At 66.3% G+C, this 54,998-nt stretch carries 61 protein-coding genes and 1 tRNA gene (1 of these 62 running past the window's edge); 44 read left to right on the top strand and 18 right to left on the bottom strand.

Annotated elements, in window-relative coordinates:
• The 3 genes from scpB to BST28156_RS12460 all read right to left on the bottom strand — a co-directional run.
• Nucleotides 1–62, bottom strand: partial view of a methylmalonyl-CoA decarboxylase gene (gene scpB / locus BST28156_RS12470; protein WP_174902311.1) — the 5' end (the start) only. 748 nt of this gene lie to the left of the window's left edge; the window shows 62 of its 810 coding nt (coding positions 1–62); the start codon lies at nt 60–62; the stop codon falls past the left edge of the window.
• Nucleotides 59–1,300, bottom strand: a complete 1,242-nt coding sequence (locus tag BST28156_RS12465; RefSeq protein ID WP_174902310.1) for a CaiB/BaiF CoA transferase family protein — start codon at nt 1,298–1,300, stop codon at nt 59–61. Before BST28156_RS12465 ends, scpB begins: the two co-directional genes overlap by 4 nt.
• Before the next feature lie 70 nt (nt 1,301–1,370).
• Nucleotides 1,371–2,693, bottom strand: coding sequence for an MFS transporter (locus BST28156_RS12460; protein WP_174902309.1), 1,323 nt, complete (start codon nt 2,691–2,693; stop codon nt 1,371–1,373).
• 171 nt (nt 2,694–2,864) lie between these two features.
• Here BST28156_RS12460 and BST28156_RS12455 point away from each other — a divergent pair, with 171 nt between their 5' ends.
• Nucleotides 2,865–3,794, top strand: a complete 930-nt coding sequence (locus BST28156_RS12455; RefSeq protein ID WP_174902308.1) for a LysR substrate-binding domain-containing protein — start codon at nt 2,865–2,867, stop codon at nt 3,792–3,794.
• Nucleotides 3,795–3,897: 103 nt separating this feature from the next.
• The gene (locus tag BST28156_RS12450; protein WP_217451811.1) at nt 3,898–4,239 is read left to right on the top strand and encodes a DMT family transporter; all 342 of its coding nucleotides are present in this window, start codon (nt 3,898–3,900) and stop codon (nt 4,237–4,239) included.
• A 201-nt stretch (nt 4,240–4,440) separates the two neighbouring features.
• On the opposite strand, the gene BST28156_RS12445 is transcribed toward BST28156_RS12450, so the two are convergent.
• Nucleotides 4,441–5,601: an enolase C-terminal domain-like protein gene (locus BST28156_RS12445; RefSeq protein ID WP_174902307.1), complete on the bottom strand. Its 1,161-nt coding sequence runs from the start codon at nt 5,599–5,601 to the stop codon at nt 4,441–4,443.
• A gap of 314 nt (nt 5,602–5,915) precedes the next feature.
• On the opposite strand from BST28156_RS12445, the gene BST28156_RS12440 reads away from it, so the two are divergent.
• Complete coding sequence (locus BST28156_RS12440) at nt 5,916–6,851, top strand: AraC family transcriptional regulator (RefSeq protein WP_009687559.1); 936 nt, start codon at nt 5,916–5,918, stop codon at nt 6,849–6,851.
• Here the strand turns inward: BST28156_RS12440 and BST28156_RS12435 are convergent.
• The 5 genes from BST28156_RS12435 to BST28156_RS12415 all read right to left on the bottom strand — a co-directional run bounded on the left by BST28156_RS12435 (nt 6,814) and on the right by BST28156_RS12415 (nt 13,484).
• Nucleotides 6,814–8,301 (bottom strand): hypothetical protein, encoded by a 1,488-nt coding sequence (locus BST28156_RS12435; protein ID WP_244131422.1) that lies wholly within the window; start codon nt 8,299–8,301, stop codon nt 6,814–6,816. The genes BST28156_RS12440 and BST28156_RS12435 overlap by 38 nt on opposite strands.
• Nucleotides 8,302–8,321: 20 nt before the next feature.
• The gene (locus BST28156_RS12430; RefSeq protein WP_254596372.1) at nt 8,322–9,743 is read right to left on the bottom strand and encodes a DUF6765 family protein; all 1,422 of its coding nucleotides are present in this window, start codon (nt 9,741–9,743) and stop codon (nt 8,322–8,324) included.
• Complete coding sequence (locus tag BST28156_RS12425; RefSeq protein ID WP_059518052.1) at nt 9,740–11,371, bottom strand: LVIVD repeat-containing protein; 1,632 nt, start codon at nt 11,369–11,371, stop codon at nt 9,740–9,742. Before BST28156_RS12425 ends, BST28156_RS12430 begins: the two co-directional genes overlap by 4 nt.
• 69 nt (nt 11,372–11,440) lie before the next feature.
• Nucleotides 11,441–13,072: an LVIVD repeat-containing protein gene (locus BST28156_RS12420; protein ID WP_174902306.1), complete on the bottom strand. Its 1,632-nt coding sequence runs from the start codon at nt 13,070–13,072 to the stop codon at nt 11,441–11,443.
• A 46-nt stretch (nt 13,073–13,118) separates the two neighbouring features.
• Nucleotides 13,119–13,484 (bottom strand): hypothetical protein, encoded by a 366-nt coding sequence (locus BST28156_RS12415; protein WP_254596371.1) that lies wholly within the window; start codon nt 13,482–13,484, stop codon nt 13,119–13,121.
• Nucleotides 13,485–14,063: 579 nt separating this feature from the next.
• Here BST28156_RS12415 and BST28156_RS12410 point away from each other — a divergent pair.
• Nucleotides 14,064–14,267, top strand: a complete 204-nt coding sequence (locus tag BST28156_RS12410) for a cold-shock protein (RefSeq protein ID WP_009687567.1) — start codon at nt 14,064–14,066, stop codon at nt 14,265–14,267.
• Nucleotides 14,268–14,652: 385 nt separating this feature from the next.
• Nucleotides 14,653–14,919, top strand: coding sequence for a translation initiation factor IF-1 (gene infA, locus BST28156_RS12405; RefSeq protein ID WP_009687568.1), 267 nt, complete (start codon nt 14,653–14,655; stop codon nt 14,917–14,919).
• A 176-nt stretch (nt 14,920–15,095) separates the two neighbouring features.
• On the opposite strand, the gene BST28156_RS12400 is transcribed toward infA, so the two are convergent.
• Nucleotides 15,096–15,440, bottom strand: a complete 345-nt coding sequence (locus BST28156_RS12400) for a cupin domain-containing protein (RefSeq protein WP_009687569.1) — start codon at nt 15,438–15,440, stop codon at nt 15,096–15,098.
• A gap of 455 nt (nt 15,441–15,895) precedes the next feature.
• Here BST28156_RS12400 and BST28156_RS12395 point away from each other — a divergent pair, with 455 nt between their 5' ends.
• The 6 genes from BST28156_RS12395 (at nt 15,896) to BST28156_RS12370 (ending at nt 17,666) form a co-directional block, all read left to right on the top strand.
• Entirely contained in the window at nt 15,896–16,180 is a 285-nt protein-coding gene (locus BST28156_RS12395) for a hypothetical protein (RefSeq protein ID WP_174902342.1), read from the top strand.
• Between the two features lie 47 nt (nt 16,181–16,227).
• Complete coding sequence (locus tag BST28156_RS12390; protein ID WP_060242438.1) at nt 16,228–16,437, top strand: lysophospholipid acyltransferase family protein; 210 nt, start codon at nt 16,228–16,230, stop codon at nt 16,435–16,437.
• A gap of 33 nt (nt 16,438–16,470) precedes the next feature.
• Complete coding sequence (gene rpsU, locus BST28156_RS12385) at nt 16,471–16,683, top strand: 30S ribosomal protein S21 (protein ID WP_060242435.1); 213 nt, start codon at nt 16,471–16,473, stop codon at nt 16,681–16,683.
• Nucleotides 16,684–16,701: 18 nt separating this feature from the next.
• Entirely contained in the window at nt 16,702–16,899 is a 198-nt protein-coding gene (locus BST28156_RS12380) for a hypothetical protein (protein WP_060242433.1), read from the top strand.
• Nucleotides 16,900–16,933: 34 nt separating this feature from the next.
• On the top strand, nt 16,934–17,251 hold the full coding sequence (locus BST28156_RS12375; RefSeq protein ID WP_040128754.1) for a hypothetical protein: 318 nt from the start codon (nt 16,934–16,936) through the stop codon (nt 17,249–17,251).
• 130 nt (nt 17,252–17,381) lie between these two features.
• On the top strand, nt 17,382–17,666 hold the full coding sequence (locus BST28156_RS12370) for a hypothetical protein (RefSeq protein ID WP_174902304.1): 285 nt from the start codon (nt 17,382–17,384) through the stop codon (nt 17,664–17,666).
• Between the two features lie 52 nt (nt 17,667–17,718).
• Here BST28156_RS12370 and BST28156_RS34730 read toward each other — a convergent pair whose 3' ends face one another.
• A complete protein-coding gene (locus BST28156_RS34730; RefSeq protein WP_244131424.1) occupies nt 17,719–18,096 on the bottom strand; it encodes a hypothetical protein in 378 nt (125 codons plus the stop codon).
• Between the two features lie 422 nt (nt 18,097–18,518).
• Between BST28156_RS34730 and BST28156_RS12360 the strand changes: the two genes are divergently transcribed.
• From BST28156_RS12360 to trmB, 6 genes are all read left to right on the top strand, one after another.
• Nucleotides 18,519–18,758: an acyl carrier protein gene (locus BST28156_RS12360; protein WP_174902303.1), complete on the top strand. Its 240-nt coding sequence runs from the start codon at nt 18,519–18,521 to the stop codon at nt 18,756–18,758.
• 71 nt (nt 18,759–18,829) lie between these two features.
• The gene (locus BST28156_RS12355; protein WP_174902302.1) at nt 18,830–20,797 is read left to right on the top strand and encodes an HAD-IIIC family phosphatase; all 1,968 of its coding nucleotides are present in this window, start codon (nt 18,830–18,832) and stop codon (nt 20,795–20,797) included.
• A gap of 8 nt (nt 20,798–20,805) precedes the next feature.
• On the top strand, nt 20,806–21,969 hold the full coding sequence (locus tag BST28156_RS12350) for an SGNH/GDSL hydrolase family protein (protein WP_174902301.1): 1,164 nt from the start codon (nt 20,806–20,808) through the stop codon (nt 21,967–21,969).
• The gene (locus BST28156_RS12345) at nt 21,969–23,405 is read left to right on the top strand and encodes an MBOAT family O-acyltransferase (RefSeq protein ID WP_174902300.1); all 1,437 of its coding nucleotides are present in this window, start codon (nt 21,969–21,971) and stop codon (nt 23,403–23,405) included. The genes BST28156_RS12350 and BST28156_RS12345 overlap by 1 nt, the downstream gene beginning before the upstream one ends.
• Before the next feature lie 109 nt (nt 23,406–23,514).
• Nucleotides 23,515–23,589, top strand: a tRNA-Gly gene (locus BST28156_RS12340).
• A gap of 400 nt (nt 23,590–23,989) precedes the next feature.
• Complete coding sequence (gene trmB / locus BST28156_RS12335; protein WP_009689796.1) at nt 23,990–24,757, top strand: tRNA (guanosine(46)-N7)-methyltransferase TrmB; 768 nt, start codon at nt 23,990–23,992, stop codon at nt 24,755–24,757.
• 120 nt (nt 24,758–24,877) lie between these two features.
• Here the strand turns inward: trmB and BST28156_RS12330 are convergent, their stop codons facing one another.
• The 3 genes from BST28156_RS12330 to BST28156_RS12320 all read right to left on the bottom strand — a co-directional run bounded on the left by BST28156_RS12330 (nt 24,878) and on the right by BST28156_RS12320 (nt 26,816).
• Complete coding sequence (locus BST28156_RS12330) at nt 24,878–25,708, bottom strand: undecaprenyl-diphosphate phosphatase (RefSeq protein WP_009689797.1); 831 nt, start codon at nt 25,706–25,708, stop codon at nt 24,878–24,880.
• A 78-nt stretch (nt 25,709–25,786) separates the two neighbouring features.
• Nucleotides 25,787–26,368, bottom strand: coding sequence for a DUF1439 domain-containing protein (locus BST28156_RS12325; RefSeq protein ID WP_009689798.1), 582 nt, complete (start codon nt 26,366–26,368; stop codon nt 25,787–25,789).
• 124 nt (nt 26,369–26,492) lie between these two features.
• Nucleotides 26,493–26,816: a YkgJ family cysteine cluster protein gene (locus tag BST28156_RS12320; protein WP_059517050.1), complete on the bottom strand. Its 324-nt coding sequence runs from the start codon at nt 26,814–26,816 to the stop codon at nt 26,493–26,495.
• Nucleotides 26,817–26,992: 176 nt separating this feature from the next.
• Here BST28156_RS12320 and hemN point away from each other — a divergent pair, with 176 nt between their 5' ends.
• The 21 genes from hemN to BST28156_RS12210 all read left to right on the top strand — a co-directional run bounded on the left by hemN (nt 26,993) and on the right by BST28156_RS12210 (nt 43,910).
• Nucleotides 26,993–28,384, top strand: a complete 1,392-nt coding sequence (gene hemN, locus BST28156_RS12315) for an oxygen-independent coproporphyrinogen III oxidase (RefSeq protein ID WP_174902299.1) — start codon at nt 26,993–26,995, stop codon at nt 28,382–28,384.
• Nucleotides 28,385–28,438: 54 nt separating this feature from the next.
• Nucleotides 28,439–28,696, top strand: a complete 258-nt coding sequence (locus tag BST28156_RS12310; protein ID WP_174902298.1) for a hypothetical protein — start codon at nt 28,439–28,441, stop codon at nt 28,694–28,696.
• A 104-nt stretch (nt 28,697–28,800) separates the two neighbouring features.
• On the top strand, nt 28,801–29,454 hold the full coding sequence (locus tag BST28156_RS12305) for a protein-L-isoaspartate O-methyltransferase family protein (RefSeq protein WP_040126804.1): 654 nt from the start codon (nt 28,801–28,803) through the stop codon (nt 29,452–29,454).
• Between the two features lie 14 nt (nt 29,455–29,468).
• The gene (locus tag BST28156_RS12300; protein WP_009689803.1) at nt 29,469–29,792 is read left to right on the top strand and encodes a rhodanese-like domain-containing protein; all 324 of its coding nucleotides are present in this window, start codon (nt 29,469–29,471) and stop codon (nt 29,790–29,792) included.
• 419 nt (nt 29,793–30,211) lie between these two features.
• The gene (gene urtA, locus BST28156_RS12295) at nt 30,212–31,519 is read left to right on the top strand and encodes an urea ABC transporter substrate-binding protein (RefSeq protein WP_040126802.1); all 1,308 of its coding nucleotides are present in this window, start codon (nt 30,212–30,214) and stop codon (nt 31,517–31,519) included.
• A gap of 114 nt (nt 31,520–31,633) precedes the next feature.
• Entirely contained in the window at nt 31,634–33,253 is a 1,620-nt protein-coding gene (urtB, locus tag BST28156_RS12290) for an urea ABC transporter permease subunit UrtB (RefSeq protein WP_174902297.1), read from the top strand.
• A 72-nt stretch (nt 33,254–33,325) separates the two neighbouring features.
• Nucleotides 33,326–34,510: an urea ABC transporter permease subunit UrtC gene (gene urtC / locus BST28156_RS12285; protein ID WP_174902296.1), complete on the top strand. Its 1,185-nt coding sequence runs from the start codon at nt 33,326–33,328 to the stop codon at nt 34,508–34,510.
• Nucleotides 34,507–35,364 (top strand): urea ABC transporter ATP-binding protein UrtD, encoded by an 858-nt coding sequence (gene urtD, locus BST28156_RS12280; RefSeq protein ID WP_060242409.1) that lies wholly within the window; start codon nt 34,507–34,509, stop codon nt 35,362–35,364. The genes urtC and urtD overlap by 4 nt, the downstream gene beginning before the upstream one ends.
• Nucleotides 35,365–35,368: 4 nt before the next feature.
• Nucleotides 35,369–36,061 carry an urea ABC transporter ATP-binding subunit UrtE gene (gene urtE, locus BST28156_RS12275; RefSeq protein ID WP_174902295.1) on the top strand — a complete coding sequence of 231 codons (693 nt, stop codon included), beginning with the start codon at nt 35,369–35,371 and terminating at the stop codon, nt 36,059–36,061.
• 79 nt (nt 36,062–36,140) lie between these two features.
• Entirely contained in the window at nt 36,141–37,016 is an 876-nt protein-coding gene (locus BST28156_RS12270; protein ID WP_060242405.1) for an urease accessory protein UreD, read from the top strand.
• Nucleotides 37,017–37,241: 225 nt separating this feature from the next.
• The gene (gene ureA / locus BST28156_RS12265; protein ID WP_009689813.1) at nt 37,242–37,544 is read left to right on the top strand and encodes an urease subunit gamma; all 303 of its coding nucleotides are present in this window, start codon (nt 37,242–37,244) and stop codon (nt 37,542–37,544) included.
• A gap of 10 nt (nt 37,545–37,554) precedes the next feature.
• Nucleotides 37,555–37,860 (top strand): urease subunit beta, encoded by a 306-nt coding sequence (locus BST28156_RS12260; protein ID WP_009689814.1) that lies wholly within the window; start codon nt 37,555–37,557, stop codon nt 37,858–37,860.
• 35 nt (nt 37,861–37,895) lie between these two features.
• Complete coding sequence (ureC, locus tag BST28156_RS12255) at nt 37,896–39,602, top strand: urease subunit alpha (protein WP_009689815.1); 1,707 nt, start codon at nt 37,896–37,898, stop codon at nt 39,600–39,602.
• Between the two features lie 19 nt (nt 39,603–39,621).
• Nucleotides 39,622–40,233 carry an urease accessory protein UreE gene (gene ureE / locus BST28156_RS12250; RefSeq protein WP_174902294.1) on the top strand — a complete coding sequence of 204 codons (612 nt, stop codon included), beginning with the start codon at nt 39,622–39,624 and terminating at the stop codon, nt 40,231–40,233.
• Entirely contained in the window at nt 40,220–40,900 is a 681-nt protein-coding gene (locus BST28156_RS12245; protein ID WP_174902293.1) for an urease accessory protein UreF, read from the top strand. Before ureE ends, BST28156_RS12245 begins: the two co-directional genes overlap by 14 nt.
• Nucleotides 40,901–40,916: 16 nt before the next feature.
• Nucleotides 40,917–41,564 carry an urease accessory protein UreG gene (gene ureG / locus BST28156_RS12240; protein WP_174902292.1) on the top strand — a complete coding sequence of 216 codons (648 nt, stop codon included), beginning with the start codon at nt 40,917–40,919 and terminating at the stop codon, nt 41,562–41,564.
• 142 nt (nt 41,565–41,706) lie between these two features.
• Nucleotides 41,707–42,192, top strand: coding sequence for an Hcp family type VI secretion system effector (locus BST28156_RS12235; protein ID WP_009689819.1), 486 nt, complete (start codon nt 41,707–41,709; stop codon nt 42,190–42,192).
• A gap of 13 nt (nt 42,193–42,205) precedes the next feature.
• Nucleotides 42,206–42,724, top strand: coding sequence for a DUF2778 domain-containing protein (locus BST28156_RS12230; protein ID WP_174902291.1), 519 nt, complete (start codon nt 42,206–42,208; stop codon nt 42,722–42,724).
• Complete coding sequence (locus tag BST28156_RS12225) at nt 42,705–43,004, top strand: hypothetical protein (RefSeq protein WP_174902290.1); 300 nt, start codon at nt 42,705–42,707, stop codon at nt 43,002–43,004. The genes BST28156_RS12230 and BST28156_RS12225 overlap by 20 nt, the downstream gene beginning before the upstream one ends.
• A gap of 70 nt (nt 43,005–43,074) precedes the next feature.
• Nucleotides 43,075–43,644, top strand: coding sequence for a hypothetical protein (locus BST28156_RS35070; RefSeq protein WP_367651227.1), 570 nt, complete (start codon nt 43,075–43,077; stop codon nt 43,642–43,644).
• Nucleotides 43,590–43,910, top strand: coding sequence for a hypothetical protein (locus tag BST28156_RS12210; RefSeq protein ID WP_367651226.1), 321 nt, complete (start codon nt 43,590–43,592; stop codon nt 43,908–43,910). The genes BST28156_RS35070 and BST28156_RS12210 overlap by 55 nt, the downstream gene beginning before the upstream one ends.
• A 91-nt stretch (nt 43,911–44,001) precedes the next feature.
• Here the strand turns inward: BST28156_RS12210 and waaA are convergent, their stop codons facing one another.
• The 4 genes from waaA to BST28156_RS12190 form a co-directional block, all read right to left on the bottom strand.
• Nucleotides 44,002–45,351 (bottom strand): lipid IV(A) 3-deoxy-D-manno-octulosonic acid transferase, encoded by a 1,350-nt coding sequence (gene waaA, locus BST28156_RS12205; protein ID WP_174902289.1) that lies wholly within the window; start codon nt 45,349–45,351, stop codon nt 44,002–44,004.
• 37 nt (nt 45,352–45,388) lie between these two features.
• The gene (gene kdoO, locus BST28156_RS12200; protein ID WP_009691394.1) at nt 45,389–46,273 is read right to left on the bottom strand and encodes a Kdo hydroxylase KdoO; all 885 of its coding nucleotides are present in this window, start codon (nt 46,271–46,273) and stop codon (nt 45,389–45,391) included.
• Between the two features lie 25 nt (nt 46,274–46,298).
• Nucleotides 46,299–47,294 (bottom strand): lipopolysaccharide heptosyltransferase I, encoded by a 996-nt coding sequence (gene waaC, locus BST28156_RS12195; protein WP_174902288.1) that lies wholly within the window; start codon nt 47,292–47,294, stop codon nt 46,299–46,301.
• A gap of 174 nt (nt 47,295–47,468) precedes the next feature.
• Entirely contained in the window at nt 47,469–48,863 is a 1,395-nt protein-coding gene (locus tag BST28156_RS12190; RefSeq protein WP_174902287.1) for a phosphomannomutase/phosphoglucomutase, read from the bottom strand.
• A gap of 242 nt (nt 48,864–49,105) precedes the next feature.
• Between BST28156_RS12190 and BST28156_RS12185 the strand changes: the two genes are divergently transcribed.
• From BST28156_RS12185 to BST28156_RS12160, 6 genes are all read left to right on the top strand, one after another.
• On the top strand, nt 49,106–50,362 hold the full coding sequence (locus BST28156_RS12185; RefSeq protein ID WP_174902286.1) for a lipopolysaccharide biosynthesis protein: 1,257 nt from the start codon (nt 49,106–49,108) through the stop codon (nt 50,360–50,362).
• Entirely contained in the window at nt 50,359–51,183 is an 825-nt protein-coding gene (locus BST28156_RS12180) for a glycosyltransferase (protein ID WP_174902285.1), read from the top strand. The genes BST28156_RS12185 and BST28156_RS12180 overlap by 4 nt, the downstream gene beginning before the upstream one ends.
• 43 nt (nt 51,184–51,226) lie before the next feature.
• On the top strand, nt 51,227–52,363 hold the full coding sequence (locus BST28156_RS12175) for a glycosyltransferase family 4 protein (RefSeq protein WP_060242390.1): 1,137 nt from the start codon (nt 51,227–51,229) through the stop codon (nt 52,361–52,363).
• A 15-nt stretch (nt 52,364–52,378) separates the two neighbouring features.
• The gene (gene galE, locus BST28156_RS12170) at nt 52,379–53,401 is read left to right on the top strand and encodes a UDP-glucose 4-epimerase GalE (protein WP_174902284.1); all 1,023 of its coding nucleotides are present in this window, start codon (nt 52,379–52,381) and stop codon (nt 53,399–53,401) included.
• Between the two features lie 27 nt (nt 53,402–53,428).
• Nucleotides 53,429–54,532, top strand: coding sequence for an MraY family glycosyltransferase (locus tag BST28156_RS12165; RefSeq protein ID WP_174902283.1), 1,104 nt, complete (start codon nt 53,429–53,431; stop codon nt 54,530–54,532).
• Nucleotides 54,533–54,639: 107 nt separating this feature from the next.
• The coding region (locus tag BST28156_RS12160) for an NTP transferase domain-containing protein (RefSeq protein ID WP_174902282.1) at nt 54,640–54,998 on the top strand (359 nt) is incomplete at its 3' end.

Here is a 54,998-nt window from a genome sequence, read left to right as displayed (position 1 = left end):
CGCTCGCCGACACCGTCGACCGTCACGCCCGACGGCCCTGCGGATTTCGTCGCGTCGCTCATTGCAGCGCCTCCGCCGTCGTTTCGGCCTGCTCCGCCGCATCGGCCTGGAAGATCGCGCGCGCGGCGAGCAGCGCATCGATCGCGTCGTCGTCGAAACCGGCTTCGCGCAGCACGCCGACCGTATGCTCGCCGAGCAGCGGCGGCGCGCGGTGCGTGCGCGGCGCCGGCGCGGCGTCGTCCATCGCGCCGAGCGGCGTGACGATCTGGCGCAGCGTGCCGAGCGTCGGGTGCGCAACCGGTTCGACGAGCCCGCAGTGCGCGAGCTGCGGATCGGCGAAGACTTCGTCGAGCGTATTGATCGGCCCCGCCGGCAGCCCGGCTTCGACGAAGCGCTGCGTCCACTCGTGCTTGCCGCGCGTGCGCAGCCGGCTTTCGAGCAGCGTCTTCAACGCATCGCGATTCGCGACGCGCGCGTCGTTGGTCGCGAAGCGCGGATCGTTCGGCAACTCGCGCAAATCGAGCAGTTCGCACAGCCGCAGCCACATGTCGGTCGTGATCGGCGCGAGATTGAGCGGGCCGTCGGCCGTCTCGAACACGCCGTACGGCGCGATCACCGCGTGCGCGTTGCCGGTGCGGCGCGGCACGTCGCCGAGGCTCAGGTAGCGCTGCCCGTGCACGCTCAGCAGCGAGACCAGGCTTTCCAGCAGCGACGAGCCGACATGCTGGCCGCGCCCGGTGCGCTCGCGCTCGAGCAGCGCGGCGACGACGCCCGTCGCGACCCACATCCCCGAACTGAGATCGCCGATCGCGGTGCCGGTGCGGGTCGGCTCGCCGTCGGGGAAGCCGGTGATGCTCATCAACCCCGCATAGCCCTGCGCGATCTGGTCGAAGCCCGGCCAGTCGCGCAGCGGGCCGCGCGGGCCGAACGCGGTGATGCTGCCCATCACGAGCCGCGGATCGCGCGCGCTCAGCGCGTCGTAGCCGAGCCCCATCGCATCCATCGTGCCGGCCTTGAAGTTCTCGATCACGACGTCGGCCTGCGCGATCAGCCGGCGCACGACATCGAGGCCGGCCGGTTGCCGGAAATCCACGCAGATCCCGCGCTTGTTGCGGTTGCAGGACAGGTAGTACGTGCTCACGCCGCGATCGAACGGTCCCCACGCGCGGCTCATGTCGCCGTGCGGGCCCGACTCGACCTTGATCACGTCGGCGCCGAGGTCGGCGAGCACCATCGAGCAGAACGGCCCCGACAGCGCGCGACTCAGATCGACGACCCTGATTCCTTTTAATGCCTGCATTCCGGACTCCTGATATTGAAGACGAGGGACTGGGCGCGGCCGGCCGATCCGGCCCGCGCCGATGCGCGGTTCATTCCGGCAAGGTCTGGTGACGCGTTTCGACCGCGAACGGCAGGATCAGGATGCCGAGCACGAACACGGCCGCGGTCCATGCGACCGGCACGCCCAGCGAACCGTAACCGTGAATCGCGGCGCCGAGCACGAAGTTCACGCCCGCGCCGATGAACCGGCCGACCGATGCATTGAATGCGAATGCGGTGGCCCGCACGCGCGTCGGATACTGCTCGGGCAGCCACAGCGAGAAGATCGCGAAGTTGCCGCCGAAGAAACCGAGGAACGCGAGCGACGCCATGAACGCGCCGAGCCCGTTCGGCTGGTAGAACGCCCAGCCGAACGCGAACACGATCGCACCGGCCATCCCCGCGAAATACACGCCGAGCGCGGTGCGTCGGCCAAGCCGTTCCGCGAGCCACGGCGCGGCGAGGCAGCCGACGATCGTCGTGCACGACAGGATCGCCGCGCCGATCGACGCGAGCCGCATCGCGCCGACATGATCGATGCCCGCGCGCGTCGCGAGCGTGCTGACCGCGCTCGCCTCGTAGACCGAGCCGGCCCACAGCCCGACGATCGCGACGCCGACCAGGCTCGCGCTCGTCAGCGTGCGCCGCAGGAACGCCGGCGCGAAGATCTCGCGCAGCGGATGCGCGCGCCGCGCCTCGGCCAGGTCGCCGTCGCGCGCGTCGTGCCGGCGCCACTGCCCCGGCTCCTTCACGCGCATCACGGTGAACACCGCGAGCAGCGCGGGCGCGAGCCCGCACAGGAACATCGCGCGCCAGCCGTAGGTCGCGCCGATCGTGTAGTTCAGGCAGGCCGCGATGAAGAAGCCGAAGTAGTAGCCCGTCTGTAGATAGCCCGCGCCCATCTTGCGGCGATCCTCCGGCCAGCTCTCGGCGACGTAGGTGCCCGCCAGCGCCCATTCGCCGCCGACGCCGATCCCGGCGATCAGCCGGCACGCGGCCAGCGCCCACACGTCGTGCACGAACGCGGCCGCGCCCGTGAACACCGAATAGATCAGGATGCTCGCGGCCAGCGTGCGCACGCGGCCGAAGCGGTCGGCGAGCGGCCCCCAGACGAACGACAGCCCCCAGCCGATCAGGAACAGCGCGAACAGGATCGAGCCGTACATGCCGAGATTCGCGGGCGTCGCCGCGATGCCGGACGCGGGCAGCAGTTCGGTGAGTGCGGGAATCAGCACGAGCGCGTAGATCACCGAATCCACGCCGTCGAGCACCCAGCCCGCGTATACGGCCCAGAAGCCCTTGATCTGCTCGCGCGTGAGCGGCGTGCGCCGCGGCTTCGCGCCGGCCGCCGGCGCGTCGATCGCCTTGAACATGCTTCGTCTCCTTGCCGGCGGGGCCGGCGCTTGTGCCGCGTCCGGTCCGGGATGGCCGGCGTGCTGGCTCTTTTGTGAGACGAGTATAGGAACGCCTTCGATCGCCGAAAAATATGATATTCATCTTGCTCGATCGGATCGACTTATGGCATGACACGGGAGACGACGGCAATGGACCTGAAGCAACTGCGCTACTTCGTGAAAGTCGTCGAATGCGGCAACGTCACGCATGCGAGCGAGGCGCTGCACATCGCGCAGCCCGCGGTGAGCCAGCAGATCCGCAACCTCGAGCAGGATCTCGGGATGCAGCTGCTCGAACGCAGCGTGCGCGGCGTTGCGCCGACAGCCGCGGGCCGCACGCTGTACCGGCATGCGCTGGAACTGCTGCGCCAGGCCGACGGCACGCGCGAATTGCTGCGCCGCGACGCCGACACGCCGCAGGGCCGCGTGACGGTCGGCATGCCGTCGAGCACCGCGCGCGTGCTGGCGATCCCGCTCGCGCGCGCGGTGCGCGACCGCTATCCGGGCATCATGCTGGAGCTGATCGAGGCGCCGAGCGCCGATCTCGACACGCTGCTCGAACGCGCGCGGCTCGATCTCGCGATCGTCGTCGACGCGGTCGACACGCGCGGCATCGCGACCCACCGGCTGCTGACGGAAACGCTCTACCTGATCACCTGGCCGGATTTCCCGGTGCCGGACGATCCCGTGCCGCTCGACGCGATCGCGAAGATGCCGCTCGTGCTGCCGAGCGCGCCGAACACGATCCGCAACCGTGTCGACTGGGCGATGCGCGAAGCCGGGCTGTCGTACGAGATCCGCTTCGAGGCGAGTTCGACGGGGCTGCTGTTCGCGGCCGTAATGGCGCAGCTGGGCGTGACGATCCTGCCGTGGACGGCCGCGCATACCGAGATCGACGAACGCAAGCTGAAACTGTCGACGGTCGCGCATCGGCTGTTCGTGCGCGACCTGTCGCTGTGCTGGCACGACACGGCGCTCGTCAGCAACGCGGTGCAGAAGGTGAAGGCCGAGATCGTCGGCTTGTTCGACACGCTCGGCCAGCGGCCGGAATGGGCGGACGGCAACGCGGCGCGCCGGTGAGCTTGCCTTCCCGCGCGGCGGCGACTAAGCTCGTCGCATCCTGGGTACCGCTGACACCCTCTCCTCGCCGCTCGGTATAAGCGTCGGGGGAAGGAGTCCGTTCGTGTCCCCGATCCAGTCTGCCTGGCTGCTGCTGGGCATCAGCGTCCTCGCCGAAGTGCTCGGCTCCATCGGCCTCAAATACTCCGCCGGTTTTACCCGCCCGCTGCCGTCCGTCGCGACGGTCGTCTGTTATGCGTGCGCGGTCTGGCTGATGGCGCTCGCCACCCGGCGGCTCGAAATGGGGCTCGCCTATGCGAGCTGGGCGGCCGCGAGCACGGCCGCCACGGCCTTGATCGGCATCGTCTGCTTCGACGAATCCGCATCGTCGCTGAAACTCGCTGGCATCGCGCTCACCGTCTGCGCGCTCATCGCGCTCAATCTCGGCGATGCGGCGGCGCGATGAGCGCGATGAACGGGGTAACGGCGTCCGCCGTTCCGGGCACGCCGTTCGCGGCCGGCGCGATGCTCGCCTGCGGTGTGCGCATGCCGCGCGTGGTTTGCGCGCACGTTCGCGTGGCGCGCGCTCGACCTGTTCGTCGCGGCGATGATGCCCGGCTTCGCGATCCGTTGCGCGCTCGACACGCGTCGAAGCCTGCCGCACCGGTCAGCGGCCGGCTATCGCGCGAAACAGTTCGTGCGCGGCCGCGTGACGCTCGAAACCGATGCCCGGCGCCTGCGGCACGGCCGCGTAGCCGGCGTCGACCGTGTCGCCGTCGGCCAGCCCGCGAAACGGATGAAACGCGAACGGATTGATCTCCGCGCCGCCGAGCCCGAGCGCGGCCACGACGTGCAGCGAGAACAGATGACCGCCGTGCGGCCAGAACGCGTCGCGCCGCCAGCCGCGCGACACGAAATGATCGACGATCTGCAGATAGCCCGGCAGTCCGTAGCAGTGCACCGGATCGAACACGAGGAAATCGCGGTCCGCGCGCAGGCCGCCGTAGCGATCGAGCAGCTTCGCCTCCGCGACCGAGAACAGCGCCTCGCCGGCCGCGATCGGCGGTGCGTAGTGCGCGGCCACGTCGGCGTGCAGCGCCAGGTCGAGCGGATCGCAGATATCCTCGAACCACCACAGATCGAACGGCGCGAGCATCGTCGCGGCCGCTGGTGCGGTCGTCGCGTCGTAGCCGTTCATCGCATCGACCGCGAGGTGCGAACTGTCGGCCAGTTGCGCGGCGGCAGCGTCGATGCGGCGCCGGTCGAGATCGGGATCGACGCCGCCGATCTTGATCTTCGCGTGCGTATAGCCGAGGTCCACGATGCGGCGCATCTCGTCGGCGAGGCGCGCCGCATCGTCGTGCGGATAGCGATAGCCGCCGCCCGCGTACACGCGCACGCGTGGCGCGGCGCTACGCGCGAGCCGCTCGGCCAGGAAGCGCTGCAGCGGCTGGCCGGCGATCTTCGCGGCGGCATCCCAGATCGCCATGTCGAGCGCGCCGACCGCGACGCACCGCTCGCCGTGCCCGCCGGGCTTCTCGCCGGCCATCATCGCGCGCCAGGCGCGGAACGGGTCGAGATTCGTGCCGGCGTCGTCGGCGAGCGCATCGGCGGCGGCCAGCAGGCGCGGCGCGAAGCGTTCGCGGATCAGGCCGCCCTGTCCGTAGCGGCCGACGGACGCATAGCCGTATCCGACGACCGGACCGCCGTCGCGCACGACGTCGGTGACGATCGCGACGAGGCTCGTCGTCAGGCCGCCGGACGGCAGCGCCGGATCGGCATGGCGGGAAACCGGGATCGTATGTTCGCGAATGTCGGTGATGCGCATGGTCGGCGTTCGGTCAAGCGCCCGGCGCCGGCAGCCGATTCATGCGATGCGGCCGGAACAGCGGGCGAACCGCTGCATCATAGGCGCTTGCGCGGCGTCTTGCCGCGCGCGCCGCCCGATCGTCGCAAGCGACACCGTCGCGGCGAAGCGCTTATCGTCTGCGGAAAAGCGCCGCGGCGGGCGCCGACTGCCACCGCCCGACGCAGGTAAGTATCGAGTAAGAATCCCGCCCTAAAGTTTTTCGACTCGCACGTCACGACGGCGGAAGTCGCTCCCCGTTCGGGACGTATCAGGACAAAAGGAAGGAGACAGGCATGGCGAATCAGCCGACGATGCGCGACGTGTGTGCGATCGGCCGCGACGGGCGACGGGTCGACTGGCCGCTGCCCGCGAAATGGAAAAAGCAGTCGGTCACGCCCCGGTTTGCGAGCGTGGCAAGCGATCGCTACACCGCGTGCGCATCGGAGATCGTCGACCTCGAGACGACCGGGCCGATCTTCGGCATGCACCTGCGGCCGCCCGCGGCACTCGAGATGCGCATCGACGACAAGGGCTGGACGCCGCACGCCGTGCGCGCGCCGCTGGCCTATGTGCCGCCCGGCTTCGCGTTTTCCAGCCGGTGGTCGAGCGATATCGAGTGGATTACCGTCCACTTCGACGCGGCGTGGCTCGCGCGCGCCGGCCTGCAGGCCGGCGGGCACACGATCCCGTCCCTGCCCCATCTCGACCTGAACGACGATCTGCTGATGCAGATCGTGCGCAGCATCCACGAAGACGCGGTTGCGGGCGCGCCGCTCGGGCCGACCTACGTGGAAACGCTGGGCGCGGCCGCGCTGGGCCGCATGGCGTATCTGGAATCGACGCGGCAGGCGCGCGAATACACGCACGCGCGCGCCATGCAGGCGGCCGTCGAATACATCCGCGACAACTTCCGCGAGCCGCTGACGCTCGTCGCGCTGGCCGAAGCCGTCGGCTATCCCGGCGACCTGTACGCGTTCATCAGAAGCTTCAAGAAGGCCCACGGGCTGACGCCGCATCAATACATCATCGAGACCCGCCTGCAGGCCGCCCGCGACCTGATCGAGCGCGGCCGCAGCGACGTGACCGAGGCCGCGCTCGCATGCGGCTTTTCGACCACGAGCCATTTTTCGGCGACGTTCCGCAAGCGCTGGGGATTTTCGCCGTCCGGGCTCAAGCCGCGTGCCGCGAGCGTCATGCGAGCGGCAGCGACAGGATCCACAGACCGCTGATGGTCAGCACGATCGTCAGCGCGAGCAGCGGTAGCTGATTGCCGACGACGGTGCCGGCCAGCACGCGATTGCGCACCGCGATCGCATGCGTGATGTATACGCTGAGGATATGGCCGGCGAGAATCAGCAGCACCTGCGCGTGCCACACGTAGCCGACGTTGACGAGCAGCGACGTCGGCGAGTATTGGGCCGGCGGCAGCGCCAGCAGGTTCCACCCGATGCCGAGCGGATCGGACAGCAGCACGAAGATCTGCCGCCCCTGATCGATGAACAGCGTGAAGTAGTGACCGACGTTGTAGAACAGCGCGATCGGCAACAGCAGCAGGCAGAACTGCCGCGCGAAGGTCCGGCCGTCCAGCGCCGAACGCGCGCCTCTCGCACCGAGCGCGCAGAATCCCCTGAACAGCGCGTAGTAGGCCAGCGCCACCGCGGCGAACGTGGCCCACTGCCCGGCCAGCACGAGTTCGCCCGAGATCGCGTAGTCGTTTTTCAGCGCGGGAAACAGGCCGACGATCAGCGGGTAAATGCCGCGCCAGAAGAACGTGTTCCAGGTCGCCGTATCGCGCAGGCCGTCGTACGCGGTCGACGACAGCATGAACGACAGGAACATCACGATGCTTGCATCGAATGGCGGCGCCGACGCGATGTCGGCGACCGGGTTCCTCGGCACGATGGCGACGCCCCGCGTCGGCAGGCGGCGCCATGCGAGCGGCGACAGCCTTGCACACAGCCGGCACAGAACGCCGAACGCATCGAAGTGATCGAGCCATGCCTGTCGGCCGAAACACAGCGCGCCGGCCAGCGCATAGACCGCGTAGCCGGCCAGGAACAGGCCCGCATCGCGCGGCCGCGCGGCGCCGAACAATTCCAGCGCGATCAACGCGACGTACGCGAGCAACGCAGGGTATGACGCCGCGCGGCGCGGATAGCGATAGCGGCCGCGTTCGATCGTCGGGCAGCAGCGCGCCGCGATGCGCAGGAGTAGCGCGAACGGATTCGTGAACGCATATACGTCGCCGAACACCGCGCTGACATAGACCGAGCCCAGATAGAACCAGAGCCAGAAGCCCGACATCGCGAGGTTCTGGAACGGGTTCTGCGTGCCGGCGATGCCGGAAACGATCAGCAGAACGACAAAAAGCGCGCTGACGGTTTGCGTCGCAGCGAGCACCGCAGGCGGTACGCGCCATTCGCGGCGCGCTCGATGCAGCGATACGCGTGCTTCCGCCATGCGCTCGCCCGATGCGAACATCACGATCACGAACGACACGACAAGCGTGCCGCTGGCCGCGTACGCGTACAACCACAGCGGGACGGGCAGGTAGTATGGAATATTCCACGCGTGCGCGTCGGCGTGCGTCGATGCCGATGCGAGCGTCAACGCTGCGGCCCAGGCCAACCGCGCACGGATTGCTGCGCGGTGCGAACCGCGTTCGATGTCTTCGCGCATCACGACCTTCGTCTTCCCGCTCAGTAATCGGACGATGAAATCAACCCCGTTATCTTCCAGTCGGCTCCGCTGCGCTGCTCCGATACGATCCCGATCGTGTCGTACGGCGCATCGAGCAGCCTGATCAGCGCGACCGCGCGCTTGTTCCCGTCGGCCGAGTCCGGCAACGCGAACACCACGAACGGCAGGATCGGCGACGGCTTGTCGCCTTCGACGATCAGCGGCAGCACCGCCTCGTTCAGCGACTTGAACACCGCGAACGAGGCACGGTTGCGGAAAGCGGCAGATGCGCCGCCGGTCGCATGCGACGCGTTCGCGAGCGCGACGTACGTCCCGTGATCCCTCAGCCGCCATCCGCTCAGTTGATCGACCAGCGCACTGTCCGGCTTGCGCGTTCGGTTGTCGATTGCAAGCGCGGGCAGCCAGCGCCTGTCGACCGGCGACGTCGTGACCCAGTCGTCGAAGAAGCGCGTATAGAAATCGACGAGCGCCGGGGCCGCGCCCGCCTGCGCGGCCGGCGACACCGGCGTCGGGATATCGCGCCTGCCGTGCCACCGGACGGCCTTCCATCCGGCGCCGTCAGGCAGGCTGATGCCGTCGAGGAACGCGGTGTCGGCGATGCCGTGCGCGACGAACCAGTCCGACTTCGCCCGTTTGGTTCGCGCATCGATAAAGCCGGCGAGCATCGGCCGGACCTGCTCCCACGGCAGTGCATGCCGCGACACGCCGTCGATCGCCGGGTATCGCGACAGCTGCACGTAGGTCGACTTCGCCATCGCTTCGACGTCGGCGGGCCAGCGCCACGTCATGTCGGCGACATGGCCGGACGGACCGCCGCGCGCAGCCGGCGCGGCCATTGCAAGATTCGCGTCGCATTCGATGCCGTAGCGACGCCAGTCCGGCACGGAAGGCACGCCCTGGTGCGCCCACGCATCCTGCAACGCATGGAGCGCACGGCCGAACTCGCCGAGCATGAACGCCGCGTGGCGACCGCCGGCGCGCCGCAGCGTCGCGTCTATCGACGCTTGCACTGCCGGTCCGTCAGGCACCACGGCGCGGGTTTGCGCGGCCGCCGGCAGGTGCGCGCCGGCCGGATAGTGAGCGGCTTGCGCGTCGACGGCGTCGGGAGCGAAGCGCGACAGACACGCAAACTGCAAAGGCGTCGTCATGTATTCGATCGAGCCGGCATCGATGCGCTGATCGGCCAGCGCAATCGCGCTGGCCTCGCCGTCCGCGAACCCCGCCTGCTTCGCCAGCCAGTACGTCAGGCCGAAGTGCACGTCGGATTCGAAGCCGGCGCAACGCAGCGGAATCGCGAGTGCGGCCGCCAGAAACAGCGTCGCCGCGCGTGGCTTTCGTCGTAAGCCGTTGCGCACGACGATCGGGGCGAAGGTTTCGGTCCCAAGCCACGGCACGCGGCGGGCATCGTGCGCGTGCTTCAATTGCCGATCTCCGTGGCCTTCGTGCTCTCGGGGAACGGCCAGCTGCCGTTTTCGAACGACAGCACCAGCAGCCCGTTGTCCTGGCATGCGGTGGTCAGCAAGTGCCGGTCGAAGTCGAAATCGAGTCGCGACGCGCACCAGTCGGGGCCGCCCGCACGATATTGACCGAAGATCAAATGCGCCGAGCCGGCGCCCGGCGACTTCGCGGACGGCGGGTTGTAGTACGCGATTTCCTTCGGCTTCGACGGGTCGCGAATGTCGAATACGCGCACGCCGGAGTTGAAGTAGCTGCACGCGAGCGCCGTGGCGTTCTGCCGGTTGTCGACGCTGCAGTAGTGGCTACCGTAGGTGAACGTGGCGAGGCCCTGTATGTCCGGGATGACCTTGCTGCAGTTCTGCACGGCATGCGTTTCGAGTCGAAGCTCGGACACGAGCCGCGGCGACGCTTCGTTCGACATGTCGTAGATATGCCCGAGCGGAAACGGCGTCATGCCCGCATTGCAGGCAGCCTTCACGGCTGTCGCCGACGGGTCCTGAAGCCCGCCGGAGCCGCCCTCGTCGACTTCGATCAGATAGGGCTTACCGCCCACCAGGAACGAAATCGTATGTTGCGCGACACTGCCGTCCCGCACCGGCACGGTCGCGATTCGGCGCATTTGTGCATTGGGGCGCCGATTCTGCACGTCGCTGGTATCGACGACGAAGAACCCGTTGTCGCCGTTCGAGTTCACGTTGTCCAGCGGCGGCGGCCCCATGCCGGCTGCCGCGCCCCCGTTCCCGATCGCGACGAAGTACGCACGCGTCCCATCCTGGCTCACCGACAAACCGTGCGGATCGCTGCCGAAACCCAGTTCGGCCATGCTGATTGCCGAGATCAGCTTCGGCCGCGTCGGTATCGTCAGGTCGATCGCGTAGTAGGCCTTCGCAGCGGGCGACCCGATGTAGTACGTCAAGCCGTCCGGCGAGAAACCGCCTTCGTGACCGAGCGGCGTCGTGCCCGGAACCACGCCGCCGTCGGTGCCCGTGCCGACCGGCACACTGGCCAGCAGCTGCGGTCGCGTGCAGTCGGTCGCAATATCGTACAGATCGAGTTCGGGGCCACCGGCGCCGCCGAGCCCGTTGTCTCCGGCCAGGATCCCGCGCGCGACGTTCACGCGCAGCGATTCCCACGGATCGATCATCGCCGTCGACGTCAGCGAACTCACGCGCACCGGATGCGCGGGATCGGAGAGGTTGATCACCGGCACACCGGGATTGATGCGCGGCGGCGCAGCCGGATTGTTGAATATCGGCGTCGCGCCCATCGTCGCATGATAGAAACAGGTCTGCCCCTGCTTGTCGGTATAGGTCGCGGCCGACCACGACGCCCCCTCGCCCTGCAACTGGCTCACGCGCTTCAGGTTGCAGTTGAAGCCGCCGAAGCCGGACTGGCGCAGCGCGGCCGGCACCTGTCCCTGCAGCGCCGTCTCGGGCGTGTCGCCCGGGCTGCAACTGGGCACACGCGGCACGACGTAGTCCGCGACGGATACGGCGGGCGTCGCGCTGACCGTATTGTCGTCTCCGCCGCAGCCTGCGAGTGTCAGCGCGCCAAGCGATATCGCTATCGCGAATCGAGTCGGGAATGGCATCTTCGTCTCCTTCTGTACTGCAGAAATATCAATGCGAGGTGTTTCGAATGAGGTCGCGCGTGGCCGGCGTCAATTGCCGATCTCCGTGGCCTTCGTGCTTTCTGGGAACGGCCAGCTGCCGTTTTCGAACGACAGCACGAGCAGCCCGTTGTCCTGGCATGCGGTGGTCAGCAAGTGTCGGTCGAAGTCGAAATCGAGTCGCGATGCGCACCAGTCGGGACCGCCCGCGCGATACTGGCCGAGCATCAGATGCCCCGACCCGGCGCCGGGCGATTTCGCAGCAGGCGGGTTGTAGTACGCGATTTCCTTCGGCTTGGACGGGTCGCGAATGTCGAATACGCGCACGCCGGAATTGAAGTAGCTGCATGCGAGCGCCGTCGCGTTTTCCCGATTGTCGACGCTGCAGTAGTGACTGCCGTAGGTGAAGGTGGTGAGACCCATGATGTCGGGAATGACCTTGCTGCAGTTCCGGGTGGCATGCGTTTCGAGTCGAAGTTCCGACACGAGACGAGGGGCGGCTTCGTTCGACATGTCGTAGATATGCCCGAGCGGAAACGGCGTCATGCCCGCATTGCACGCGGCCTTGACGCTCGTTGCGCCGGGGTCCTGAAACCCGCCGGCGCCCCCTTCGTCGACTTCGATCAGATAGGGCTTGCCGCCCGACAGAAACGAAATCGTGTGCTGTGCCGCACTGCCGTTTCGCACCGGTACGGTTGCGATTCGGTGCATTTGCGCATTGGGACGCCGATTCTGCACCTCGCTGGTATCGACGACGAAGAACCCGTTGTCGCCTGCCATGCTCATGTTATCGAGCGGCGGATTGCCTTGGCTGTATGCCGTGCCGCCGTTCCCGGCGGACACGAAGTACGCGCGCGTTCCATCCCGGCTCACCGACAAGCCATGGGGAAGCGCGCCGAAGCCGAGATCGGCCATGCTGATTGCCGAGATCAGCTTCGGCCGCGTCGGCACCGTCAGATCGACTGCGTAGTAGGTTCTCGATACGGACGCGCCGATGTAGTACGTGTAGCCGTCCGGCGAGAAACCGCCTTCGTGTCCCAGCGGCTTGGTGGCCGCAACAACGCCGCCGTCGGCACCCGTACCGATCGGCACGCTGGCCAGCAGTTGCGGCCGCGTGCAGTCCGACGAAATGTCATACAGATCGATCTCGGGACCGCCGCCGCCGCCGAGCCCGTTGTCTCCGGCCAGGATCCCGCGCGCGACGTTCACGCGCAGCGACTCCCATGGATCGATCATCGCCGTCGACGTCAGCGATCTCACGCGCACCGGACGTGCCGGATCGGTGATGTCGATCACCGGCACGCCCGGGTTCGTGCGCGGCGGCGCATCCGGATTGTTGAATATCGGCGTCGCGCCCATCGTCGAATGGTAGAAGCAGGTCTGCCCCTGCTTGTCCGTATAGGTCGCGGCCGACCACGACGCCCCCTCGCCCTGCAGCTGGCTCACGCGCTTCAGGTTGCAGTTGAAGCCGCCGAAGCCGGACTGGCGCAGCGCAGCCGGTACCTGTCCTTGCAGTGCCGTCTCGGGTGTGTCGCCCGGGCTGCAACCCGGCACGCGCGGCACGACGTAGTCCGAGACGGATACGGCGGGTGTCGCGCTGATCGTGTTGTCGTCTCCGCCGCAGCCGGCAAGCACGAGCGTGCTGATCGATGTCGCGATCGCGACCCGGGCCTTCAATCGCATCTTTGTCCCCTCCTGTTTTCGTGTACCGTTCGAATCGTTCCAGTGCTTAGTTATCCGGATATATTTCGATGACAGCGACTTCGATCTGCTCGCCGGCCTGACTATGAAAATGAAGCGAAAACCGTCCGGTGATGCCGACAGGAAGCAGATCCAGCGACTGATTGGCGCCGGATGCACAGGCAGCGAGCGCGCCTGGTATTTCGTGCACCATCAACACGCCGGCCTCTCGAGCATGAACATCGATATGCACCGGCGCGCCTTCGCGGATCGCGATCACGGATCGCTCCCACGGCGCCTTGTTGCGGTCGACGGTGACGGAAAAAACCCGTTGCGCGGACGGTTTTTCCGACGCCCGCGACAGATGGCGCGCGACGCCGTATGCAAGCACGAGCGCCACTACGGTAGCGATCAACGCGACGGATCGATACCGACGTCGCAAACTGCTCTCCCCCATCCCGTCGCTCCGTTTCGTCGGCGCTCGCACCATGCGGTGCCATCCTGCCGGCAGGCCCGCTCGGTGTGCGGCCTGCTTCGGTTCGACGAATATTAGTGAGGGCAGCGATGCGGCGATATCTGCTTATTGCGAGTTGTCGAAAAATTGCGTCCGGACTAACCCGGGTGACGGGATCGGGATGGGGATCGGATTTCCGCGGTGTACGTCGACGCCTCCGACACATCAGCCGGCATCGTTGCCGGCACAACCATATCGACACTCGGGACGCCGGTGTCCGATCGCTCCGCACCGCATTTCCACGCGACCTCGTGGCGCGATTTCCCTGTCTTGCCCTGCATTGATCCATTGGGTCCGGAGCGAAACAGCTTGACCTCGGTCACGATAGCGCGTATGGTCTCTCGTTGAAGTCCTCAAGAAGCGCGATTGCTGTTCATCATTGACCGCGAAACGCGGTATTCGTTGTCCTCTCCCTCCTTGATTGATTCTTTCCCGCGTCCGTCCGGGACGCATTCGCTCATCCATTCCCAGGAGATTTCCATGGATACCGGTACCGTCAAGTGGTTCAACGACACCAAGGGTTTTGGCTTCATCACGCCCGACAAGGGCGGCGACGATCTGTTCGCCCATTTCTCGGAGATTCGCGGCGACGGCTTCAAGACGCTCGCCGAGGGTCAGAAGGTCAGCTACGAAACGAAGCGCGGCCCGAAGGGCCTGCAGGCGTCGAACATCACCCCGCTGTAACCCGCCATCCGGCACCGGCGCGCAACTCGCGCGCCGGCGTCCAGCCGCATTACCTCGTCATCCGCGGCGCTGTCGCGGATGACGAGCGTCCGTCACGCAGCACCCCGTACCACGGGCGCCTACCCGCCGCTGCGCAGCCATTGCTGCGCGACGCGCGACGTTGAACCGGGCGCCCCGTCAAACGCTCGCCCTGACGCACCGCAAGCGACGGAACGTCCGCTTGCCCCGCTATGGCGAGTCGCGTCGGCCACGCACCTTGTCGCGCGTCGGCCATCCTCGCCGGTAACCGCGATGTCGGCCTGTTGCGCCGAAGCCCGCCGTAGTCCGGCTGCAATGACGATCTGATCTGCGCAAGCAGTCAATCGCCCTGATTGGAGAAATTGGTTTGGCAAAAGAAGAACTATTGGAACTGGACGGCGTTGTCGACGAAGTGCTTCCGGACAGCCGATTTCGCGTGACGCTGGAAAACGGCGTGGTCGTCGCCGCCTATGCATCGGGACGCATGCGCCGCCACCATATCCGGATCCTTGCCGGCGATCGGGTCAGGCTGGAATTGTCGGTCTATGACCTGACGAAGGGCCGCATCAACTACCGGCACAAGGACGAACGCGCATCGGCCGCTTCGCCCGCGCGCCGCACCTTCCGACGCTAGGCGCCTCTCTGCGTACGGACGAGTCACCGACATGCGTCGCTCGTCCGGCGCGTCGAACCCGCTGTCACGCGGCGCCGCTATCCGGCAGCACATCGGAATGGCGCGTTGCACTGCCGGCGCGGCTCAACTCATCGGAACAACCTGCGCTTTTGCGGGGGACGCAGCCAGCGGCTCGCTCAGGCGAAGACGAAGTACTTGCGCACCGTTTCCACCACTTCCCAGGTTCCCTTCATGCCGGGTTCGATCACGAACACGTCGCCGGCCTTCAGGTGCACCGATGCCTCGCCTTCCGGCGTGATGATGCAGTAGCCGTCGAGGAAGTGGCAGTACTCCCATTTCTCGTAGTTCACCTCGAACTTGCCCGGCGTGCAGATCCAGGTGCCCATGATCTTGCTGCCGTCGCTGGAGACGTAGGCGTTGAGGTTCACGGTGTGCGGGTCGCCGCCGATGCGCTTCCACTTGGTCGCATCGAGGACCGGGGTCGGGCAGGTTTCGCGCAAGACGGTGATGAAATCGGACATGTTGGCTCCAGACGATCGAATAAACGGTCTGACACGTTAGTTCGAAAGCGTTGCCGGGGCTTGTATGCGTCCGACACCGACTCGTCAATTTTCGACACCGCCCCTCAAACCATCCGCCTGTCATTCCGCGCCATCCCTGCGAAACGGCGCGTCGGGATTGCTCGCGGCCCTGCAAGGAACCGTCGTCTCTACGCGTTTCACTGCGATGCCGACATATCGCACGATCTCCCGAATTGCCATTGGCGTCCGACGAGCGATTGGCGTATGATCGACTCGTCCGAGCACGCATTGATCTTCCGACTGCTCGCCCTCCATCGACCCGCTTGCTGCGTCGCGCTCTTCCCTCCCGCGCGCGCCGTTGTTCCCCTCACCCCCCCGTCGCGCCGCGCAACGGCGATACAGGCTGAATGTGCTCGTCCACGTGATTCGTGGCAGCCGGGCACCAGGAGCTCATCATGAGCATGCATATCTACCGTGGATACGAAATCTATCCACTGATTTACCCCCACGTGCCTGCGCTGAACGGCTGCACGCATAACTACGACGGCGGCTTCGACGCGGCCGTCAAGATCTGTCTGCGCGGTACCGCAGATACGCTCACGCAAAGCAAGACTTTCCGGCTGCGCGACGACGCGCCCTTCGATACCGCCGGCGACGCGCGCCGCGCTTCGCTGCGCTATGCCGAGAACATCATCGACGACAATCGCGAAACGCAAGGGTTCTTCGCGAATGCACGCTGACGCGGCTCGCCATCGCGGCGCGACGTATCGAAAATTTGGAGGACAAAATGATTGTCGACGAAATTCTCGATCTGGTCAGACGATGCAAGGTCACCCGGAACGACACCACGCTGCCGGCCGGCATGGCCGATTCAGCATTCGATCATCAGCAGGAGTTGCAGATGTTCGCGGCGGTGCGCGCGCTGTCGATCGGAGCCGGATATTCGGAATTCGAATCCGACGAGATCGCGAGCGCCGTCATGACACGACTCGGCTAACTTTCCACCCCAAGGTTTTCAAACAGGAACCCCATGACAACTGTCACGCTCAAGGTCAACGAACCGATCGATGTCGCACTCCGTCGCTTCCGGCGAAGCATCGAAAAAACCGGACTGATCCGCGAGTTGCGCAGCCGCACCAGCTACGAAAAGCCCACGACCGAACGCAAGCGAAAGAAGGCCAGTGCCGTCGCCCGGCAACGCCTGCGAACCAAGCGCCTGATGCCGCCCCGCAAGATGTACTAGGAGAATGCCGTGTACCCCATGCAGACCGAAGAAGCGCCATTTTTCCCGCTGACGAAATGCGAAGTCGATTTCGACCGGCAGAAAAACAGGGTGACGCTCCTGCCGAGCTTCTATGCCTTCGGCTGCGAGTACACCGGCCGCGGTCTGCTGCTCGAACGGGACGACGCGTTCAGGTTGATCGCCGCAATCGAAAAAGCGCTCAGCGTCGGGAATTGATCCGCGCTGACCCTGCATGACCGGGAGCAACATCATGATCGACGCCACCCCGAACAGCACCTTTCGCCACCTTCCGCTCACAACCGAACAGGACGCGGAAATCCGTCACTACATCAAGCGGAAAACGCAAAAGGGCGAGCCATGGGACACCCCGGAGCTCGCGACAATGCTTCGGGACATGCTCGATCCGCCTCCCGCCGACGATGACGAGCCGGAGGCCGACGTCGAAGAAGCGAAGCTGGCCTGCGAGTATGCATTGGCTTCGGTCGACGAAGCGATGGAATCCGTTTCAGCAAGCGAGGAGCGGCACGCGGCGAGGGAAGCCGAGGAGATGAAGCGTCCGAGGCGGTAACGCGCTGCGATGTCCGAGGTTCACGCCGAAGCACGCCACCGCCTTTTTGCCATCCGAGCCACCCTTCAGCCCGTTTCGTTGCGTACGCAACCGCATCTTCGCGCGCATCGAAACCGAAATCGCACCGTTCATGAAAATCGATCACCGCTCGATACCCTATTACCTGGTCCTTCGCGGCAGCGGGTCGCCGTACGTGTTGAATGCGGACCGCCGCGTCATTCGCCGCGAAGCGAGTCCGCTGTTATGCGCGTTTGCGCGAAATCACGGACAGTTTTCGAGTATCGACGGCGCCGTATGGAACACCTTCTCCGACACGGAAGGGTTTTCGGCGGTCGAGCGTCGGGAGACGCGGTTCTATGCACTGGTCAAAGGAACGGAATCCGAGCACCAGTTGCGATTGCTGACCACGCTATGACGTCAATGTGCGAGTGAGCCTTGTACCGTTCGACGAACGGGCAAACCGAGGTTCAGTGCGTCCATCGCTGACCACGCCGCTCGATCGCGGCCGCGACGACGTTGAGCACATGACGCGCAACACCCTCGTCCGTCATTCCGGCATCGAGGTATTGCCGAACCTTCATGGTCTTCGATTGACGGGAACCGTCGTCGTTGTCCACGACGAAGATACTGGCCGTTCCGGTATCGGCCATCAAGACAACCTGGATAGTCCTGCGATAAAGAATCGCCTGCATGCTGAAGGTGGTCATGGCCATGCCCGGTTCAGTTGATCGAGCTTCAAGTATGCTCGCTAACTGCCGGTCGAATTCGCTTATAAACGCGTCGTTTCCGGCCGTTTCGCGGGCAATTCGGATACGGCGAGCAGCTTTGACCTGTATGCGTTCCATCACCGAGCCGGCCGGCCCGGCTCGCCTGACACCTCACCTGCCGGACCGATCGCGTCGTCGACGCAAGCCGCTCCCGCCTCACCTCAAGACTGTAGTCAAGCGCACAGTGACCGGCATCGCCGGTTGATATCGTTAAAACCTGTCGGGGGCGCATGAACGCCGAGATCCGGTATGGACCTTTTGCGGCCAATCGTGGCGTCGTGCAAACGGTCGGCCATTCGATCGTTCATGTATCGCGCGATGTTTAGTCACGCCACCGGCACGATCGCATCGCACTGCGGGGCGCGACACAAAATGAAATACGGACGACGGTGTCAACTGCCATGACGCCGCGCCGTGAGGATCAGCCGTCAACAGGATCGTTCGGGTTTCTGATCGAATGATCTGTTCTGTCGAGCACTCATCCGGAGACCATTACAGAAATGATCCATTCCGAGATCTACGCAAAATTGACGACAGTATTCCAGGACGTCTTCGAGGACGACGACCTCGTTCCGACCGCCGAAACAACCGCGGCCGACGTCGACGGCTGGGACAGTCTCGCGCATGTCCGCCTGATACTGACGGTGCAGAAGGCATTCGGCATCAAGTTCTCTGCGTCGGATATCGCCGGCATGAAGAACGTCGGAGATCTGGTGCATTTGATCGAAGCGCACGGCTAGAACGACAGCGGCGCGCCCGCCCGCTTGCCGGTCCGGGTGCGCTCCTTCCTTTCGCACGAGAACTGAATCATATGGCTACCGATCTGTATGCCGGCCTGGGCTGGCTGCCTGCGCCTCCCGCCGATTTCTCCGCACAATGCCGCTCGATTGCAAATGCCGGGCCGGACACCGCTGCCGTCGGTGCAGGCATGCAGATACGCCGGCTCGCCACGCATGCGCTCGATGAAAACCAGCTGACCCGGCTCGGCAGGTCGATTGCCGCTGCACGACACAGCGGACGCTCGCTCGCACCGCTGACGCCATTGCGGCTCGGCGTGATCGGCAATGGCACGCTCGATCACCTCGCGCTTCCGCTGATCGCGTCGGCCGCGCGCCACGGCGTCGCACTCGACTGCGTGCTGGGACACTACGACCAGGTGCTGCAGGAAGCGCTCACACCGGACTCCGCAATCAACGCGGCAAAGCTCGATGCCGTGCTGATCGCGGTCGACTACCGCGGGCTGCCGCTGGCCGCGACGCCGGGCGACGATGCCAAGGCTCAGGCGAGCGTCGACGCGGCGTTGCAGTATCTGGACACTATCGCGCGCAGCATCTGCCAGTACGGCGGCGCGCTGCCCATCGTGCAAACGCTGGCGCCACCGCCCGAGACGCTGTTCGGCAGCAGGGATGCGGCGATTCCCGGTACGCTGCGCAACCTCGTCGAGCGGATCAACCACGAACTCGTGCGGCGCGCCGCGTCGAACGAAGATTTGCTGTTCGACGTCAATGCGCTCGCGCAGACCGTCGGCCTCGCGAACTGGCACTCCCCGTCGCAGTGGAATCTTGCAAAGTATCCGTTCGCGGACGACTTCCTGCCGCTGTACGCCGAACACCTGGGCCGGCTGCTCGGCGCGGCGCGCGGCAAGAGCCGCCGCGCGCTGGTACTCGATCTCGACAACACGCTGTGGGGCGGCGTCATCGGCGACGATTTGCTCGACGGCATCCGGATAGCGCAAGGCGACGCGGTCGGCGAAGCGCACCTGTGCGTGCAGAAACAGGCACTGGAATTGCGCGAACGCGGCGTGGTGCTCGCCGTGTCGTCGAAGAACGACGACAGTACCGCGCGGCTGCCGTTCCAGAAGCATCCTGAAATGCTGCTGCGAGAAAACCACTTCGCCGTCTTTCAGGCGAACTGGAACGACAAGGCGACGAACATCCAGGCAATCGCAAAGGAACTGTCGCTCGGCCTCGAGTCGCTGGTATTCCTCGACGACAATCCGGTCGAGCGCAATCTGGTGCGCGAGATGCTGCCCGAAGTCGCCGTCCCCGAGCTTCCGGACGACCCCGCGCTGTACGCACGCACGCTGAACGCGGCCGGCTATTTCGAGTCGCTCGCCTTCCTTGCCGAAGACCGGCAGCGTGCCGCTTTCTATCAGGACAATGCACGCCGCGTCGCGCTGCAGAGTCAGGCCGGCGATCTCGACGCGTACCTGAAATCGCTCGACATGCAGATCACGTTCGCGCCATTCGACGACGTGGGTCGCAGCCGGATCGTGCAGCTGATCAACAAGTCGAATCAATTCAACCTGACCACGCGCCGCTATACCGAGGCCGACGTCGCGCAACTCGAACTGGACAGCGAGAATTTCACGCTACAGGTGCGCCTGACCGACACGTTCGGCGACAACGGGATGATCTCCGTGGTGATCTGCCGCCCCCATCGCGACGTGTCCGGCGACAACGAACCAACGGGCGACGACGTCTGGACGATCGACACCTGGTTGATGAGTTGCCGCGTGCTGGGTCGCAAAGTCGAGGAAATGGTGTTGAGCGAGGTGCTCACGCAGGCCGCCCGGCGCGGCGTGACGCGTGTGATCGGCCGCTACATACCGACCGATCGCAATGCGCTCGTCAAGGATCATTACGCGAAGCTCGGCTTCACGCAGATCGACGCGCAGGCTGACGGCGTCACGGTCTGGGCAATGACAACCGACGTCCATCGTCCGGTTGCGCATTTCACCGTGCACCGGATCGGTTTCGATGCGGTTCTGCCCGCCTGAGAACCGCCATGACTCAATCGACCGATCGGCAAACGCGCAAGCTGGCGCGGCGCGACTATCTGCTGCTGCCGGCCGTTTGCCTGCTGACCGTGCTGGCGATGTTCGTCGTGTCCGAAGCGGGCACGCGGCTCGCATGGTCCGCCGGGCATACCGGCCAGGAGTGCCATGCGCCGGACCCGAGGCTCGGCATCGTCAACGTGCCGAACTGCACGATGCGCGTGAAAAGCCCGGAAACACCGTGGATTACTTACCACTACAACGAGTGCGGTTTCCGCAGCCCTGACGCGTGCGGCCCGAAGCCGGCCGGCACCCGCCGCGTGGCGATCCTGGGAACCTCGTTTGCCGAAGGCACGAGCGTGCCGTACGACAAGTCCTTCAGCGCACTGAGTGCGGCTCGCCTCACCCGCTTGTGTCGTCGACCGGTCGAATTCCAGAACCTGGGGGTCTACGAACTGCCGTTGCGCAAGGTCATGGCGCGCATCGGACCGGCGTTGCGGCTGCAACCGGACGCGGCCATTCTCGCGATCGCGCCGTTCGACCTGGAAAAACTGAATCGGCCTGACGACGCTGACGACAGCGCGGGGATCAAGCGGGTCGCGACGGCGGCCAACGGCCCCGCTCCGCGGGCCGACATGCTGACGCGCATCAAGGACGTGGTCAAGAACAGTCGCGCGGTCACGGTGGCCGAACACTTCATGTTCCAGAACCCCGATATTCAGGTGCCGATGTATCTGCAGTACGGAGACAAGGCAAACTTCCTGCGCCCGCCTTTCTCGCCCGCATGGATGCAACGGCTTGCCGCCGCGGACACGCTGATCGGCAACGCGGCTGCGCGCTTCCATGCTGCCGGCGTTCCGCTGCTGCTGCTCGCGATTCCGCAACGCACGCAGGCCGAATTGATGGCCAGCAAAACCCTTCCGCCCGGGGTCGATCCGATGGCGCTTCAGCATGCGTTGAAGGCGATCGCCGAGAAGCACGGCGTGGGTTTTATCGACCTGTCTGCCGAGTTCACGCGGAATCCTCACCCGGGGAACCTCTACTACCCGGTCGATAATCACCTGAACGAAGACGGATCGCAGGCGGTTGCCAGCAGCATCGTCACGAGCCTGTCGGCCGGCGGCTTCGCCGCGTTCGACGGATGCGCTCGCGCGTCGTCGCAAGGAGACGCTTGATGATCGTGCCGTCCTTCCCGTTCTTCGCATTCGCTGCCGTCGCGGCCGTCATCTTCAACCTGTCTCGCGCGCTCGTATGGCAAAACGTCGTGCTGGCCGTGGTCAATATCGCATTCCTGTTGACGTTTTCGCACGACCCCGCCGCGCTCGCTCCGTTCGCCGCGTTTCTGCTCGTCGGCTATATCGGCGCACGCGTGATGCAGTCGCAGCCGCGGCTGCCGCTGTTCGTGCCATTGCTCGTGCTGGTCATTGCGATGTTCTTCTGGCTGAAGCGCTACACGTTCGTGCCGTCGGCCCTGCTGCTGCATTACCCGTATGTGACGATCGGCGTGTCCTACGTGTTCTTCCGCGTGCTGCACCTGATCATCGATGCGCGCAGCCCCGGCCTGCCGACACGCCTGTCGCCACTGGTCTACCTGAACTACGTGCTGAACTTTACGTCGCTGGTATCCGGTCCTATCCAGCGCTACCAGGATTATTACGTGACGCAAACCGAACAACGGCTGCGGCCCGACATCGTCGACTTCGGCATCGCGCTGGAGCGTATCGTGACCGGCTTCTTCAAGGTGGCGATCGTGTCGATGATCCTGTCGCATTTCAAGCAACAGGCACTGGATGCGCTGGCACTGGCATCGCCGTCTCACGGACGCCTGCTGGATGGCATCGTCGCCGCCGCGATCTACCCGATTTACCTGTACTTCAATTTCTCCGGCTATGTCGATGTGGTAATCGGCGTCGCGCGCTTTTTCGGCATTACGCTGCCGGAAAATTTCGACCGACCGTTCACGTCGACCAACTTCATCAATTTCTGGAGCCGCTGGCATATCACGCTGTCCACCTGGCTGAAGACCTATGTCTACAATCCGCTGTTGATGGCGCTGATGAAACGCTTTCCGTCGCGCAGGATCGAGCCGTATCTCGGCGTGTTCGCGTTCTTCGTCACCTTCTTTCTGGTCGGCGCGTGGCACGGGCAGACGTCGATGTTTCTTTTCTTCGGCCTGCTGCAGGGCGGCGGCGTCAGCGTGAACAAGCTTTATCAGATCGTCATGACGAAGCGGCTCGGCAAGAAACGCTTCATCGCGCTGGGCAACCATCCGCTCTATGCCGCGTGCATGCGCGGCCTGACCTTCACGTTTTTTGCGTTCAGCTTGTTCTGGTTCTGGTCCACGTGGACGCAGATGGGTTCGATTATCACTGCGCTCGGCTGGGGCACGGTCGCGCTGGTGTGGCCGATCGTCTTCGCCGCTGCGACGATCGTGCTCGCACTGCTGCAATGGGCGCGGGCGGGAGTGCTGATGCTGGGCTCGGCCGAACGTCCGTGGTTCCTGTCGCGCTATACGCGTACCGCGTGGGGCACCGCAATGGCCGTCGTCACGGTGCTGACGCTGGTGATTTCGAGTTCGCCGGCGCCGGATATCGTCTACAAGACTTTTTAAAAGCACGGGCGGGGATGGCGATTTTCACGTCGGGATGGTCATTTTCACGTCAGGAGCCAGGCCGCCCGCTTGCCATCCCCACCGAAACCCCTGTAGAATTGCGCGTTCTGCGGGCGTCGTATAATGGCCATTACCTCAGCTTCCCAAGCTGATGACGTGGGTTCGATTCCCATCGCCCGCTCCACTACGGCTCGGCCCTTTCCGTATAAGGGTTTCGAAGTTCTCCCACAGTCTCCGTACCAATCCCCTCCTCGACGAAACCTGGCACACGGCGACGCTGTTTCTTGATGCCGGCCACCTCGCGATGAAGTCCTCGCTCGCATCGGTCTCGACGAAGCAAACCAGCAGCAGTGCCCTCGCCGCCTTGCCAGTCCGGCCAAACCAGTCCATAATCCGCTACTTTCCGGTTTGCAGAACGGGAAATCCTTAAGGATCAACGGCTTGACGACGGCCTGACGCCGTCCCGTCGCCGCGTTCCGCAACCGCGCGCCAGCCGCCTCGTCGAAGGCGGCTTTTTTGTACCGCGCTGGCGCGTCCCGCGCGCCCGATGCCCTCGCCCGCAACCGAGCCATTCTCAGTCACCGATGATGCACGACGATCCGAACGAAGCCGGCCTGCCGCCGCATGACGAAGCCCTGCCCGACGAAACCGCCGACGGCGCCGACGAAGTCAACCCGCTGCACCGCCGCCGCATCCGCAGCTTCGTCACGCGCGCCGGCCGCGTGTCGACCGGCCAGCGTCGCGCGCTCGACGAGTTCGGCCCGCGCTTCGTCGTCCCGTACGCCGCCGCCATTCCCGACTGGGATGCCGTATTCGGCCGCCAGGCGCCGCGCATCCTCGAAATCGGTTTCGGGATGGGCGCATCGACCGCCGAAATCGCCGCGCACCGCCCCGGCGACGACTTCCTCGGCGTCGAGGTGCACGAACCCGGCGTCGGCGCGCTGCTGAAGCTGATCGGCGAACAGGACCTGCAGAACATCCGCATCATCCAGCACGACGCGGTCGAAGTGATCGAGCACATGCTCGCGCCGGACAGCCTCGACGGCGTGCACATCTTCTTCCCCGACCCGTGGCACAAGGCGCGTCACCACAAGCGCCGGCTGATCCAGCCGCCGCTCGTCGCGCTGCTCGCGTCGCGCCTGAAGCCCGGCGCGTACCTGCACTGCGCGACCGACTGGCAGAACTACGCGGAACAGATGCTGGAAGTGCTCGGCGCCGATCCGTCGCTGGAGAACACGGCCGCCGACTACGCGCCGCGCCCCGACTATCGCCCGGTGACGAAGTTCGAACGGCGCGGGCTGCGGCTCGGCCACGGCGTGTGGGACCTCGTGTTCCGCAAGCGCGCGGGCTGACCGCTCGCCCGATGCGCGCCGGCACGGAACTCGCGCCGGCAGCGTGCGAAACAAAACGGCCAGACAGGCAACGCCCGTCTGGCCGTTTTTACATGATGCGTCCGATACGCGTGCCGGGCGTCACGCCCAGTTCAGCCACCCGCTGTAGCCGACCAGCAGCACGAACAGGCCGAACGCGATCCGGTACCACGCGAACACCGTGAAATCGTGCGTCGCGACGTAGCGCAGCAGCCAGCGCACGCACGCGAACGCGCTGACGAACGCGGCGACCAGCCCCAGCACGAACAGGCCGAGCGCATCGACGGTGAACGCGTGCCAATCCTTCACGGTTTCGTAGAGCGTCGCGCCGAAGATGATCGGAATCGCGAGGAAGAACGAGAATTCGGTCGCGACGCGCCGGTCGAGGCCGAACAGCATCCCGCCGATGATCGTCGAACCGGAGCGCGACATGCCCGGGATCAGCGCGAAGCACTGCGCGATGCCGACCTTCAGCGCGTCGAGCGGCGTCAGCGCGTCGACCGACTGCACGCGCGGCGGCTCGCGCCGCTCGCGCTGCCGCGCCTCGGCCCACAGGATGATCGCCCCGCCGACGACCAGCGCGAACGCAACAGGCACCGGCGAAAACAGCACGGCCTTGATCTTCTTTTCGAGCAGCAGCCCGAGCACGATCGCGGGAATCGTCGCGATCACGACGTTCAGCGTGAAGCGCCGCGCGTCGGGCCGGCTCGGCAGCCCCGTCACGATCGACGCGATCCGCTGCCGGTATTCCCAGCACACGGCGAGAATCGCGCCGAACTGGATCACGACGTCGAAGGTCTTCGCGTGCGCATCGTTGAAGTTCAGGAAGCTGCCCGCGACGATCAGGTGCCCGGTGCTCGACACCGGCAGGAATTCCGTCAGCCCCTCGACGACGCCGAGGATCAATGCCTTGCAGATCAGGATCCAGTCCATCCGTGGCCCAACTCCGAAGTGATCGAAAGAAAGGGCCACCTTGCCGCCGCGGCCCGCCCGGCCGCGCGCGGTGCGACGTCACTTTTCGACGATCGCCACGCGTATGCCGTTTGTAAGAATCGTAATTGTACCGGGTTCGTAGTTCACTCCGGCAAATTGCAGTTGTTCGGGCTTGAACGTGTAGATCGGATAGTTGGTCAGCAGCTGCGTCGCGAGCAGCCCGGCGGCCGCGCCGACCTGCTGCGCGTACATCTGCGCGTCGCCGTCGAGCGCGAGACTGTCGACGGCCGGCGCCTTCAGCACGACCGAGCGGCTCGGCGCGTCGTACGCGAGCTGGCCCGATACGGTGAACTTGCCGCTCACGGGCTCGCGCAGGAACGGACTCGTGAAATGCGCGTCGAGCTGCACGGCCACGCGGTTCTGGTCGGGCAGCAGGTTGACGGCCGGATTCGCGAGCGACACGTCGATCACCTGCGCCACCGTCTTCTGGTACGGGAACTTGCGCGCGACAGCCTTCTGCACGTCGCCGCGCGAGAACGTGTAGTGATCGGGGATGAACGGGAACGTCGACGCGCACGCGGCGAGCGAGATCGACACGCCGACGGCGGCGGCGCAGGCGGCGAGGAAGCGGCGCCGGCGCGGCGCGCAAGATGCGGTCATGCTGAAACTCTCCTGTGGCGGTCGGATCGACGCCGGGCCGGCGGCCCGGCCGATGCGTCGCGATCGACCAGCGTTAGTGCGGCGACAGCCGGCCCGGGTTCCGTCCGTCGCATGCGGGCCGCGGCTATCGGACGGCGTCGGCGCGCAACGGCGCCGCCGGCCGCGTCGCGACCTCGAGACGCGTGAGCCACGCGAGCGCGTCGTCGCGCGACGCACCGCACATGTCGGCCGCCGGCTGCAAGCCCGAACAGCACGCCGGCCGCTCGGGCCGGCCGAAGATCCGGCAGCGCAGGTCGTCGTCGAGCTGCACGCAGCGCACGCCGGCCGGCTTGCCGTCGGGCATCCCCGGAATCGGGCTGGAAATCGACGGCGCGATGCAGCACGCGCCGCATCCCTCGCGGCACGCATGCGGCGGTGGAACCTCGGCAGGCGCCTGGCGGACAGGCATTTCGACGGACACGCGGTACTCCCGGACAAACAACAAAAAAACGGTGCGACAACCGGACGCGGCGTCCGGCGGCCCACCCCGCATTGTGCCATCGCCCGCTGCGACGTTATTACACAATCCAGCCGAATCGCGCGTTCATATACTCGAAAGCATCTGAAGAAAAGCGCGAGACCGCCATGAGTTCTGGTTCTGCCGATACGCTGTTCCGTCCCGATCTGCTCGCGAAGTACGGCGCGAACGGGCCGCGCTATACGTCCTACCCGACCGCGCTGCAGTTTCGCGACGATTTCTCGCCGGCCGACTACGTACGGGCGGCGAGCGACCCGGGTGCTTCGTCGAGCGACCTTTCGCTGTACTTTCACATCCCGTTCTGCAACACGGCGTGCTTCTACTGCGGCTGCAACAAGATCGCGACCAACAACCGCCGCCGCGCGCGTCCGTACCTCGACCAGCTCAAGCACGAGATGGCGCTGCAGGCCGCGCTGTTCGATCCCGCGCGCCCGGTCACGCAGCTGCACTGGGGCGGCGGCACGCCGACCTTCCTGTCCGACGACGAGACCGCCGAGCTGATGGCGGCCACGCGCGAACACTTCCTGCTCGCGCCCGATGCCGACGCCGAGTTCTCGATCGAGATCGACCCGCGCACGGTCACGCCCGCGACGCTCGTCCACCTGCGCACGATCGGCTTCAACCGGCTGAGCCTCGGCGTGCAGGATTTCGATCCGGTCGTGCAGCGGGCGATCAACCGCATCCAGCCGCTCGCGATGACGGCCGACCTGCTGGCCGCCGCCCGCGCGACGGGCTTCCATTCGGTCAGCGTCGACCTGATCTACGGCTTGCCGCACCAGACGGTGTCGGTGTTCGCGCGCACGCTCGAAACGATCATCGAACTCGCGCCGGACCGCCTGTCGGTGTTCGGCTACGCGCACATGCCGCAGCTGTTCAAGATGCAACGGCAGATCGACGACGCGACGCTGCCGCCGCCCGAGACGCGCATCGCGCTGCTCGGCCTCGCGATCGACATGCTGACGTCGGCCGGCTACGTGTACATCGGGATGGACCACTTCGCGCGGCCGTCCGACGAACTGGTGCGCGCGCAGCGCAACGGCACGCTGCAGCGCAACTTCCAGGGCTACAGCACGCGCGCGGATACCGACCTGGTCGGCATCGGCGCGTCGTCGATCGGCAAGGTCGGCGACGTCTACGCGCAGAACGCGAAGGACCTGCCCGCCTACGGCGCCGCGCTCGATGCGGGCCGGCTGCCGATCGCGCGCGGCGTGCGCCTCACGCCCGACGACCGGCTGCGCCGCGACGTGATCACGCAGCTGATGTGCAACCTCGAACTGCCGTTCTCGCATATCGAAGCCGCGCACGGCATCCGCTTCGCCGAGCATTTCGCGCGCGAACTCGACGCGCTGCGCCCGTTCGAGCGCGACGGGCTGCTGACGATCGCCGGCGATCGCCTGACGATCCATCCGGCCGGCCGGATGATCGTGCGCAACATCGCGATGGCGTTCGACGCGTACCTCGGCCGCACGCCGCAGCAGCGCTATTCGCGCACGGTGTGAGCCGGCCGCCGGTTTGATAGAGTGTGAGGTTCCCGTCCGTCAAGAATCCGCACGATGCGCACCACCAAAGCGACCCACGCGGTCGAACGCCTGAAAACCCGCTCCGGCAACCCGCAGTTCGCGGCGGTCGCGATGCCGGGCGGCCTGTTCTATCTGGTCGACCGCTCGGGCAGCACCGCCGAGAAGCGCTGCGAGCCGCTGCCGCTCGACGCATTCGTCAAGTTCGTCGACGAATTTGGCCCCAAAAAACCGCGCAAGGCCAGCAAGCTCGATCTCGCATTCGAGGCGCAGATCAACAAGAGCAAGGGATAAGGTCCGTTGCAGGCCGCCTGAAGGCTAGGCGGCCGCCCTGTTTGGTACAATCACGAAGTTTTTCTATCCCCCGCTGATAGCCGACCCGGCTGCATGACCACACCATGAATATCGAAAAAGCGCGTTTCAACATGATCGAACAGCAGATCCGGCCGTGGGACGTGCTGGATCTGGACGTCCTGGGCCTGCTGTCGATCGTCAAGCGTGAGAACTTCGTTCCGGCCGAGTACCGCGATCTCGCGTTCGCCGATCTCGAACTGCCGCTGCCCGGCGGCCACAAGATGCTGTTCCCGCGCGTCGAGGCGCGCGTGCTGCAGGAACTGGCGGTCAAGAAGCACGAGAACGTGCTCGTGATCGGCGCGGGTTCGGGCTATCTGGCCGCGCTGATCGCGCACCGCGCGCAGCACGTGACGGCCGTCGACATCGACCCGGCGATCGTGAAGTTCGCGGCGGACAATCTGCGCGACAACGGCGTGACGAATGCGGAAGTGGTGCTCGGCGACGGTTCGCTCGGCTGGCCGGACAAGGCGCCGTACGACGTGATCTGCGTCGCGGGCGGCCTGCCCGTCGTGCCGCAGCAGATGCTCGAACAGCTGAAGATCGGCGGCCGCCTGTCGGCGTTCGTCGGCGGCCGTCCGGTGATGAAGGCGCAGATCATCACGCGCATCGACGACAAGCAGTATCGCGTCGCCGACGTGTTCGAAACCTACGTCGATCACCTCGTCAACGCGATCGAGCCGTCGCGCTTCAAGTTCTGAGCGGCGGAGCCTCCATGCAGATCCTGACGCCCGCGATGCTCGCGGAATGGCTTCGCGACCCGGCGCGACCCGCGCCGGTCGTCCTCGACGTGCGCGAACCGTGGGAAGTCGCGACCGCGCAGATCGCGGGCAGCGTATCGATCCCGATGCAGCAGATCCCCGCGCGCAGCGAGGAGCTCGACGACGAAGCGGAAATCGTCTGCGTGTGCCATCACGGGATGCGCAGCGCACAAGTCGCGATGTTCCTCGAATCGCGCGGCTTCACGAAGCTCTTCAACCTGCAGGGCGGAATCGACGCGTGGTCGCGCGACGTCGATCCTGCCGTGCCGCGCTACTGATCGTATCCTCCGGCAGGCGGCGCATCGCGCGCCGCCGTGCTTGACCGGCCGGCGTCTGCGTCGGCCGCCCGTACCCGCCCTCTGTCGGGCTCCCGCCCTTCTCCACCCTTCCGCCTCCTTCGTCGCGTCGACAACGACCGCGCAGCGGCCGGTCATTCGTGCGTGTCGCGCTAACGATGCGCGCGACAATCGAACCCCGCGCGTGCGCCGCTGACCGGCAATGCCGCCCGTGCACCAATTACGCCGCGCGACTGCACCGCGACGGACCATCCATGCCGCACGATGCGTCATCCACGCCATCGCCGGTGCGCCCGCACGCACGCCGGGCGTGCATGTACGCGACTGGCACGTGCCTTGCGTAACCCCGACGGTAGGCGCCGCAACGGCGCACGCACAACCAACACGTCAAGGGGCATCCGATGAAACGACGCAGTCTGTTGAAGTTCGGTTCGATGGCCGGCGCGCTCGCGCTGGCGGGCAAGAGCCCGTTCGCGCACGCGGCCGATGCGGGCACCGGCCCGATCAAGGTCGGCATCCTGCACTCGCTGTCGGGCACGATGGCGATCTCCGAAACGTCGCTGAAGGACACCGCGCTGATGACGATCGCCGACATCAACAAGAGCGGCGGCGTGATGGGCCGCAAGATCGAGCCGGTCGTCGTCGATCCTGCATCGAACTGGCCGCTGTTCGCCGAGAAGGCGCGCCAGCTGCTCACGCAGGACAAGGTCGCCTGCGTGTTCGGCTGCTGGACGTCGGTATCGCGCAAGTCCGTGCTGCCCGTGTTCGAGGAACTCAACGGACTGCTCTACTACCCGGTGCAGTACGAAGGCGAGGAAATGTCGCGCAACGTGTTCTACACGGGCGCCGCGCCGAACCAGCAGGCGATCCCTGCCGTCGAGTACCTGATGAGCGCGGAAGGCGGCGGCGCGAAGCGCTTCTTCCTGCTCGGCACCGACTACGTGTATCCGCGCACGACCAACAAGATCCTGCGTGCGTTCCTGAAATCGAAGGGCGTGAAGGATGCCGACATTCAGGAGGTCTACACACCGTTCGGCCACAGCGACTACCAGACCATCGTCGCGAACATCAAGAACTTCTCGCAGGGCGGCAAGACGACCGTGGTGTCGACGATCAACGGCGATTCGAACGTGCCGTTCTACAAGGAACTCGGCAACCAGGGGATCAAGGCGACCGACGTGCCCGTCGTCGCGTTCTCGGTCGGCGAGGAAGAGCTGCGCGGGATCGACACCAAACCGCTGGTCGGCCATCTCGCCGCATGGAACTACTTCATGTCGGTGAAGAACCCGACCAACACGAAGTTCAAGGATCAGTTCGCCGCATGGGTGAAGGCGAACAACCTGCCGGGCGGCGCAAAGCGCGTGACCAACGACCCGATGGAGGCGACCTACGTGGGCATCCATATGTGGAAGCAGGCCGTCGAGAAGGCGAAGAGCACCGACGTCGACAAGGTGCGCGTCGCGATGATCGGCCAGAGCGTCGCCGCGCCGTCCGGTTTCACGCTGTCGATGGACGGCAACCATCACCTGCACAAGCCGGTGATGATCGGCGAGATCCGCGGCGACGGGCAGTTCAACGTCGTGTGGAAGACGAAGACCGCGATCCGTGCGCAACCGTGGAGCCCGTTCATCGCCGGCAACCAGGGCAAGCCCGACATCGTCACGTCGATTCCGGCGTTCCTGCGGCGGCAGCGCGCGGCGCTGGCCTGATGCGACGCGGCGCGTTGCGCGAGTGCGCGACGCGCCGGGAATCGCGCAATGCATCGCCGACACCACCCCACCGTCGCACGAGTTCGCTCCCCCACGCCTGACCGGATGCCCTTCATGCCTACACGCCTACGCCGAGTTGCCGTCGCGATCGTCGCGTGTGCCGCCCTTGCGGGCAGCCTGCCGCGTGCCGCGTTTGCACTGACGGCCGCCGACACCGCCGCGCTCGCCGGCGACGACTTCGACGCAAAGACGGCCGCGATCGAACGGCTCGCCGCCGATCCCGATCCGCGCGCCGTCGCGCTGCTCAATGCGCTGTCGAACGGCGACGCGCTCGCGACCGGCGACGGCCGCCTGCTGATCCAGACCGGCGACACCGCGCACGACGCGCTCACGCAGGCCGCGACGCCGGCGGGCGACGCGCAGCCGGTGATGCTGAACAACCTGCTGCGCACGAAGATCGCCGGCGCGCTGTCAGGCCTCGCGCTCGCGTCGCCCGACGTCGCGACGCGGCGCGACGCGATCGACGCGCTGCTGAAATCGCCCGATCCCGCACTGAAGCCGATGATCGATCGCGCCCGCGCGAAGGAAACCGATCCCGCGTTGAAGCGCCGGCTCGACGCGCTGTGGGCGATCGCCGCGCTGCACGACGCCGATCCCGCGAAGCGCCTCGAAGCCGTGCAGATCGTCGCCGCGCGGCGCGACCTCGACATGATCGAGCCGTTGCGCCCGCTCGTCGCGAAGAACGCGGACGGCAGCTTCGCCGAGCCCGACGCGCGCGTGCGCGATGCCGCGCAGCAGGGACTCGATGCGCTGCACGCGCTGCAACGGCGCGGCGAGATCGCCGGTACGCTGTTCGCGGGCCTGTCGCTCGGCAGCGTGCTGCTGCTCGCGGCGCTCGGTCTGGCGATCACCTACGGGCTGATCGGCGTGATCAACATGGCGCACGGCGAATTCCTGATGATCGGCGCGTACGCGACCTACGTCGTGCAGACGCTGATCCAGCGCTACGCGCCGGCCGCGTTCGACTGGTATCCGCTCGTCGCGGTGCCAGTGTCGTTCGCGGCGGCCGCGCTGGTCGGCATCGTGCTCGAACGGCTCGTGCTGCGGCACCTGTACGGCCGCCCGCTCGAGACGCTGCTCGCGACCTTCGGCGTGAGCCTGATCCTGATCCAGGCGACGCGCATGCTGTTCGGCGCGCAGAACGTGCAGGTCGCGAACCCGTCATGGATGAGCGGCGGCGTCGCCGTGATGCAGAACCTGATTCTGCCGTACAACCGCCTCGCGATCCTCGCGTTCGCGCTCGCGGTCGTGTTCGTCGCGTGGGCCGTGCTGACGAAGACGCGGCTCGGCCTGTTCGTGCGCGCGGTCACGCAGAACCGCCGGATGGCCGCGTGCGTCGGCGTAAAGACCGCGCGTGTCGACGCGTACGCATTCGCGTTCGGCGCGGGCATCGCGGGCCTCGGCGGCTGCGCGCTGTCGCAGATCGGCAACGTCGGCCCCGACCTCGGCCAGAACTACATCATCGATTCGTTCATGGCGGTCGTGCTCGGCGGCGTCGGGCAGATCGCGGGCACCGTGCTCGGCGGCTTCGGGCTCGGCCTCGTCAGCAAGGCGATCGAACCGTTCTGGGGCGCGGTGCTCGCGAAGATCGCGGTGCTCGTGATGATCGTGCTGTTCATCCAGAAACGTCCGCAGGGCATGTTCGCGCTGAAGGGACGCAGCGCGGAGGCCTGACATGACCCAACCCGCACGCATGCGTCGCGCCCCGGGGCGCGGCGCCGCAACAGCCTGTCACGGAGCGCCGGCATGACTTCCTTCACAAACACGCTGTCGAATCGCGCGGCCTCGACGCCCGCCCCGTCGGCGGCGCGCAATACGACCGAATTCGCGCTCGGCCTGCCGCCGCGCCCCGCGCTGCTGTCGCGCCGCGCGTGGCTCGCGCTCGTCGCGCTGTGCGTCGCGATCGGCATCGGCGTGCCGCTGGCGGCACTCGTCGCGCCCGAGTCGAGCGCGTTTCATCTGTCCGCCTACACGATGACGCTCGTCGGCAAGCTGATGTGCTACGCGATTGCCGCGCTCGCGCTCGATCTCGTATGGGGCTACTGCGGCATCCTGAGCCTCGGCCACGGCCTGTTCTTCGCGCTCGGCGGCTACGCGATCGGCATGTACCTGATGCGCGAGATCGGCCGCGACGGCAAATACGGCAGCGACCTGCCCGACTTCATGGTGTTCCTCGACTGGCACCGGCTGCCGTGGTACTGGAGCGGCACGCAGCATCTGGCGGTCGCGCTGCTGCTGGTCGTGGTCGTGCCGGCCGTGCTCGCGTGGGTGTTCGGCTTCTTCACGTTCCGCTCGCGCGTGAAGGGCGTGTACCTGTCGATCATCACGCAGGCGATGACGTTCGCCGCGATGCTGCTGTTCTATCGCAACGAGACGGGCTTCGGCGGCAACAACGGCTTCACCGACTTCAAGCGGATCGCGGGCTTCCCGATCACGTCGCCCGGCACGCGCACCGTGCTGTTCCTGCTGACGTTCGCGACGCTCGTGCTCGCGTTCGTCGCCGCGCGCGCGATCGTCGCGAGCAAGCTCGGGCGCGTCGTGACCGCGGTGCGCGACGGCGAGACCCGATTGATGTTCCTCGGCTACAGCCCGCTCGCCTACAAGCTGTTCGTGTGGACCGCGTCGGCCGTGCTGTGCGGGATCGCGGGTGCGCTGTACGTGCCGCAGGTCGGCATCATCAATCCCGGCGAGATGTCGCCCGGCAACTCGATCGAGATGGCGATCTGGGTCGCGGTCGGCGGGCGCGGCACGCTGATCGGCCCGATCGTCGGCGCGTTCGCGGTCAACGGCGCGAAAAGCTTCTTTACCGCGTACTTCGCCGAATACTGGCTGTTCTTCCTCGGCCTGATCTTCGTGCTCGTGCCGCTGCTGCTGCCGCGCGGCATCGTCGGCCTCGTCGAAACCTCACTCGCGAAGGGGAAACGCGCATGAACGGCACCGCGCTCTATCAATTCACGCCGCCGCCCGAAGACGAGCTGCTCGCCGTCAGCGGCACCGCGTCGATGGGCCGCGTCGTGCCGCCCGGCATCGACACGTCGCACGGCACGATCCTCTATCTCGAGGACATCGAGGTCAGCTTCGACGGCTTTCGCGCGCTGAACAAGCTGTCGCTCGCGATCGACGCGGGCGAGCTGCGCTGCGTGATCGGCCCGAACGGCGCCGGCAAGACGACGATGATGGACGTGATCACCGGCAAGACGCGCCCCGACACGGGCAAGGTGTTTCTCGGCCAGACGCTCGACCTCGCGCGGATGAACGAGCCCGAGATCGCGCGCGCGGGCGTCGGCCGCAAGTTCCAGAAGCCCACCGTGTTCGAGCAGCACCCTGTATGGGAGAACCTCGAGCTGGCGATGCAGGCCGACAAGGGCTGGCTCGCGTCGCTGCGCGCGCGGCTCGACCGCACCGCGCAGGCGAAGATCGAGGAAACGCTCGCGCTGATCGGTCTCGAAGCGCATGCGTTCCGGCTGGCCGGCGAGCTGTCGCACGGCCAGAAGCAGCGGCTCGAGATCGGCATGCTGCTGATGCAGCGCCCCGCGCTGCTGCTGCTCGACGAACCGGCGGCCGGCATGACCGACCACGAGACGATGGAACTCGCGGAACTGCTGAACACGTTGCGCGGCACCTGCTCGATGATGGTCGTCGAGCACGACATGGAATTCGTCGCGGCGCTGGCGGGCGACACCGGCCGCGTGACGGTGATGGCCGAAGGCGCGGTACTCGCGCAAGGCACGCTCGAGCAGGTCAAGCGCGACGACGCGGTGATCGAGTCCTACCTCGGAAGATGATGCGATGCTGAAGATCGAAGCGCTGAACCAGTACTACGGCGGCAGCCATATCCTGCGCGACGTGACGCTCGCCGCCGACGACGGCAGGCTGACCGTGCTGCTCGGCCGCAACGGCGTCGGCAAGACGACGCTGCTGCGCTGCCTGATGGGCGTGGTCGCCGCGAAGAGCGGCACGATGTCGTGGCGTGGCACGCCGCTCGGCACGCTGCCGCCGTACGCGCGCGTCGCGGCCGGGCTCGCGTACGTGCCGCAGGGCCGCGACATCTTTCCGCGGCTGACCGTCGAGGAAAACCTGCTGGTCGGCGCGGCGAGCCGCAAAGCGCCGTCGAAAGTGCCCGACCGCATCTACGATCTGTTCCCGGTGCTCAAGGACATGCGCGCCCGGCGCGGCGGCGACCTGTCCGGCGGCCAGCAGCAGCAGCTCGCGATCGGCCGCGCGCTGATGAGCGAGCCGCAGCTGCTGATCCTCGACGAACCGACCGAGGGCATCCAGCCGTCGATCATCCAGGACATCGGCCGCACGCTGCGCCAGCTCGTCGACGAATCGAAGATGACCGTGCTGCTCGTCGAGCAGTATTACGAATTCGCGCAGTCGATCGCCGATCGCTACTGGGTGATGAGCCGCGGCGAGATCGTCGCGGGCGGCGATGCGCGCGACATGGAAGCCAGCGGCGTGCGGGAATTGATCGCGGTGTAGCGGTGCCGCCGTGCACGCCGCACACACATCGGTCGATGTTCTTGTAGCATCCACGCTTCGTGCTTTCCGATTCCGACCGATGTCCGCCTCCGACCCGCACACCACGCTGTCCCGCCCCGCCGTCGCCAAGTCCTGGCACGGCCGCCTCGAACTCGGCTTCGCACGGCACGGCGCACGCACCGCGCTCGTCCACCGGCTGCACGACGGCCCGCTGCGCGTGCAGCGCCCGCTGTACCCGGAAGGCGACGCGATCTGCCACGCGGTGATCGTCCACCCGCCGGGCGGCGTCGCGGGCGGCGACCGGCTCGACATCGACATCGCGCTCGGCGACGCCACGCACGCAGTGCTGACGACGCCCGGCGCGACCAAGTGGTACAAGTCGAACGGCCTGGACGCGACGCAGCGCATCGCGATCGCGGTCGGTGCGGGCGCGAAGCTCGACTGGCTGCCGCAGAACAACCTGTTCTTCGACGCTGCGCATGCTTCGCTCGACTTCACGCTGACGCTCGGCGCGGGCGCGAGCGCGATCGGCTGGGACGCGACACAGCTCGGCCGGCAGGCGGCCGGCGAAACATGGTCGGCAGGCCGCATCGCATCGACGTCGGCCTTCGTCGATGCCGACGGCCGGCCGCTGTGGACCGAGCGCGCGCGGCTCGACGCGCACGATCCGCTGCGCACGTCGCCGCAAGGCCTCGCCGGCTTCCCGGTGTACGGCACGCTGTGGGCGGCCGGAGCCGCATGCGACGCCGCGCTCGCCGAAGCGCTCGCCGAACGGATGCCGTTCGACGACACGCTGCGCGCGGGCGCGACCTGCGTGACGCCCGGCGTGCTGGTTGTGCGCGCGCTCGCCGCGTCGATGGAAGCGCTGCAACGCCACTTCACCGACTGCTGGCTCCATCTGCGCCCGATCGTGCACGACGTCGACGCGCGACCGCTGCGACTCTGGCAGACCTGAGCGCACCAGTTTGGCGCAGCGCGCGCCCCGACACCGCACCGGCCGCCCGCAGCCCGCACCACGACCGCGCATCGCGCCGCGTTGCGCCCGCATGGCACGGGCCTTGCTCCTTACATCTTCGATACACGACGCACGCAAAACGACGCAGTGCTACGATGAGCCGCGTTTTCGCACGACACTGCCGTGCACCGTCCGAGCATTACGTTTTCCTGAACGTTCGCCTTCATGAAACTGACTCCCCGAGAAAAAGACAAGCTGCTGATCTTCACGGCGGCACTGCTGGCCGAGCGCCGCCGCGCACGCGGGCTGAAGCTCAATTACCCGGAAACGGTCGCCTTCATCACCGCCGCGCTGATGGAAGCCGCACGCGACGGCAAGACCGTCGCCGAAGTGATGCACTACGGCACGACGCTGCTCACGCGCGACGACGTGATGGACGGCGTGCCGGAGATGATTCCCGACATCCAGGTCGAAGCAACCTTCCCCGACGGCACGAAGCTCGTCACCGTCCATCACCCGATTCCGTAAGGCACCGCGCATGATCCCCGGCGAAATCCTCACCGACGACGGCGAGCACGAACTGAACGCGGGCCGCGCGACGCTCGCGCTCGTCGTCGCGAACACCGGCGACCGGCCCGTGCAGGTCGGCTCGCACTATCACTTCTTCGAGGTCAACGACGCGCTGTCGTTCGATCGCGCGGCCGCGCGCGGCTTCCGGCTCAACATCGCGGCCGGCACGGCCGTGCGCTTCGAGCCGGGCCAGACGCGCACCGTCGAGCTCGTCGCACTGGCGGGCGAACGCGCCGTCTACGGTTTTCAGGGCAAGGTGATGGGGCCGCTCTGAGCGCGCCCGGCCCTTCTCTTCAGGAACAGCACGACATGACACTACGCTTGAGCCGCCGCGCGTACGCGGAGATGTTCGGGCCGACGACGGGCGACCGCGTCCGCCTCGCCGATACCGAACTGCTGATCGAGATCGAACGCGACTACACGACCTACGGCGAGGAAGTGAAATTCGGCGGCGGCAAGGTGATCCGCGACGGCATGGGCCAGTCGCAGCGCGTCGCCGCCGACGTGCCCGACACGATCGTCACGAACGCGGTGATCCTCGATCACTGGGGCATCGTGAAGGCCGACATCGCGATCAAGAACGGCCGCATCGCGGCGATCGGCAAGGCCGGCAATCCCGACATCCAGCCCGGCGTGACGATCGCGATCGGCGCGGCGACCGAGGTGATCGCGGGCGAAGGGCTGATCGTGACCGCGGGCGGCATCGATACGCACATCCACTTCATCAGCCCGCAGCAGATCGACGAGGCGCTCGCGTCGGGCGTCACGACGATGCTCGGCGGCGGCACCGGGCCGGCCACCGGCACCAACGCGACGACCTGCACGCCGGGCCCGTGGCACATGGAGCGCATGCTGCAGGCCGCCGACGGCTGGCCGATCAATCTCGGCTTTCTCGGCAAGGGCAACGCGAGCCTGCCGCAGCCGCTCGTCGAGCAGATCGCGGCCGGCGCGATCGGGCTGAAGCTGCACGAGGACTGGGGCACGACGCCCGCCGCGATCGACAACTGCCTGTCGGTCGCGGACGATACCGACACGCAGGTCGCGATCCACACCGACACGCTGAACGAAGCCGGCTTCGTCGAATCGACGGTCGCCGCGTTCAAGGGCCGCACGATCCACACGTACCACACCGAAGGCGCGGGCGGCGGCCATGCGCCCGACATCCTGAAAGTGTGCGGCGAGGCGAACGTGCTGCCGTCGTCGACCAATCCGACGCGTCCGTACACGATCAATACGCTCGAGGAACACCTCGACATGTTGATGGTGTGCCATCACCTCGATCCGTCGATCGCCGAGGATCTCGCGTTCGCCGAATCGCGGATCCGCCGCGAGACGATCGCGGCCGAGGACATCCTGCACGATCTCGGCGCGCTGTCGATGCTGTCGTCCGATTCGCAGGCGATGGGCCGCGTCGGCGAAGTGATCATCCGCACCTGGCAGACCGCGCACAAGATGAAGGTGCAGCGCGGCGCGCTGCCGGAGGACACGGCGCGCAACGACAACTTCCGCGCGAAGCGCTACGTCGCGAAATACACGATCAACCCGGCGATCACGCACGGCATCGCGCACGAAGTCGGCTCGATCGAGCCCGGCAAGTGGGCCGACCTCGTGCTGTGGGAACCGGCGTTCTTCGGCATCAAGCCGTCGATGATCCTGAAGGGCGGGATGATTGCGGTCGCGCAGATGGGCGACCCGAACGGGTCGATCCCGACGCCGCAGCCGGTTCACTACCGCGAGATGTTCGCGACGCGCGGCGGCGCGCTCGCGCGCACGTCGCTGACCTTCGTGTCGCAGATGGCGGCCGACGCGGGCATTGCGGAACGCTACGGCCTCGCGAAGCGAATCGTGCCGGTGCGCAACTGCCGCCGCGTGACGAAGGCCGACATGATCCACAACGCGTGGCGCCCCGCGATCAGCGTCGATCCCGAAACCTACGACGTGATCGCCGACGGCCAGTTGCTCACCTGCGAACCCGCGTCGGTGCTGCCGATGGCGCAGCGCTATTTCCTGTTCTGATTTCTTTGTTCCCTGTTCCATGCGCACCCTCGACAAACGCATCGCCCCGAACGTGAAACTCGCCGCGTCGCTGGTCGCGCGCGCACCGACGCTCACGCTCGCCTACGACGCCCGCTGCAAGAGCCGCCTCGCGGCGACGCTCGACACCGGCGAAGACGTCGCGGTGCTGCTGCCGCGCGGCACCGCGCTGCGCGACGGCGACGTGCTGGTCGCCGACGACGGCGCGCTCGTGCGCGTCGCCGCGGCGCCCGAGACCGTGCTACTGGTGCGCGCGGCCAATCCGCTGACGCTGATGCGCGCCGCATATCACCTCGGCAACCGCCACACGCCGGTCGAGATCGGCGACGGATACCTGAAGCTCGAGGCCGACCCCGTGCTCGCCGACATGCTGCGCCGGCTCGGCACGCAGGTCGAGGAAGCGAGCGCACCGTTCCAGCCGGAAGCCGGCGCGTACGGCGGCGGTCACAAACACGGGCACGACGCGACGTTCGCGGAGGACTACGCGCTCGCGCAGCAGGTGTTCGGCGAACACCACGGGCACTCGCACGATCACGATCACGATCACGATCACGATCACGATCATCAACATGGTCCGGGTTGCACGCACGGCCACGGCCATGACCACCACTGAACTCGTCGCGCTGCTGCATCTCGCGTCGCCGGCGCTGCCGATCGGCGCGTTCAGCTATTCGCAGGGTCTCGAAGCGGCGCTCGACGCGAACCTGATCCACGACGCGGACAGCGCGCGCGACTGGATCGCCAGCGGCCTGACCGACGTGCTCGCGCACGGGGAACTGCCATTCCTCGCGCACCAGCTCGCGCGCTGGCATGCGCACGACGCACCTGCGCTCGCCGCGGAAAACGCATGGTTCGTCGCGAGCCGCGAATCGTCGGAACTGCGTCGCGAGACCGAGCAGATGGGCTGGTCGCTCGCGCAGCTCTGCGCGTCGCTCGAATGGGGCGACGCCGCGCGCCGCGCGACGCTCGCGTCGCTGTCGCCGATCGCGCTGCCGACCGCGTTCGCCTATGCAGCCGCCGCGCACGACGCCGGTGCCGATGCGGTGCTCGCCGCCTATGCATTCGGCTGGGTCGAGAACCAGACGGCCGCCGCGCTGAAAGCCGTGCCGCTCGGCCAGCTCGCCGGCCAGCGCATCATCGTCGCGCTGCGCGGCGCGATCGACGCGGCCGTGCGCCGCGCGCTCGCGACGTCGGCCGATGCACTCAACACATTCGCACCGCAGCTCGGCATCCTGTCCGCGCGGCACGAAACCCAGTATTCGCGGTTGTTCCGCTCCTGAACCACGACGCCAGACCATGAACGCACCTGTTCCCTCGTCCATCCGCCGCACCAAGAAACTGCCGCCGCTGCGCGTCGGCATCGGCGGCCCCGTCGGCTCCGGCAAGACCACGCTGCTCGAAATGCTGTGCAAGGCGATGCGCGACCAGTACGACCTCGTCGCAATCACCAACGACATCTATACGAAGGAAGACCAGCGCCTGCTGACGGTCGCCGGCGCGCTGCCCGAGGAACGCATCATGGGCGTCGAGACGGGCGGCTGCCCGCACACGGCGATCCGCGAGGATGCGTCGATCAACCTCGAAGCGGTCGACCGGATGCTGTCGCGCTTTCCCGATGCCGACATCGTGTTCATCGAATCGGGCGGCGACAATCTCGCGGCGACGTTCAGCCCCGAACTGTCGGACCTGACGATCTACGTGATCGACGTCGCGGGCGGTGAGAAGATTCCGCGCAAGGGCGGCCCCGGCATCACGAAGTCCGACCTGCTGGTGATCAACAAGACCGATCTTGCACCGCTGGTCGGCGCGAACCTCGACGTGATGGCGTCCGATACGAGGAAGATGCGCGGCGAGCGGCCTTACGTGATGACGAACCTGAAGGCGCTCGACGGCGTCGCGGAAGTCGTCGCGTTCATCGAGAAGAAGGGATTGTTGACTGTTTGAATAACTGCCAAAACGGGACTGCGTAGCCTTTGCGCACGCAAAGGCGCGTGCGCCGCCAAAAGGGATCCCCAGCGACATTGTGAACCCGGTTGAGCTCGGCTAGCATCATTTCCTTACTTTTGCTTTTGGTAAGGATCTCGAAATGCCGATCCCCGCACACATGTGGCTCAAGGATGACGGCGGCGCCGCCATCAGAGGCTCGTCAACCGTCCAGGACCGCGAAGGCAGCATTGAAATCATCAGCTTCGGCCACGGTGTAAATCTGCCGGTTGACGGTGCCAACGGCAAGATCACCGGCAAGCGTACACATTCACCGGTTGCGTTCGAAAAGGAATTCGACGCGGCGACGCCGTATCTCTACAAAGCCGTGGCGACAGGGCAGACGCTGCAGTCGGCCGAGATCAAGTGGTATCGCATCAACGATGCGGGAAAAGAAGAAGCGTATTTCGTGATGCTGCTCGAAGGTGTCAAAGTCTGCGGCATCAATCCCGGTATGGCGAATACCAGATTGTCACAGGTGTCCGCGCTCAATCATCTCGAAGCCGTCTCGATGATGTATGAACGCATCACCTGGCATTATCTCGACGGCAACGTCAAATACACCGATTCGTGGAATGACGTCGGATAAGCGGAGGCAGTCAATGGCTTATACCGGTAGATTTCTGGTGAATAACGAGTTTTTGTCGCCGCTTACCATTGATGGTTTGGGGACGTTCGAGGCGTTCTCGGGCAACGGCATCTATCGGAATCGCGGGGGCTGTACGGCAGTACCCGATAACGGCCCGATTCCTGCCGGTAAATACTGGATCGTCCCACGTCCTACTGGCGGCGTGCGCTCCCAAGCATATGCGTGGATAAAAGATCAATGGAACACCTTACGGGGAAATGCGACCGATCACAGTGAATGGTTTGCACTGTATAGAGACGATGGGATGATCGATGATGAAACGTGGATTAATGGCGTTCAGCGCGGTCAATTCCGGTTGCATCCGGCAGGTGGTGAAGGCGTATCGCTTGGCTGCATTACCCTACCGAGCCGAGTCGATTTCCTGAGAATTCGTTCAGCCCTGCTGCATACCACACTGCTCCCAGCCAGGCATTCGGGGCTAGATGCGTACGGAGCAATTGAGGTCATCACGCATGGCGACATTTGCCCGTAGGCTGCTGAAGGGTTTGCTATTTATCGGACTATTTCTTATTTCAGTTCGCTATCTTCCGCTATCCAATGAGTGGACGCCCGCCGAAGCGCGCGCATGGTGGCGTGCTTCAGAATGGCTCGGCATTCCCGACCCTGACGACTTGTATTTCGCTGTATGGGTCACGATCGAACTGATCGCGACAATGCTCGCCTACATGGCGATCATGCGGGTGTGGCGACACTATCGCCGAAAAATCGGGTCGAAAAATAGTGACCGCGAACGACCGAATTCGCAGACCTAGCAATTGAAATCACCATGTATAGCAGCGCTTCTCGGTGGATTGGAGAATGTCTTGCTCGAGGCCGTCACATATGGCAACACTTGTCCGCAGGCTATCCAAGGTGGCTCTGTTTTTAGGCTTGTTTACCCTATCGATTCGGTATGTTCGCCCATACCCCTATGAATGGACCGAAAGCCAGACGCGCGCATGGCTGTACACATCGCAGGCGCTAGGCATTCGCGATCCCGAAGATTTTTATTTCATGGTGTGGGTAACTATCGAAACGGTCGCGGCAGTGCTCGCCTACATAGCGATCATCCGAATGTGGCGACACTATCGCAACAAAAAAATCCAAGTTGAGAAATGGCGGCCGAAGATGATCTCCCTTACCCGCGCGCTCTTGAAGGTTTTGCTATTTGCCGGCTTATTTCTTCTATCCGTGCGCTGCATTGGTCGCAACGGAGCGATGCCGGAAAGTGAAGCGCTTAGGTGGTTGAGCATTGCGCAACGCTTTGGCGTGCGCGAAGCGGACGATGTCCATATCCCCGTCATGCTGGCTCTTGATCTACTTGCAACAACGCTCGCGTATATGACCATCACGAAGCTATGGAAATACTTCCGAAGGAAAAAATCCATGTCGCGCAATTTCGCTCGAAAATAATCTCTCTTGTCGGAAGATTATTCAAGACCGCGCTATTTGCCGGATTGTTTTATCTCTCATTTCGTTATGTCGGACCATACCGTGAATGGACGCCATCCGAAGCGCGTGCATGGTGGCGCGCTTCGGATTGGCTCGGTGTCCGCAATCCCGAGGCGTTGTACATCGGCGTATGGATAACGCTCGAACTGATCGCGGCAGTGCTCGCCTACATAGCAATCGCGCGGATGTGGCAACACTATCGCGGAAACAAGCAGCTCGATAAATAGCACGAGAACAACCGCCCTTTCCCGCTCGCTTGTCGAAATCGCGCTATCTATCGGCGCCGAGCGCAACGCGCTCGAATGCCAGTCTCTACAGTTACTTGCCTCGATCGTCCTGCATCGAGCCTGCGTCCCGCTCGACCGGCGGCAGCAACGCCGCCAGCACCTCGACCGTACGCGCGGTCGCACCGCGGTGACGCGACGCAAATGCCGCGCCGGCCGCGCCCATCGCGATGCGTCGTGCGTTGTCGGCGAACAGCGCGTCGAGCACGTGCGCGAGATCGAGCGGATCCGCGACCTGCAGCGCCGCGCCGGCCGCGACCGCGTCGGCGGTCGCCTGCGTGAAGTTGAACACGTGCGGCCCGATCACGACCGGCACGCCGACCGCGCATGCCTCGATCAGGTTCTGCCCGCCGAGCGGCAGCAGGCTGCCGCCGATGAACGCGACATCGGACGCCGCGTAGTACGCGCCGAGTTCGCCCATCGAGTCGCCGAGCAGCACCGTCACGTCGTCCGGCAGCGGTTCGGCGGCAGCCGGCCGGCCGGCCGCAAGCGCGGCCGCGTCGGCCGCCCATACGGAGCGCCGCACGCACTTGAACCCTTCGCGCGCGGCCAGCGCCTCGACCTCGGCAAAGCGCTGCGGATGACGCGGCACCAGCACCAGCAGCGCGCCGGGCGTGCGCATCGCCGCGAACGCCTGCAGCACCAGCGCCTCCTCGTTCTCGCGCGTGCTCGCCGCGACCCACACCGGCCGCGTGCCGATCGCGGCGCGCCACGCGTGGCCGCGTGCCGCGAGTTCCGGCGGCGTCGTCATGTCGAATTTCAGGTTGCCGAGCACCGTCACGTTGCGCGCGCCGAGCGACGTCAGCCGTTCCGCGTCGGCCGGACTCTGCGCGAGCACGCGCGAGAAGCCGCCGAACACTTCATGCGCCGCCGCGCCGAACTTCGCGGCCCGCCGCGACGAGCGCGCCGACATCCGCGCATTGGTCAGCACGAGCGGCACGTCCGCGCGCCGGCACTCGTCGATCAGCGTCGGCCACACCTCGGTTTCCATCACGAGGCCGAGCGTCGGCCGCCATGCGCGCAGAAAGCGCCGCACGGCGCCCGGCATGTCGTACGGCAGGTAACAGCGCAGCACGCGGTCGCCGAAGATCTGCTCGCCGGTCGCGCGGCCGCTCGGCGTCATGTGCGTGAGCAGGATCCGTGCGTCGGGCCGCGCGCGCATCAGCGCGTCGATCAGCGGCTGCGCGGCGCGCGTCTCGCCGACCGATACCGCATGCACCCAGATCAGCGGCGCGCGATCGTCGGGCGAGCGGCCCGCGACATGGCCGAAACGTTCGCCGATATGCTCGCGATAGCCGCGCTCCTTGCGCGAACGCAAATAGAGCCGCACGACGGCGAGCGGCGCGACGAGCCACCATAGCGCGCGATAGATCGCCCTCAGCATGCACCCGTCCGGTCGAGGTGCGGGAAACGCGGCGCGCTCAAACCAGCGCCCTGCCGGTCAGGCGCTCGAGAATGCCGAGCGGCGCGCATTCGCGGCGCACCATCGCGTCGACCGGCAGGAAGAACGTCTGCTCGAGCATGAACTGGCCGGACATCACAGCGTGCGAAGTCTGGTCGGAGAAACATATCCACACGCTGCCCGGCGGAAACGGCATCGTCTGCTGCGGGCTGGTTTTCTGGTAGTCGAGATCGGCCTTCATGCTGTCGTGCAGGTTCAGCATCAGATGGTCGTATGCGCTGCGGGGCGACTTCGTCACGTGCAGCAGGTTCAGCAGCCACGCGGAGCCGGGCAGCTGCGGGCGGATCTTCGGCAGGAAACGCTTCGCGACGTCCTCGAACGGTTCGCCGACGCGCCATACGCGCGGCGCGCCGGCCGGGTTCACGTTGGCGAACACGCGCAGGATCCGCTCGCCGTAATTCGGCCGCGACGGAAACGCGTCGACGTGCAGCCGGCTGTCGTCCTTGCGCCACGACGTCTGGCGCGTCTCGACCTGCATCAGCCGCAGGCTCGTCGGCGCGACGCGCAGCTTGCCGCGGTATTCGGGAAACAGCCCGTCGACCAGCGTGCCGGCCTGTTGCTGGAAGCGCGCGACCAGCGCGCGCACCGCCGATTGCGTGACGCCGTCGCCGAGCACGCCGGCCAGCGCGCCGCCGTTCGGCGCGAGGCTGATGTTCTTGCGTTTCGGATCGGCGAGCGCCGGATCGAGCAGCGCTTCCTCGCCGCCTTCGATCGCGAAGCGCAGGTGCGGGAAATACAGCACCTTGCCCTCCTCGACCGCGGCCAGCAACTGCTCGCGCGGCGCCGACAGGTTGTGTCCGCTCCAGTCGGCGGACGGGACTTCGATGATCTGGGATTCGCTCATGATCGGTTCGCGTGTCTGACAGGCATTACAGGAGACCGAAGCCCGCGAGCGCCGACTTCACCTGCGCGATCGACGGGGGCTGCCCCGCCGTGCCGAGATTGACGACGTTCGGCGACCAGTAGCCGCCGGTCCGCCAGGCCGTCGCGAAATTGTACAGTTCGACCGTCGGACGCTTCAGCGCGGCCGCGATGTGAACCAGACCTGTGTCAACCCCGACCGTCGCCGCCGCGCCGTCGATCAGGCCGACCACGGCCGGCAGCGACAGTTTCGGCGGCACGATCGCGGCCGCGCCGAATTCCTTCGCGAGCCGCTCGCTGGTCGCGCGCTCCGCGTCGTTGCCCCACGGCAGCACGAGCGACGCGCCGCGCCGCACCAGCGCCTGGCCGAGCTCGATCCATGCGGCGTCCGGCCACTGCTTGTCGGCGCGCGACGTCGCATGGACGAACACCACGTACGGCACCGGCAGGTTCAGCCCGACCGCCGCGATCGCGCGCGACGCGTCGCGCGTGTCGAGACCGAAATCGACCGGATCGGCCGGCGTCGGCTCGGGATCGCCGAGCGCGGCCGCGACGAGTTGCCGCGAACGCTCGACCACGTGCGTGCGCGGCGCAATCGGCACGCGCTTGCGATAGAAGAAGCGCACCGGCCACTCGTAGCCCGCGCCGTCGGTACGGTTGCCGAGACCGACGAGCGGGCCGCGCGCCCAGCTCGCGACCCAGGCCGTCTTGATGAGGCCCTGGCAGTCGATCACGAGGTCGTAGTGCTCGGCCGCGAGTTGCTTGCGGAACGCCCGGATCTCGCGCCAGGTCGCAGCCGCGAATGGCTTCTTGCGCCAGCGGCGCAGCGAGAACGGCAGCACGTTGCGCACGCCGTCGACGAGCTTCACGAGGTCGACGAAACCTTCCTCGACGAGCCAGTCGATCTGCGCATCGGGATGGCGGCGCCGGATATCGGCGATCACCGGCATGTTGTGCACGACGTCGCCCAGCGACGACACGCGCACGATCAGGATCTTTTGCACGCTGAAAAAACGCCGGCTGGCAGCCGGCGACAGGCATAAAGGGGGGATTTTATCGCGCCCGGCCGCGCGAATTGACAAAAAGCGGCCGCACGCTCGCGCATGCGCCGCTTTTTCGGGATTGGCGCGACGACGGTCCGTGTCGTCGCGCCAGCGGCGGCCCAAGGCCGCCCGGACTCAGAACGGCAGCTTCACGTCCGGCTTCGCGGCCGTCAGCACGCGGCGGAAGTCGTCCTGGATGCGCTTGAGCCCTTCCTGCGTCTCCGCCTCGAAGCGCAGCACGACGACCGGCGTCGTGTTCGACGAACGCGCCAGGCCGAAGCCGTCCGGATACTCGACGCGCAGACCGTCGATCGTCACGACTTCGTCCGCGCCGTCGAACTTCGCTTCCTGCTGCAGCTTGTCGATCAGGCGGAAGTTCTCGCCTTCTTCGAGCTTCAACTGCAGTTCCGGCGTGCTCATCGCGTCCGGCAGCGCGTTCAGCACCGCGCTCGGGTCGGCCGTCTTCGCGAGGATCTCGAGCAGGCGTGCGCCCGTGTAGAGGCCATCGTCGAAACCGTACCAGCGATCCTTGAAGAACACGTGGCCGCTCATCTCGCCCGCCAGCGGCGCGCCCGTCTCGCGCAGCTTCGCCTTCACCAGCGAGTGGCCGGTCTTCCACATCAGCGGCTCGCCGCCCTTCGCCTTCACCCATTGCGCAAGGTGGCGCGTGCACTTCACGTCGTAGATGATCTGCGCGCCGGGGTTGCGCGACAGCACTTCCTCGGCGAACAGCATCAGCTGGCGGTCCGGATAGATGATCTGGCCGTCCTTCGTGACGACGCCGAGACGGTCGCCGTCGCCGTCGAACGCGAAGCCGAGCTCGGCGTCGGTATCCTTCAGCGCCTGGATCACGTCCTGCAGGTTTTCCGGGTGCGCGGGATCGGGGTGATGGTTCGGGAACGTGCCGTCGATGTCGGTGAAGCGTTCGACCAGCGTGCAGCCGAGCGCCTTGAACAGGCGCGTCGCGAGCGGGCCCGCGACGCCGTTGCCGGAATCGACCACGAGCTTCAGCGGGCGCGCGAGCTTGATGTCGCCGACGATGCGGTCGATGTACGCGTCGGCCACGTCGTGCTCTTCGTACGTGCCGCTGCCGCTCTCGAAGCGCTCGTCGACGATGCGGCGGTACAGCGCCTGGATCTGCTCGCCGTAGATCGCCGCACCGCGCAGCACCATCTTGAAACCGTTGTAGTCGGGCGGGTTGTGGCTGCCGGTGACGACGATGCACGAATCGATGCGGCGCTCGCCGCCTTTCAGCGCGAGCGGCACGCTCGCCGCGAAATAGCCGACCGGCGTGGGCACCATGCCGACGTCGACGACGTCGACGCCCGCCGCACGCAGCCCGTCGGCGAGCGCGCCGACGAGTTCCGGCCCGGACAGGCGACCGTCGCGCCCGACGACGACCGCATCGCCGCCCTGCGCGCGCACTTCGCTGCCGAACGCCCGGCCGATGCTGCGCGCCGTGTCGGCGTCGAGCGTCTTGCCGACCACGCCGCGAATGTCATATGCCTTGAAGATGGATTGGGAGATCATCGATTCTCTCTCGGTTCGTGCATGGAAAATGATTCTGGCCGCCTCTCGCCGGCGCCGCGCATCGCGCGGCAAGCCCTGCGGAACAAGGACCGGAGATCGCTGGAGCGATCCCGATCCCACTTATAATCGCGGGTTTTGATGACGCGTATTCCGCCCATTTTAATGCCTAGCCGTCCCGCCGCCGCCAAACCGCTGCCTCCGGGCGTCCTGCCAGCCGCTTCGCGCGCGTGCGGCGGCCCCGCATGCTGAAGCGCTTCGCCAACCCGGACGTCGCGAAAGCCGTCGCGAACCTCGTCTGGCTGGGGCTCGAACGGCTCACGCAGATCGGCGTCGCGATCGCGATCAGCGGCCTGCTGGCCCGTTATTTCGGGCCGGATGTGTTCGGCAAATGGCAGTATGCGAATACGCTGCTCCTCGTGCTGGCGCCGCTCACCTGGGTGTGCGGCGCCGAAATCCTGGTTCCGACCATCGTCCAGCGCCCGCCCGGCCAGCTCGGCGCGGTGCTCGGCAGCGCGTTCGCGCTGCGCATCGCCGTGTCGGCCGCCGCGCTCGTCGCGACCTGGATCGCGATCGCCGCCGGCGCGTTCGATCCGCTGGTCGGCGCGATGCTCGCGGGCCTCGCGGTCACGATGGTGTTCCGCGAGCCGTTCGTCGGCGTGATCAACGCGTGGCTGCAGAGCATGACCTACAGCAAGCCGCAGCTCGTGACCAGCATGCTCGCCGCGCTCGCGAAGGCGCTGCTCGTCTGGCTGCTGGTGCGCGCCGCCGCGGGCCCCGCGCGCTTCGCGTGGCTGTGGGCGCTCGAGGCCGCCGCGATCGGCTTCGCGCTGCTGCTGTACTACCGGCATCGTAACGGCGGCCGGCTCGGCTGGACGTTCGACACACCGCTGTTCAAGCATTTCGCGACGGCCGGCACCGTGTTCTGGCTCGGCCTGATCTGCATGTACCTGTTCCTGAAGCTCGACCGCCTGATGCTCGAGCGTCACGTGTCGTTTGCCGATCTCGGCCGCTACTCGGCCGCGCAGCAGCTCAACGAGAACTGGATCACGCTCGCGCTGATGCTCGCGCAGACCATCGCGCCGGCGTTCGTGTATCGCGTGCAGGACGTCGCGCGGCTGCGCCGCAACATCGTCCGGCTGATCGCGATGACGGCCGGCCTGATGACGGCCGGCGCGCTCGTGCTCGACGCCGCCGCGCCGCTGATCGTCGGCAAGGTGTTCGGGCCCGGCTACGAAGCGTCGGTCGACATCTTCCGCTGGGCCGTCTGGCTGTCCGTGCCGGCCAGCATCGAGGCGATAGGCAATCTTATCGTGCTCAAATATCAAGCAAAATTCGTGTTGCTGTCGAAATGGGTGCTCGCGCTCGCGATCGCCGCCCTCGTCAACCTGCTCGCGATTCCGCGGCTCGGCCTGTACGGCGCGCTCGTCGGGCTGGCGGCCGGCTATCTGGCCGCCGCCGCCGTCAATTTTTATTACATTCGTTTCAAGCTGCGCCCATGACGCCTCCCGATTCCGCGCCCCCGCTCGACGACGTGGCCGTGCTGATGCCGGCCTACAACGGGCACGACGACGTCGTGCGGACCCTCGCGTCGTTTCGCGAGGACGCGCGCGTGCACGTGCTGATCGTCGACGACGGCAGCACGCCGCCGATCGTCGCGCCCGATCTGCCGGGCCTGTCGATCGACGTGCTGCGCATGCCGCAGAACGGCGGCATCGAGCGCGCGCTCGAAGCCGGCATCGACGCGCTCGCCGCGCGCGGCTTCCGCTACGCGGCCCGCATCGACGCGGGCGATCTCGCCGCGCCGCAGCGCCTCGCGAAGCAGCGCGCGTATCTCGACGCGCATCCGCGTGTGGCCTGCGTCGGCATGTGGACGCAGGTCGTGTCGCGCGCCGGCGAGCCGCGCTTCATGCTGATGCCGCCCGCCGATCCGCGCACGCTGCGCCGCACGCGCTTCCTGCGCTCTCCGCTCGTGCATCCGTCGGTGATGCTGCGCATCGACGCCGTGCGCGAGGTCGGCAACTATCGCGCGAAATACCGCGCGGCCGAGGATCTCGATCTTTTTTTACGGTTAATGCAACGCTACGATTGCGCGAACCTGCCCGAGCTCGGCCTCTATTACGAGCTCAACGAGGGCGGGATCAGCGCGACGAAGCGCCGCCGCCAGCTCGTGTCGACGCTGGCGCTGCTGCTGCGCCATTTCAACGCGCTGAACCCGTACGACTGGGCCGGCCTCGCCAAGAACCTGCTGCATTTCGTGACGCCGTACCGTACGTTGCAGCGGATCAAGCAGACGCTGTTTGCCGCGCGGCCGTCGGCCTGACGCGTTTTCGGCATTTTCGACCGCTTTATTTTTTCTTTTTTTCATGACCGCCACCCCTTCGCTGCGCATCGCGCTCGTCTGCAACACGGCCTGGGCGATCTACACGTATCGCCACGGGTTGATCCGTGCGCTCGTCGCGCGCGGCGCCGAGGTGATCGTGATCGCGCCGCACGACCGCACCGTGCCGCTGCTCGAGCAGATGGGCTGCCGCTACGTGGCGCTCGCGGTCGCGTCGAAAGGCACGAGCCCGCGCGAGGATCTCGGCACGCTCGCCGCGCTGTTTCGCCATTACCGCGCGCTGAAGCCCGATCTCGTGTTCCATTACACGATCAAGCCAAACATCTACGGCTCGGTCGCCGCGTGGCTCGCGCGCGTGCCGTCGATCGCGGTCACGACCGGGCTCGGCTACGTGTTCATCCAGAAAAGCCGCGCGGCAAGCGTCGCGAAGCGCCTGTACCGGTTCGCATTCCGCTTCCCGCGTGAAGTCTGGTTCCTGAACCGCGACGACCTCGCGACCTTCACCGACGAGAAGCTGCTCGCCCACCCCGAGCGCGCGCAGCTGCTGCACGGCGAAGGCGTCGATCTCGAACAGTTCGCGCCCGTGCCGCTGCCGGCCGGCGACGCGCCGGTGTTCATCCTGATCGGCCGCCTGCTGTGGGACAAGGGCGTGCGCGAATACGTCGAGGCGGCGCGCAGCGTGCGCGCGCGTCATCCGCACGCGCGCTTCCAGCTGCTCGGGCCGCTCGGCGTCGACAATCCGAGCGCGATCGGCCGCGCGGACGTCGATGCATGGGTGGCCGAAGGTGTCGTCGAGTATCTCGGCGAGGCGCACGACGTGCGCCCGCATATCGCGGCGGCCGACTGCGTCGTGCTGCCGTCGTACCGCGAAGGCGTGCCGCGCACGCTGATGGAGGCGTCCGCGATGGGACGCCCGATCGTCGCGACCGACGTGCCGGGCTGCCGCGACGTCGTCGCCGACGGCGAGACGGGCTTCCTGTGCCGCGCGCGCGACAGCGCGAGCCTCGCGGAGCAACTGATCCGCATGATCGAACTCGGCACGGCCGGACGCGACGCGATGGGTGCGCGCGGCCGGCAGAAGGTCGCCGCGGAATTCGACGAGCAGCAGGTCGTCGAACGCTACCGGCGTACCATCCACTCGTTGACAGGCATCACACTCTGAAGGAGCGCATCTGCAATGACCGCTAAAGGCACCATCCTCGTTACCGGCGGCGCGGGCTACATCGGCTCGCACACGGCCGTCGAGCTGCTCGACAACGGTTACGATGTCGTGATCGTCGACAATCTCGTCAACAGCAAGGCCGAATCCGTGCGTCGCATCGAGCGGATCACCGGCAAGACGCCCGCGTTCCACCAGGTGGACGTGTGCGACGAAGCCGCGCTCGCGAAGGTTTTCGACGCGCATCCGATCACCGGCACGATCCATTTCGCGGCGCTGAAGGCCGTCGGCGAATCGGTCGCGAAGCCGCTCGAGTATTACCAGAACAACATCGGCGGGCTGCTCGCGGTGCTGAAGGTGATGCGCGAGCGCAAGGTCCGGCAGTTCGTGTTCAGTTCTTCGGCCACCGTGTACGGCGTGCCCGAGCGCTCGCCGATCGACGAATCGTTCCCGCTGTCCGCGACGAACCCGTACGGCCAGTCGAAGCTGATCGCCGAGCAGATCCTGCGCGATCTCGAGGTGTCGGACCCGTCGTGGCGGATCGCGACGCTGCGCTACTTCAATCCGGTCGGCGCGCATGCGAGCGGGCTGATCGGCGAGGATCCGGCCGGCATTCCGAACAACCTGATGCCGTACGTCGCGCAGGTCGCCGTCGGCAAGCTGGAGAAGCTGCGCGTGTTCGGCTCCGACTACCCGACACCGGACGGCACCGGCGTGCGCGACTATATCCACGTCGTCGATCTCGCGAAGGGGCACATCGCCGCGCTCGACGCGCTCGTGAAGCGCGATGCGAGCTTCGTCGTGAACCTCGGCACCGGGCAGGGCTATAGCGTGCTCGAAGTCGTGCGCGCGTTCGAGAAGGCGTCGGGCCGTCCCGTGCCGTACGAGCTCGTCGCGCGACGCCCGGGCGACATCGCCGAGTGCTACGCGAACCCGCAGGCCGCCGCCGACATCATCGGCTGGCGCGCGACGCTCGGCATCGAAGAAATGTGCGCCGACCACTGGCGATGGCAGGAGGGGAACCCGCGCGGTTTTGTATAATCCGCTGTCCATTTTTCGAGCGATCCCATGCTCAGCTTCGCGTCCGGCTTTATCGTCTCCCTGCTCGTCACGCTGTTCATCGTGCGCTACGCGCATTTGCACGAGAAATTCTCGATCGACAGCGATCTGGCCGGCGTGCAGAAATTCCACGTGCGGCCCGTGCCGCGTGTCGGGGGCATCGGGATCCTCGCCGGGGTCGTCATCGCCGCGCTGATCCTGTCCCGGCGCTATCCGACGATCGCCGGCAGCATTCTCGGGATCGTCGCCTGCGGGATGCCGGCGTTCCTGTCGGGGCTCGTCGAGGACCTGACCAAACGCGTATCGCCGCGCGCGCGGCTGCTGTGCACGATGGGCGCTGCGGCGTTCGCGTTCTGGCTGATCGATATCCGCGTCACGCGCATCAGCGTGCCGCCGCTCGACTTCCTGCTCCATTACGTCGCCATTTCGGCGTTCGTCACGGTGCTCGCGGTTGCCGCGCTCGCGAACGCGATCAACATCATCGACGGCTTCAACGGCCTCGCGTCGATGGTCAGCTTCATGATGTTCGCGTCGCTCGCGTATGTCGCATTTCACGTGAACGATCCGGTCGTGATGTCCGCGTCGATCATCATGATGGGCGCCGTGCTGGGGTTTTTCCTGTGGAACTTCCCGGCCGGATTGATTTTCCTCGGCGATGGCGGCGCGTATTTCATCGGGTTCATGCTCGCCGAACTCGCGATTCTGCTGGTGATGCGCAATCACGAGGTGTCCGCGTGGTATCCGGTGCTGCTGTTCATGTACCCGATCTTCGAGACGTGTTTCTCGATCTACCGGAAGAAGTTCATCCGCGGGATCTCGCCGGGGATTCCCGACGGCGTGCACCTGCACATGCTCGTGTACAAGCGGCTGATGCGCTGGGCCGTCGGCACGCAGCATGCGCACGACCTGACGCGGCGCAACTCGCTGACTTCGCCGTATCTGTGGCTGCTGTGCCTCGTCGCGGTGATTCCCGCGACGCTGTTCTGGCGGCACACGGTGCATCTGTTCGTGTTCGTCGTGCTGTTCGCGCTGACCTATGTGTGGCTGTATATCAGCATCGTGCGGTTCCGCGCGCCGCGGTGGATGGTGGTGAGGAAGCATCGGCGCCATTGAGGGACACAGCGTCATCTGTTCTCAGACAGCAGCTTCGAGGCAAAAGAGTTCTCTAGAAAAAAGCCTTCGGTGCAAACCCCTATGACATCACCTAACAAGCTGGCGCCATGAATATCGTGATTTTGGCGGCAGGCACCGGCAAGCGCATGCGTTCCGCGCTGCCGAAAGTGCTTCATCCGCTGGCCGGCAGGCCGCTCCTCTCCCACGTCATCGCGACCGCGCGCACGCTGCAGCCGTCCCGGCTCGTCGTCGTCGTCGGGCATGGCGCCGAGCAGGTCCAGGCCGCGGTCGCCGCACCCGACGTGCAGTTCGCGGTGCAGGCCGAACAGCTCGGCACCGGCCATGCGGTACGCCAGGCGCTGCCGCTGCTCGATCCCGCGCAACCGACACTCGTGCTGTACGGCGACGTGCCGCTCACGCGCGCGTCCACCCTGCATCGCCTCGCCGACGCGGCCCGCGACGGCCG

The organism is Burkholderia pseudomultivorans, from assembly GCF_902499075.1.
Classification (GTDB): Bacteria; Pseudomonadota; Gammaproteobacteria; order Burkholderiales; family Burkholderiaceae; genus Burkholderia; species Burkholderia pseudomultivorans.
The sequence above is the reverse complement of the archived record's forward strand: the minus strand, read 5'-3'. Positions and strand labels throughout refer to the sequence as shown.

Bases quoted from the DNA above. Each gene is read 5' to 3' on its own strand.
- BST28156_RS12465 (WP_174902310.1), bottom strand. From the start codon at position 1,300: ATGCAGGCATTAAAAGGAATCAGGGTCGTCGATCTGAGTCGCGCGCTG.
- BST28156_RS12460 (WP_174902309.1), bottom strand. From the start codon at position 2,693: ATGTTCAAGGCGATCGACGCGCCGGCGGCCGGCGCGAAGCCGCGGCGC.
- BST28156_RS12455 (WP_174902308.1), top strand. From the start codon at position 2,865: ATGGACCTGAAGCAACTGCGCTACTTCGTGAAAGTCGTCGAATGCGGC.
- BST28156_RS12445 (WP_174902307.1), bottom strand. From the start codon at position 5,601: ATGCGCATCACCGACATTCGCGAACATACGATCCCGGTTTCCCGCCAT.
- BST28156_RS12440 (WP_009687559.1), top strand. From the start codon at position 5,916: ATGGCGAATCAGCCGACGATGCGCGACGTGTGTGCGATCGGCCGCGAC.
- BST28156_RS12435 (WP_244131422.1), bottom strand. From the start codon at position 8,301: ATGCGCGAAGACATCGAACGCGGTTCGCACCGCGCAGCAATCCGTGCG.
- BST28156_RS12425 (WP_059518052.1), bottom strand. From the start codon at position 11,371: ATGCCATTCCCGACTCGATTCGCGATAGCGATATCGCTTGGCGCGCTG.
- BST28156_RS12420 (WP_174902306.1), bottom strand. From the start codon at position 13,072: ATGCGATTGAAGGCCCGGGTCGCGATCGCGACATCGATCAGCACGCTC.
- BST28156_RS12410 (WP_009687567.1), top strand. From the start codon at position 14,064: ATGGATACCGGTACCGTCAAGTGGTTCAACGACACCAAGGGTTTTGGC.
- BST28156_RS12400 (WP_009687569.1), bottom strand. From the start codon at position 15,440: ATGTCCGATTTCATCACCGTCTTGCGCGAAACCTGCCCGACCCCGGTC.
- BST28156_RS12395 (WP_174902342.1), top strand. From the start codon at position 15,896: ATGAGCATGCATATCTACCGTGGATACGAAATCTATCCACTGATTTAC.
- BST28156_RS12390 (WP_060242438.1), top strand. From the start codon at position 16,228: ATGATTGTCGACGAAATTCTCGATCTGGTCAGACGATGCAAGGTCACC.
- rpsU (WP_060242435.1), top strand. From the start codon at position 16,471: ATGACAACTGTCACGCTCAAGGTCAACGAACCGATCGATGTCGCACTC.
- BST28156_RS12380 (WP_060242433.1), top strand. From the start codon at position 16,702: ATGCAGACCGAAGAAGCGCCATTTTTCCCGCTGACGAAATGCGAAGTC.
- BST28156_RS12375 (WP_040128754.1), top strand. From the start codon at position 16,934: ATGATCGACGCCACCCCGAACAGCACCTTTCGCCACCTTCCGCTCACA.
- BST28156_RS12370 (WP_174902304.1), top strand. From the start codon at position 17,382: ATGAAAATCGATCACCGCTCGATACCCTATTACCTGGTCCTTCGCGGC.
- BST28156_RS34730 (WP_244131424.1), bottom strand. From the start codon at position 18,096: ATGGAACGCATACAGGTCAAAGCTGCTCGCCGTATCCGAATTGCCCGC.
- BST28156_RS12360 (WP_174902303.1), top strand. From the start codon at position 18,519: ATGATCCATTCCGAGATCTACGCAAAATTGACGACAGTATTCCAGGAC.
- BST28156_RS12355 (WP_174902302.1), top strand. From the start codon at position 18,830: ATGGCTACCGATCTGTATGCCGGCCTGGGCTGGCTGCCTGCGCCTCCC.
- BST28156_RS12350 (WP_174902301.1), top strand. From the start codon at position 20,806: ATGACTCAATCGACCGATCGGCAAACGCGCAAGCTGGCGCGGCGCGAC.
- BST28156_RS12345 (WP_174902300.1), top strand. From the start codon at position 21,969: ATGATCGTGCCGTCCTTCCCGTTCTTCGCATTCGCTGCCGTCGCGGCC.
- trmB (WP_009689796.1), top strand. From the start codon at position 23,990: ATGATGCACGACGATCCGAACGAAGCCGGCCTGCCGCCGCATGACGAA.
- BST28156_RS12330 (WP_009689797.1), bottom strand. From the start codon at position 25,708: ATGGACTGGATCCTGATCTGCAAGGCATTGATCCTCGGCGTCGTCGAG.
- BST28156_RS12325 (WP_009689798.1), bottom strand. From the start codon at position 26,368: ATGACCGCATCTTGCGCGCCGCGCCGGCGCCGCTTCCTCGCCGCCTGC.
- BST28156_RS12320 (WP_059517050.1), bottom strand. From the start codon at position 26,816: ATGCCTGTCCGCCAGGCGCCTGCCGAGGTTCCACCGCCGCATGCGTGC.
- hemN (WP_174902299.1), top strand. From the start codon at position 26,993: ATGAGTTCTGGTTCTGCCGATACGCTGTTCCGTCCCGATCTGCTCGCG.
- BST28156_RS12310 (WP_174902298.1), top strand. From the start codon at position 28,439: ATGCGCACCACCAAAGCGACCCACGCGGTCGAACGCCTGAAAACCCGC.
- BST28156_RS12305 (WP_040126804.1), top strand. From the start codon at position 28,801: ATGAATATCGAAAAAGCGCGTTTCAACATGATCGAACAGCAGATCCGG.
- BST28156_RS12300 (WP_009689803.1), top strand. From the start codon at position 29,469: ATGCAGATCCTGACGCCCGCGATGCTCGCGGAATGGCTTCGCGACCCG.
- urtA (WP_040126802.1), top strand. From the start codon at position 30,212: ATGAAACGACGCAGTCTGTTGAAGTTCGGTTCGATGGCCGGCGCGCTC.
- urtB (WP_174902297.1), top strand. From the start codon at position 31,634: ATGCCTACACGCCTACGCCGAGTTGCCGTCGCGATCGTCGCGTGTGCC.
- urtC (WP_174902296.1), top strand. From the start codon at position 33,326: ATGACTTCCTTCACAAACACGCTGTCGAATCGCGCGGCCTCGACGCCC.
- urtD (WP_060242409.1), top strand. From the start codon at position 34,507: ATGAACGGCACCGCGCTCTATCAATTCACGCCGCCGCCCGAAGACGAG.
- urtE (WP_174902295.1), top strand. From the start codon at position 35,369: ATGCTGAAGATCGAAGCGCTGAACCAGTACTACGGCGGCAGCCATATC.
- BST28156_RS12270 (WP_060242405.1), top strand. From the start codon at position 36,141: ATGTCCGCCTCCGACCCGCACACCACGCTGTCCCGCCCCGCCGTCGCC.
- ureA (WP_009689813.1), top strand. From the start codon at position 37,242: ATGAAACTGACTCCCCGAGAAAAAGACAAGCTGCTGATCTTCACGGCG.
- BST28156_RS12260 (WP_009689814.1), top strand. From the start codon at position 37,555: ATGATCCCCGGCGAAATCCTCACCGACGACGGCGAGCACGAACTGAAC.
- ureC (WP_009689815.1), top strand. From the start codon at position 37,896: ATGACACTACGCTTGAGCCGCCGCGCGTACGCGGAGATGTTCGGGCCG.
- ureE (WP_174902294.1), top strand. From the start codon at position 39,622: ATGCGCACCCTCGACAAACGCATCGCCCCGAACGTGAAACTCGCCGCG.
- BST28156_RS12245 (WP_174902293.1), top strand. From the start codon at position 40,220: ATGACCACCACTGAACTCGTCGCGCTGCTGCATCTCGCGTCGCCGGCG.
- ureG (WP_174902292.1), top strand. From the start codon at position 40,917: ATGAACGCACCTGTTCCCTCGTCCATCCGCCGCACCAAGAAACTGCCG.
- BST28156_RS12235 (WP_009689819.1), top strand. From the start codon at position 41,707: ATGCCGATCCCCGCACACATGTGGCTCAAGGATGACGGCGGCGCCGCC.
- BST28156_RS12230 (WP_174902291.1), top strand. From the start codon at position 42,206: ATGGCTTATACCGGTAGATTTCTGGTGAATAACGAGTTTTTGTCGCCG.
- BST28156_RS12225 (WP_174902290.1), top strand. From the start codon at position 42,705: ATGGCGACATTTGCCCGTAGGCTGCTGAAGGGTTTGCTATTTATCGGA.
- BST28156_RS35070 (WP_367651227.1), top strand. From the start codon at position 43,075: ATGGCAACACTTGTCCGCAGGCTATCCAAGGTGGCTCTGTTTTTAGGC.
- BST28156_RS12210 (WP_367651226.1), top strand. From the start codon at position 43,590: ATGGAAATACTTCCGAAGGAAAAAATCCATGTCGCGCAATTTCGCTCG.
- waaA (WP_174902289.1), bottom strand. From the start codon at position 45,351: ATGCTGAGGGCGATCTATCGCGCGCTATGGTGGCTCGTCGCGCCGCTC.
- kdoO (WP_009691394.1), bottom strand. From the start codon at position 46,273: ATGAGCGAATCCCAGATCATCGAAGTCCCGTCCGCCGACTGGAGCGGA.
- BST28156_RS12190 (WP_174902287.1), bottom strand. From the start codon at position 48,863: ATGATCTCCCAATCCATCTTCAAGGCATATGACATTCGCGGCGTGGTC.
- BST28156_RS12185 (WP_174902286.1), top strand. From the start codon at position 49,106: ATGCTGAAGCGCTTCGCCAACCCGGACGTCGCGAAAGCCGTCGCGAAC.
- BST28156_RS12180 (WP_174902285.1), top strand. From the start codon at position 50,359: ATGACGCCTCCCGATTCCGCGCCCCCGCTCGACGACGTGGCCGTGCTG.
- BST28156_RS12175 (WP_060242390.1), top strand. From the start codon at position 51,227: ATGACCGCCACCCCTTCGCTGCGCATCGCGCTCGTCTGCAACACGGCC.
- galE (WP_174902284.1), top strand. From the start codon at position 52,379: ATGACCGCTAAAGGCACCATCCTCGTTACCGGCGGCGCGGGCTACATC.
- BST28156_RS12165 (WP_174902283.1), top strand. From the start codon at position 53,429: ATGCTCAGCTTCGCGTCCGGCTTTATCGTCTCCCTGCTCGTCACGCTG.